The 57,671-nt window shown below is 37.6% G+C and carries 44 protein-coding genes (2 of these 44 only partly in view); 11 read left to right on the top strand and 33 right to left on the bottom strand.

The genetic code is table 11. The annotated features are described in order from the left end of the window. The 7 genes from QM481_RS00900 to nspC all read left to right on the top strand — a co-directional run. On the top strand, positions 1–711 hold the 3' end of the coding sequence (locus tag QM481_RS00900; RefSeq protein WP_283380281.1) for a UxaA family hydrolase. The gene continues 924 nt to the left of window position 1, outside the view; the window shows 711 of its 1,635 coding nt (coding positions 925–1,635); its start codon lies off the left edge, out of view; its stop codon occupies positions 709–711. A 169-nt stretch (positions 712–880) separates the two neighbouring features. After that, positions 881–2,281, top strand: a complete 1,401-nt coding sequence (gene uxaC / locus QM481_RS00895) for a glucuronate isomerase (protein WP_283380280.1) — start codon at positions 881–883, stop codon at positions 2,279–2,281. Between the two features lie 52 nt (positions 2,282–2,333). Then, on the top strand, positions 2,334–3,356 hold the full coding sequence (locus QM481_RS00890; RefSeq protein ID WP_166549448.1) for a sugar kinase: 1,023 nt from the start codon (positions 2,334–2,336) through the stop codon (positions 3,354–3,356). An 82-nt stretch (positions 3,357–3,438) separates the two neighbouring features. Next, complete coding sequence (locus QM481_RS00885; protein WP_166549447.1) at positions 3,439–4,107, top strand: bifunctional 4-hydroxy-2-oxoglutarate aldolase/2-dehydro-3-deoxy-phosphogluconate aldolase; 669 nt, start codon at positions 3,439–3,441, stop codon at positions 4,105–4,107. A gap of 5 nt (positions 4,108–4,112) precedes the next feature. Further along, positions 4,113–5,396: an MFS transporter gene (locus QM481_RS00880; RefSeq protein ID WP_283380279.1), complete on the top strand. Its 1,284-nt coding sequence runs from the start codon at positions 4,113–4,115 to the stop codon at positions 5,394–5,396. A 266-nt stretch (positions 5,397–5,662) separates the two neighbouring features. After that, entirely contained in the window at positions 5,663–6,001 is a 339-nt protein-coding gene (locus QM481_RS00875; RefSeq protein ID WP_166549445.1) for a cupin domain-containing protein, read from the top strand. 212 nt (positions 6,002–6,213) lie between these two features. Beyond that, a complete protein-coding gene (nspC, locus tag QM481_RS00870; RefSeq protein WP_283325485.1) occupies positions 6,214–7,347 on the top strand; it encodes a carboxynorspermidine decarboxylase in 1,134 nt (377 codons plus the stop codon). A gap of 214 nt (positions 7,348–7,561) precedes the next feature. On the opposite strand, the gene QM481_RS00865 is transcribed toward nspC, so the two are convergent. The 5 genes from QM481_RS00865 to QM481_RS00845 all read right to left on the bottom strand — a co-directional run bounded on the left by QM481_RS00865 (position 7,562) and on the right by QM481_RS00845 (position 15,025). Further along, complete coding sequence (locus QM481_RS00865) at positions 7,562–9,451, bottom strand: hypothetical protein (protein ID WP_283380278.1); 1,890 nt, start codon at positions 9,449–9,451, stop codon at positions 7,562–7,564. 59 nt (positions 9,452–9,510) lie between these two features. Then, entirely contained in the window at positions 9,511–11,412 is a 1,902-nt protein-coding gene (locus QM481_RS00860) for an outer membrane protein assembly factor BamB family protein (RefSeq protein ID WP_283380277.1), read from the bottom strand. A gap of 157 nt (positions 11,413–11,569) precedes the next feature. Beyond that, on the bottom strand, positions 11,570–12,049 hold the full coding sequence (locus QM481_RS00855; protein WP_283380276.1) for a DUF4199 domain-containing protein: 480 nt from the start codon (positions 12,047–12,049) through the stop codon (positions 11,570–11,572). 289 nt (positions 12,050–12,338) lie between these two features. Continuing rightward, entirely contained in the window at positions 12,339–13,223 is an 885-nt protein-coding gene (locus QM481_RS00850) for a pirin family protein (protein ID WP_283325345.1), read from the bottom strand. Between the two features lie 89 nt (positions 13,224–13,312). Then, positions 13,313–15,025 carry a cellulase family glycosylhydrolase gene (locus QM481_RS00845; RefSeq protein ID WP_283380275.1) on the bottom strand — a complete coding sequence of 571 codons (1,713 nt, stop codon included), beginning with the start codon at positions 15,023–15,025 and terminating at the stop codon, positions 13,313–13,315. Between the two features lie 400 nt (positions 15,026–15,425). On the opposite strand from QM481_RS00845, the gene QM481_RS00840 reads away from it, so the two are divergent. Then, positions 15,426–18,317, top strand: a complete 2,892-nt coding sequence (locus QM481_RS00840) for a triple tyrosine motif-containing protein (RefSeq protein WP_283380274.1) — start codon at positions 15,426–15,428, stop codon at positions 18,315–18,317. Positions 18,318–18,489: 172 nt separating this feature from the next. Here QM481_RS00840 and QM481_RS00835 read toward each other — a convergent pair whose 3' ends face one another. The 13 genes from QM481_RS00835 to QM481_RS00775 form a co-directional block, all read right to left on the bottom strand. Further along, positions 18,490–19,362: a glycoside hydrolase family 16 protein gene (locus QM481_RS00835; RefSeq protein WP_283380273.1), complete on the bottom strand. Its 873-nt coding sequence runs from the start codon at positions 19,360–19,362 to the stop codon at positions 18,490–18,492. A 314-nt stretch (positions 19,363–19,676) separates the two neighbouring features. Then, entirely contained in the window at positions 19,677–21,206 is a 1,530-nt protein-coding gene (locus QM481_RS00830) for a RagB/SusD family nutrient uptake outer membrane protein (RefSeq protein WP_283380272.1), read from the bottom strand. Between the two features lie 301 nt (positions 21,207–21,507). Beyond that, positions 21,508–24,621 (bottom strand): SusC/RagA family TonB-linked outer membrane protein, encoded by a 3,114-nt coding sequence (locus tag QM481_RS00825; RefSeq protein ID WP_283380271.1) that lies wholly within the window; start codon positions 24,619–24,621, stop codon positions 21,508–21,510. 312 nt (positions 24,622–24,933) lie between these two features. Then, on the bottom strand, positions 24,934–25,386 hold the full coding sequence (locus QM481_RS00820; protein WP_166549434.1) for an SRPBCC family protein: 453 nt from the start codon (positions 25,384–25,386) through the stop codon (positions 24,934–24,936). A 336-nt stretch (positions 25,387–25,722) separates the two neighbouring features. Further along, positions 25,723–25,875: a DUF8506 family protein gene (locus QM481_RS00815; RefSeq protein ID WP_176464431.1), complete on the bottom strand. Its 153-nt coding sequence runs from the start codon at positions 25,873–25,875 to the stop codon at positions 25,723–25,725. Then, a complete protein-coding gene (locus QM481_RS00810) occupies positions 25,862–26,446 on the bottom strand; it encodes an ATPase (protein WP_283380270.1) in 585 nt (194 codons plus the stop codon). Before QM481_RS00810 ends, QM481_RS00815 begins: the two co-directional genes overlap by 14 nt. 121 nt (positions 26,447–26,567) lie before the next feature. Continuing rightward, a complete protein-coding gene (locus QM481_RS00805) occupies positions 26,568–26,840 on the bottom strand; it encodes a hypothetical protein (protein WP_205690756.1) in 273 nt (90 codons plus the stop codon). Positions 26,841–26,906: 66 nt separating this feature from the next. Then, positions 26,907–27,650, bottom strand: coding sequence for an AraC family transcriptional regulator (locus QM481_RS00800; RefSeq protein ID WP_283380269.1), 744 nt, complete (start codon positions 27,648–27,650; stop codon positions 26,907–26,909). A 35-nt stretch (positions 27,651–27,685) separates the two neighbouring features. Beyond that, positions 27,686–28,210, bottom strand: a complete 525-nt coding sequence (locus QM481_RS00795; protein WP_283380268.1) for a DUF6630 family protein — start codon at positions 28,208–28,210, stop codon at positions 27,686–27,688. A 252-nt stretch (positions 28,211–28,462) separates the two neighbouring features. Further along, positions 28,463–28,978 (bottom strand): hypothetical protein, encoded by a 516-nt coding sequence (locus QM481_RS00790; protein ID WP_283380267.1) that lies wholly within the window; start codon positions 28,976–28,978, stop codon positions 28,463–28,465. 276 nt (positions 28,979–29,254) lie between these two features. Beyond that, a complete protein-coding gene (locus tag QM481_RS00785) occupies positions 29,255–29,668 on the bottom strand; it encodes a hypothetical protein (RefSeq protein WP_283380266.1) in 414 nt (137 codons plus the stop codon). Between the two features lie 563 nt (positions 29,669–30,231). Then, a complete protein-coding gene (gene groL / locus QM481_RS00780; RefSeq protein WP_095164020.1) occupies positions 30,232–31,857 on the bottom strand; it encodes a chaperonin GroEL in 1,626 nt (541 codons plus the stop codon). A gap of 157 nt (positions 31,858–32,014) precedes the next feature. Further along, complete coding sequence (locus tag QM481_RS00775; RefSeq protein WP_095164021.1) at positions 32,015–32,293, bottom strand: co-chaperone GroES; 279 nt, start codon at positions 32,291–32,293, stop codon at positions 32,015–32,017. Positions 32,294–32,853: 560 nt separating this feature from the next. On the opposite strand from QM481_RS00775, the gene QM481_RS00770 reads away from it, so the two are divergent. Next, complete coding sequence (locus tag QM481_RS00770; RefSeq protein WP_283380265.1) at positions 32,854–33,570, top strand: hypothetical protein; 717 nt, start codon at positions 32,854–32,856, stop codon at positions 33,568–33,570. 169 nt (positions 33,571–33,739) lie between these two features. Here the strand turns inward: QM481_RS00770 and secG are convergent, their stop codons facing one another. The 5 genes from secG to miaB form a co-directional block, all read right to left on the bottom strand. Beyond that, positions 33,740–34,099, bottom strand: a complete 360-nt coding sequence (gene secG / locus QM481_RS00765) for a preprotein translocase subunit SecG (protein WP_095164023.1) — start codon at positions 34,097–34,099, stop codon at positions 33,740–33,742. 189 nt (positions 34,100–34,288) lie between these two features. Next, positions 34,289–35,161 carry a DUF8458 domain-containing protein gene (locus QM481_RS00760; protein ID WP_283380264.1) on the bottom strand — a complete coding sequence of 291 codons (873 nt, stop codon included), beginning with the start codon at positions 35,159–35,161 and terminating at the stop codon, positions 34,289–34,291. A gap of 269 nt (positions 35,162–35,430) precedes the next feature. Then, positions 35,431–35,952: an LptE family protein gene (locus tag QM481_RS00755; protein ID WP_283380263.1), complete on the bottom strand. Its 522-nt coding sequence runs from the start codon at positions 35,950–35,952 to the stop codon at positions 35,431–35,433. Then, entirely contained in the window at positions 35,933–37,303 is a 1,371-nt protein-coding gene (locus QM481_RS00750) for a sigma 54-interacting transcriptional regulator (RefSeq protein WP_283380262.1), read from the bottom strand. The genes QM481_RS00755 and QM481_RS00750 overlap by 20 nt, the downstream gene beginning before the upstream one ends. A gap of 130 nt (positions 37,304–37,433) precedes the next feature. Beyond that, complete coding sequence (miaB, locus tag QM481_RS00745; protein ID WP_166549424.1) at positions 37,434–38,852, bottom strand: tRNA (N6-isopentenyl adenosine(37)-C2)-methylthiotransferase MiaB; 1,419 nt, start codon at positions 38,850–38,852, stop codon at positions 37,434–37,436. 556 nt (positions 38,853–39,408) lie between these two features. On the opposite strand from miaB, the gene QM481_RS00740 reads away from it, so the two are divergent. Continuing rightward, the gene (locus tag QM481_RS00740) at positions 39,409–41,316 is read left to right on the top strand and encodes an AAA domain-containing protein (protein ID WP_283380261.1); all 1,908 of its coding nucleotides are present in this window, start codon (positions 39,409–39,411) and stop codon (positions 41,314–41,316) included. Positions 41,317–41,512: 196 nt separating this feature from the next. Here QM481_RS00740 and QM481_RS00735 read toward each other — a convergent pair whose 3' ends face one another. The 6 genes from QM481_RS00735 to QM481_RS00710 form a co-directional block, all read right to left on the bottom strand. Continuing rightward, entirely contained in the window at positions 41,513–41,941 is a 429-nt protein-coding gene (locus QM481_RS00735) for a hypothetical protein (protein WP_283380260.1), read from the bottom strand. Positions 41,942–41,962: 21 nt separating this feature from the next. Beyond that, a complete protein-coding gene (locus QM481_RS00730; protein WP_283380259.1) occupies positions 41,963–42,391 on the bottom strand; it encodes a hypothetical protein in 429 nt (142 codons plus the stop codon). Between the two features lie 203 nt (positions 42,392–42,594). Further along, entirely contained in the window at positions 42,595–44,013 is a 1,419-nt protein-coding gene (locus QM481_RS00725; RefSeq protein WP_283380258.1) for a DUF2231 domain-containing protein, read from the bottom strand. Continuing rightward, entirely contained in the window at positions 43,965–45,074 is a 1,110-nt protein-coding gene (locus tag QM481_RS00720; RefSeq protein WP_283380257.1) for a twin-arginine translocation signal domain-containing protein, read from the bottom strand. Before QM481_RS00720 ends, QM481_RS00725 begins: the two co-directional genes overlap by 49 nt. A gap of 26 nt (positions 45,075–45,100) precedes the next feature. Beyond that, the gene (locus QM481_RS00715; RefSeq protein WP_283380256.1) at positions 45,101–46,606 is read right to left on the bottom strand and encodes a DUF1501 domain-containing protein; all 1,506 of its coding nucleotides are present in this window, start codon (positions 46,604–46,606) and stop codon (positions 45,101–45,103) included. Positions 46,607–46,749: 143 nt separating this feature from the next. Beyond that, positions 46,750–49,971: a DUF1553 domain-containing protein gene (locus tag QM481_RS00710; RefSeq protein WP_283380255.1), complete on the bottom strand. Its 3,222-nt coding sequence runs from the start codon at positions 49,969–49,971 to the stop codon at positions 46,750–46,752. A 303-nt stretch (positions 49,972–50,274) separates the two neighbouring features. On the opposite strand from QM481_RS00710, the gene QM481_RS00705 reads away from it, so the two are divergent. Further along, complete coding sequence (locus tag QM481_RS00705; protein WP_283380254.1) at positions 50,275–50,400, top strand: hypothetical protein; 126 nt, start codon at positions 50,275–50,277, stop codon at positions 50,398–50,400. Between the two features lie 86 nt (positions 50,401–50,486). On the opposite strand, the gene QM481_RS00700 is transcribed toward QM481_RS00705, so the two are convergent. The 4 genes from QM481_RS00700 to tamL all read right to left on the bottom strand — a co-directional run. Beyond that, positions 50,487–53,057 carry a phosphatidylglycerol lysyltransferase domain-containing protein gene (locus QM481_RS00700; RefSeq protein WP_283380253.1) on the bottom strand — a complete coding sequence of 857 codons (2,571 nt, stop codon included), beginning with the start codon at positions 53,055–53,057 and terminating at the stop codon, positions 50,487–50,489. A gap of 92 nt (positions 53,058–53,149) precedes the next feature. Further along, positions 53,150–54,589 carry an AcvB/VirJ family lysyl-phosphatidylglycerol hydrolase gene (locus tag QM481_RS00695; protein ID WP_283380252.1) on the bottom strand — a complete coding sequence of 480 codons (1,440 nt, stop codon included), beginning with the start codon at positions 54,587–54,589 and terminating at the stop codon, positions 53,150–53,152. A 478-nt stretch (positions 54,590–55,067) separates the two neighbouring features. Continuing rightward, the gene (locus tag QM481_RS00690; RefSeq protein WP_283380251.1) at positions 55,068–55,556 is read right to left on the bottom strand and encodes a PH domain-containing protein; all 489 of its coding nucleotides are present in this window, start codon (positions 55,554–55,556) and stop codon (positions 55,068–55,070) included. A 224-nt stretch (positions 55,557–55,780) separates the two neighbouring features. Further along, positions 55,781–57,671 carry the 3' portion of a translocation and assembly module lipoprotein TamL gene (tamL, locus tag QM481_RS00685; RefSeq protein ID WP_283380250.1) on the bottom strand. The gene runs 587 nt beyond the window's last position, so only the last 1,891 of its 2,478 coding nucleotides appear in the window; the start codon falls outside the window, past its right edge; the stop codon is at positions 55,781–55,783.

Below are 57,671 nucleotides of genomic sequence, written 5' to 3'. Positions count from 1 at the left end.
GAATGTGGTGGTTCGGATGGTTTTTCAGGAATTTCTGCCAATCCATCAGTAGGATATTGCGCGGATTTGCTTTCTGCATTAGGAGGTAAGGTTATGTTAGCTGAATTCCCAGAATTATGTGGTGTTGAGCAAGAACTTATCAATCGTTGTGTGAGTGATGATTTAGCAGATAAGTTTACCACTATTCAGGCAGCTTATGCACGTAGTGCAGAGGCGGTTGGTTCTGGTTTTGATATGAACCCTTCACCAGGGAATATCAAAGATGGCTTAATTACCGACGCGATGAAATCGGCAGGTGCGGCCAAAAAAGGAGGGAATTCTCCTATTTTTGACGTATTGGATTATACTGAACAAGCGACAAAATCAGGCTTAAACTTACTTTGTACTCCGGGCAACGATGCTGAATGTACGACGGGTTTGGCAGGTTCAGGTGCTAATGTAATCATGTTTACAACGGGATTAGGCAATCCAATGGGTAATCCTATTTGTCCTGTTTTAAAAATTTCTTCTAACTCTGCCTTGGCAGAGAGAATGTCAGATATTATTGACATCAATGCTGGAACTGTGATTACAGGAGAAAAAACGATTGCCGAAATGGGCGAGGAGTTATTGGAATATTGTATCAAAACAGCCTCAGGTGAATACACACCTAAAGCTGTTGCTCTTGGACACGATGACTTTATTCCATGGAAACGTGGAGTTTCTTTGTAAGTGGTGAATGTTGAGTTTTGAGTGCGGAGTTTCAGATGATTGAGCTCCAAAACCCACCGCCGCAAGCCGAAAGCTCAAAGCTGACAGCCCAAATATTATCCAAATACAGTCTCTTGCTTGAGTCAGCAAACTTTAAGCAATTTTTTTGAACTACTATCAATTTCAAAAGATGAAAAACTTCTTAGACGACAATTTTCTATTACAGACTGAAACAGCTCGTACTTTGTTTCATGAGTATGCTAAGCAAATGCCAATTATTGACTACCACTGCCATCTACCACCAGACCAGATAGCGGAGGATAAGTCATTTGAGAACCTTGCCCAAATTTGGTTGTACGGCGATCACTACAAATGGCGTGCAATGCGTACAAATGGAATCAACGAAGCCTATTGTACTGGAGACAAGTCGGATTATGAGAAATATGAACAGTGGGCTGCGACGGTACCTTATACGATGCGTAACCCTTTGTACCACTGGACTCACCTCGAATTACAACGTTATTTTGGGGTCAATGAAGTATTGAATCCATCGACTGCGAAAGATATTTACGAAAAATGTACAGCTCTTTTACAAACCCCAGAATATTCGGTAAGAGGTTTGTTGAATAAAATGAATGTAAAGGTGGTGTGTACAACCGATGACCCGCTTGATTCTTTGGAATATCACCAAAAAATTAAAGAAGACGGTGTTGAGGTAAAAGTATTGCCTACTTTCCGTCCTGACAAAGCGATGGCGGTAGAAAACGTGGCGAATTTTGTGGCTTACGTCGGAAAATTAGAAGCAGTTGTAGGTCGTAGTCTTTCAACTTTAGGAGAATATCTAGGGGCATTGAAAGAGCGTCATGACTTCTTTGCTGAAATGGGAGGCAAGCTATCTGATCACGGTCTTGAGCAAATTTATGCGGAAGATTATACGGAAGATGAAATTGCTGCTATCTTCTTGAAAATCAAAGGAGGAAGTGAGTTGACTTTAGAAGAACAATTGAAGTTCAAGTCTGCAATGTTGATCCATTTTGCCATTTGGGATTGGGAAAAAGGCTGGACACAGCAATTTCACCTAGGTGCATTGCGTAACAATAACCTTCGTGCGATGCGCGAATTAGGTCCTGATACAGGTTGGGATTCAATAGGTGATTTTGACCAAGGTAAAGCGCTTTCGAAATTTTTGGGTAAATTAGACGAAAATAACCAATTGGCTAAAACCATCCTTTACAACTTGAACCCTCGCGATAACGAATTGATGGCTACTATGATTGGTAACTTCAATGATGGTTCCGTGGCTGGAAAAATCCAATTTGGTTCTGGTTGGTGGTTCCTCGACCAAAAAGATGGTATGGAGAAACAAATCAATGCGCTTTCAAATTTGGGCTTGTTGAGCCGTTTTGTAGGTATGTTGACAGACTCTCGTAGTTTTCTTTCTTTCCCTCGTCATGAGTATTTTAGACGAATTTTATGTAATATACTAGGTAACGACGTTGAAAATGGCGAACTACCTAACGATATTCCTTGGATTGGAAAGATGGTTCAAGATATTTGTTACAACAACGCCAAAGAATACTTCGGATTTTAAGTGACTCGGCTAGGTATCTCAGAGGTATCTAGCCGCTTTTTAAAATAGATATATGCAAAAAATAGTGTGTTGTTTCGGAGAAATTCTTTTACGTTTTTCTCCTCAGTTGGGTGGCGAATGGATTAAAAATGCCACAATGCCCGTGTTTGTTGGTGGTGCCGAATTGAATGTAGCCACAGCTTTAGCGAATTGGAATGTGCCTGTGCAATACACTAGTGTATTGCCCGACAACCAGCTTTCGGTTGAATTGAAGCAGTATATCGAAGAAAAAGGTATCTCTGCTGATAAAATGCCTTGCTTCGGTGACAGAATAGGTACTTACTACCTTCCTCAGGGTGCAGACCTCAAAAATGCAGGGGTAATTTATGACCGTGCTCATTCTGCTTTCTGGACTTTAGCGCCTGGTAAAGTGGATTGGGATAGCATTCTCGAAAATGTCTCTTGGTTTCATTTCAGTGCTATCAGCCCAGCTTTGAACGAAGACGTGGTTGATGCCTGTGAGGAGGTTTTGAAAATTGCCAAAAGCAAAGGTATTACCGTATCCGTTGATCTCAACTATCGTGCAAAGCTTTGGAAATACGGCAAACAACCTGTCGAAATTATGCCACGCTTAGCGCAATACTGCGATGTAATCATGGGTAATATTTGGGCAGCAGATTGGCTCTTGGGTATTCCTGTAGATGCAAGTATCAACCCTGATTCAACACAAGAAGAGTATTTGGCGCATAGTATTCGTACTGCCGAAGCTATTCAAAAGCAATATCCTCAATGCTCGGTGGTAGCGCATACGTTCCGTTTTGACGCTCCTCCAAAGGGTATTTTGTATTATACCACACTTTTTACCAATGGTCAACAATACGTTTCTCCGACTTTTACAATTGATGAAGTTGTAGATAAGGTAGGCAGTGGTGATTGTTTTATGGGAGGTTTGATTTATGGTTTATATAATGAAAAATCACCTCAAGAAGTAATTAATTATGCAGCCGCTGCGGCATTCGGTAAACTGAATGAATATGGCGATGCAACCAAACAAAGCGTAGAACAAGTAGAAAATCTACTGGCTAAGTTTTTATAAGTATTGAAATCACTGAGAAAATGCTCTTGGTGATTTCTACAATCTTTTATTGTTCCTCTCAATTTTAATTAAGAAATATAAAATGGCCTTTTTTGATAGTACAACGGTTGACCAACTTATCGCAAAGTATCCTGTTGTTCCCGTTTTTTACCATGAAGATTTAGCTTTAACGCAAGGCATCATCAAAGCTTGCTATGATGGAGGTATGCGTGCTTTTGAGTTTACCAACCGTGGCGAAAGTGCTTTGGCAACTTTTACGGCATTAGTGCCATTTATTCGTGAAAATTGCCCAGATATGGCTATCGGTATCGGTACAATTTTCAAAGCAGAACAAGCTGCTAAGTTTATTGAAGTAGGGGCAGACTTTGTGGTACAACCTGTTACAACTGCTGAAGTTGGTGCATTGTGTCAAGAAAAAAATATTGCTTGGTACCCTGGTGCTTGTACTTTGAATGAAATCTATCAAGCAACAGAATTAGGTGCTACTGTGGTTAAAATCTTCCCAGGTAATGTTGTTGGCCCAGGTTTTGTGAAATCTATGAAAGGACCAATGCCAAAGGTGAAAGTAATGGTAACTGGAGGAGTAGAACCAACAACCGAAAGTCTTACAACATGGTTTAATGCAGGAGTAACTGCAGTTGGTATGGGCTCACAATTGTTTCCAAGTGCCGTTTTAGCAAATAAAGATTTTAATCAAATTCAGCAAACCGTAGCTAGCTTGATGGAAACGGTGGCAAGCTTATCTAAATAAAAACTATGGAAAAAAAGGTAGGAAGTTATCGTTGGGTCATTGTAGCCCTTTTGTTTTTTGCAACAACCATCAGTTATCTTGACCGCCAAGTAATTGCTTTATTAAAGCCAACCTTGGAAAAAGAATTTGACTGGAATGAAAAAGATTATAGTAACCTAGTGATGGCATTTCAAGCTGCTTATGCGATTGGTTTGGTATTATCAGGTAGTATTATTGATAAAATTGGTACAAAATTGGGCTATTTGGTAGCCGTAATTTGGTGGAGTGCTGCGGGCGTTTTAACAGCGGCAGCAACTAGTACAATAGGTTTTGGGGCTTTCAGAGCTTTGTTGGGCTTGGGCGAAGGAGGTAACTTCCCTGCTGCAATCAAAAGTGTGGCTGAATGGTTTCCTAAAAAAGAACGTGCTTTGGCAACGGGTATTTTTAACTCTGGTGCTAATATCGGTGCTGTGGTAGCACCATTGATGGTACCTTGGATTTTGGCAGTGTGGGGATGGCAAGTGGCTTTTATGGTAACAGGTGGTGTAGGTTTTATCTGGGTAATTTTCTGGGTGATGAGCTATGATAAACCAACTACCCATAAATCCGTTACACCAGAAGAGTTGGCCTATATCCAAAGCGATGAGGATGAGGTTTCGACATCTGAAGAAAAACCAGTAAAATGGGCTCAACTATTTGGAATCCGTCAAACTTGGGCTTTTGTTTTTGGAAAAATGTTAACCGACCCAATTTGGTGGTTCTTCTTGTATTGGTTGCCTTCATATTTTGCTGAAACTTTCCAATTAGATTTGAAAAAACCATCTTTAGAACTCATTATCGTTTATACTGCTACAACCATTGGTAGTATTGGTGGTGGTTATGTGTCAGGATTCTTGATCAACAAAGGATGGCCAGTATTCAAAGCTCGTAAAGTAGCGATGTTGAGTTTTGCCTTGGCAGTTGTGCCAATTATGGCGGCTCAATATTGTTCTAATATTTGGCAAGCGGTAGTCTTGATTAGTATTGCGGCGGCGGCTCACCAAGCGTGGAGTGCCAACATCTTTACGACTGCTTCGGATATGTTCCCTAAAAAGGCGGTTTCTTCTGTTGTTGGTATCGGTGGTATGGCTGGGTCTGTTGGTGGTATCCTTTTCCCATTAATGGTAGGTACTATTTTGGATTCATACAAAGAAGCTGGAAATATCACAGCAGGTTATAATATCATCTTTATTGTGTGTGGCTTTGCCTACTTATTGGCGTGGGGATTAATGCACTTGTTTGCTCCTAAAATGGAGAAAGTAGAATTGTAAAATTCTATTAGTAAAATCTTGTTAAAAACGTGAATGGATTAGCCAGTGATGCTCTTATGTGTTGCTGGCTAATTTTGTAAAAGGACAATGTAACTATGTCGGATATCGGATGTTGGCTTTCGAAGATGTAATATTCTATGTTTTGTAAAAAATAAAGATATTTTACTTTATCTCCGAAATCAGAAATCCCAAATCTGAAATTGTGAGAAATCCTTCGTACACAACTAATTCACAATTCATAACTCACAATTCACAAAAAATCAGCTATGTCACAATTTGGAAAAAGATTTGTTCATGACGAAGACCTTGCTTGGGAAACAGTAGGCGAGGGGTTACGTCGTAAAGTCATGAGTTATGATGATAATGTCATGATGGTCAAAGTAGCCTTTGATAAAGGAGCGGTTGGGTCATTGCATAGCCACTATCATACACAAATTAGCTATGTAGAAAGCGGGGCATTTGAGATAACCATTGAAGGCAAAACCGAAGTCCTCAAACAAGGTGATACGTATTATATTCCTCCTCATATCGTACACGGAGCAGTAGCTTTGGAAGCTGGTGTTTTGGTAGATGTATTTGCGCCATTTCGTGAGGATTTTGTGTAATATATTTTGGGGATACCGAGGGCGAAATCATCGCCCTTTTGTTTTGATTTTCATCATTTTTTAAATTCTTAATCTAAGGTTCATGGATTCTTGGTAATTTTGCACCTTATTAGCAATTGGGTGCTGAACTAATTTAGTTAAAATAGGTTTATCAAAAGAAACCAACGGTTCAGTTCAACAACAAACCATTTCAACCAAGAATATCTTATCAGATGATTGATTTTTCACAAATTCCTTCGCCTTGTTATGTAATCGAAGACCAACTTTTGAGAAAAAACCTTACCCTTCTCAAATATGTACAAGAACAAGCAGGAATCGAGATTATTTGTGCGCTTAAAGGCTTTTCGATGTATAGCACTTTTCCGATGGTACGTCAATATTTGGCGGGTGCTACTGCAAGTTCACTCAACGAAGCTCGTCTTTGTTTTGAGGAAATGAAAGCCAAAGCTCACGTATATGCCCCCGCTTATTTGGAGCGTGAATTTGACGAATTGATGTCTTATTCGAGCCATATCACTTTCAACTCATTGAATCAATATAATACTTTTGGTGAAAGAGCACGTGCCAATGGTATTAGCTGTGGTTTGCGTATCAATCCTCAATACTCTGAGGTTGAGACAGATATGTATAATCCTTGTATTGCGGGCTCTCGCTTGGGTATTACTCGCAATCAATTAGGAGACACTTTGCCAGAGGGAATTGAAGGTTTGCACTCACATACTCTATGTGAAAATGACTCATATACTTTGGAGCGTACTTTGAATGCTATTGTAGAGCGTTTTGGCGATTTATTGGAACAGGCTAAATGGTTGAACTTAGGTGGAGGGCACTTAATTACCCGTGCTGATTATGAGCCTGAGCATTTGATTTCTGTATTGAAAAATCTGAAAGCTCGTTTCCCTCATCTTAAAATAATTCTAGAACCAGGCTCAGCAGTAGGTTGGAGAACAGGATATTTGACGTCTACGGTGATGGATATTATTGATTCACAAGGAATTAATGCAGCCATTTTAGATGTGAGTTTTGCCGCACACATGCCCGACACGCTAGAAATGCCGTATAAACCAAGAATTTTGGGTGCTCACCACGAACCTGTGGAGGGCAAACCAACCTATCGTTTTGGCGGTATGACTTGTTTGGCGGGTGACTTTTATGGAGATTACTCGTTTGACCAAGAACTAAAAATTGGTGATTCTATCGTGTTTGATGACATGATTCACTATACGATGGTAAAAACTACCACTTTCAATGGCGTTAATCTTCCTTCCATTGGTATTTGGAGAGAAAACGATACTTTTGAATTGGTTAAATCTTTTGGATACGAAAGTTTTAAAGATAGATTGTAAAAAGTAACATGAGTCATCTCAGATTTAGTGAGTTGAGATTGAGTGATGAGTGATTATTTTTTTAATATATACATGAGGTAATGCTTTGTGTACAAAGCTAAAGAATTTAGTATTTTAGTATCAAAAAAGGGTGCAAAAGTTATTTTTTGTACCCTTTTTTGATGAGCACTTGAAGAATCCCACGAACGCTAAAATTTGGAATAACTCATGTTCTTTATTTAAAGCCTCCGATATATACCTCTTTAATGAAGATACGGTTTGAAAATCCTGAGTTGATTTCCACTTTTTCAATTATTTCTTCAAAAAAAGATTCTCCAAAATAATCTTCAACTTGATATTGAATTCGATGAGGTAATTTACCATTGTTCAAAGCTGAGGTTTCTCTATAATCAGTGAAAATTTTACGTTCTTTAGATATTTTCTTCCCATCTTCAAAGAAGATAGTTTCTGTTGAGACAAGTGAATAATCTGTTTTATCAAAATAAAAATGATACTCTTGCTTAGGAATAATACGGTTTTGAGAGGACATTTCTTTTTCGGTGAAACTCAAATGCCAACATAGTTTATCATTGATAAACCTTTCAGTTTGCTGTTCTAGTTTATTCCAAAGGTCGAATCTTATGCCCGTTAGCAGATAGATAGGTAATAGTTTATCTATGTTTTCAGTGTATTCAGAAGTAGATATTTTCTTCCACTTTTCTCCACGCACTCTGTCATCATGTTTCCAAGCTTCTACGTTATTGATTACAAATAGATAATTGTCTGGCATTCTTTTCTTTAATAAAAAGTTTGTGAACGCCAAAGACCATTTATCTTCAAATACTGGGATATTGCTATCTTCAAATTTGTATTGAGATGTTGTATGTATCTTTTCGATACCTTTAAGAGTAGATGCACCGCCTAAGTTTTGAATAACTTTATGGAGTATGTCAGCATTATTTTGAAATGAACTTGAATCAATCAGCTTGAACCAATTGATTTTGAATTGCTCGATTTGATTACTTCTTATAACTTTTTCTTGTTCCCAATCGGATTCATCTCTGGCTATTTTTTCAAAAAAGGCCTGTTTTGCTTCTTCTTTTTGTAGTGCTTCTTCTTGTTGTAATTTATAGCCTAGCTTAGAAAGCTCACCAAATCGATTACCATGTGTTCTGGTTTTTCCAGCAAGCACTTCAAGGTTTTTGTATTTGTTGATTAATTCAAAGCCGTAACTCTCTCTGAATCCATTTTTAATCAATAAGTCTGCATAATACAGCCCTTTTGTTTTATCCTCCAATAAAAAATAGGCTTGAGCGAGATTGTTGGCTACAATAAACCTGATTTTCTCATTTTCTTTACTAGATTGATATTTGGTAAGTAAACTCTCTAGATATCCCAAATGCACTAACAATTGCATCCGATTCAACCCTCTTTCGTAGTTAACAGCTGATAACTGTGAATTCATTTCATTTTCAAATGCCAACATCTGACTATATTCTGGGTGCTCTTTGTTGGTAAGCCAAAAAAAAGTTTCTTTACTGTCTTGTAAATAATACCCAACTTTTTGATTCAATTGTTCCTGAATCTTTTTTAGAGCTATATCAGCAATATTTTCAATTTGATCCCCAAATTCACTTGTAGCATCTTTCTCATATTGTATGAAAGAGCCTTTTCCATTAGTATAGTGAATATTTTCAGAGGCTACATAATCATTTCTCCAGAGAACCTGATTTTTAATTTTTACTTCATAGGCAATGTTTACCTTAAAATATACTTTAGCAGTTGGGTAGTATTTCCTAGTTTGATTGTCAAAAGTTGAGTCTTGAACTTGTTTTATTAAATCTATTGTTTGGATATCTACATAGATTTTCAAATCATTATTTTCTTGATTTTTGATAAACCCTTTAATATTAAAAAAATCTCGTTTTAGATTTTTTTCAGCGAGTAATATATTTGGCGCAATCTTAAAATATGTTCCCTGAGTATATACATTATCTAAAATGGGGAATGCAGATGGAGCAATACTTTTAACCCAATATTCTTGTTTTTTGAATTTTGCCTTTTCCTGTGCCAATGTGACAAGGCTAATACAAAATAGGCTAAATATTAAAAGTGAATCTTTCATAACTAAAAAAAATGCCACCAAATTGAGGTTTGATGGCATTTAGAAATGGGAGTAACTAATTATTTTTTATTGTAAAATACTTGTACAGCATTGTCTAACACATAATATACTGTTTGTGTTGCAGGGTCAACTTCATAAATGGGTCTATCATTTTTGAAGATTAATTTGTCTACCTCAACACCATCAGCTTTTCTTACTTTAACTAATACCTTTTCTCCGCTTGGATCTTTTGCATAGATATAAGAAAAATCTTTGTTTTGACGCATAGCATTGAAACGTGAACCATATTTATTGAACAATTGCCCCATTACAGCCGAACCTACCCCAAGCGCTGCAGATTGGAGTTGTTTACCTGTATCTGCTTGTCTGACGATTGATTCTCTGAGGACTCCAGCTTCGTCGCGGTAAGTCATAGTAATTTCGGCGCCTTCAACAGCTTTTGCAAAAGACCCTACTCCAAGTGCAACAGAGCCTAAAGCAGAAGCGCCTTTGATTAATTGACGATTGCCTTCTCCAGGTTGAGTGTAAACGTCATGATATTTTACTTTTCCATCCATACCAACGCCCATTACTTCAACTGGACCACTCAATACTACACCCCAAGGAAACAGTTCGATACTATTAAGTTCTTTTTCTCTTTTGATATTTACTTTTGCAAAAGGCTCTGGCTTATCATCAATAGAAGGATCAAATTTGTAAAGCTCTTCATCGTTGTACACTAAATACGAATTCGAGTTTTCATCATAGGTTGGTAATACAGGACGGTTGTTGTTAAATTTGATATTGCGTTTCCATAGTTTACGACCTGATTTGTAATCTACCATGTTTCCATAAGTACCTGTTAAATACATAACCTTGTCACCCACTTTACCTAAGTAATAAATAGGATCTTCTTTTTCATCTGCTATTTCAATGAAACTTTTCCAAAGCTTTTCTCCATTTTTGTTGATTAGCATCATTTCATTTTCAGCTACATACAAGAAATCTTGATCGATAGGAATTACACGTTTCAAACCGTCGCCACGAGCATCTTTTTTCCAGATTTTTTCTCCTGTTTTTAAATCGAAGAAGTTAAAACCAGAATAATGTGCTACCAAAAGCTTAGTCCCCCAATCTTCGAGATATACAACTCTTTTAGTTTTGATTGACTCAGACCAGATGCTTTTACCATTTTCTGTATTTAATACATTCAAATACTGTTTGGTCGACATCAATCCTTTACTATTTACAACTACGAGATTTTTATCGTTTTGGGTAGGAAAGAATTTAGTGTATTCTTCTTCCGCTGTCCAGTTTAGCTTACCTGAAGATTTGTCAAAAGAGTACAATTTGCCATAAAGCAAGTAGTAAATCGTATTTCCGTTGATTTTCGCAATATTGGTATTAGCAGATTCTTTTAATGAGAAGCTAAGCAATGATTTAGCTTTACTGACAGTGGTATTCCATTTTAGTCCTCCTGTTTGCATATCCAACAGGGCAATTGCCATATTTTCTCCAATTTTTAACGTAAGTAAGTATTCGTTACTTTCTGGAATAAAATCTGATTGAAATACCCAGAATGATTCTTTTGAAGAATTATATACGAGCTTTCCTGTTTCGGTATTAATAATTAAGTACTTTGAGTTGATATAAGCCTCTACATACGGGCTGTTGGGCACACTAGATAGGTCTCTTTTTTGTTTAAAGATTGTTCCAAAATCTGGGTCAGTTAAGATGTCAGTTGCGGAAGCTACCCCAAAGTCTTCTTTAGTTAATGTCCAAGCAATTTTTTTGGTGTCAGGATTGATACCTTTAATGGTTGAACCTTCTTTGAAAACTAAAACACCAGTAATTTCATTTTGAACAAGATCTTGAATTTTGTTGTCTGTGGTGATGACTTCGTCGTAAGAGCGTTGAGCTATTAATGGTTGGGTTCCTGCAAGTAGAATGCTACAGGCAATTGTAAGAAATTTTTTTTTCATTATGTGTAAACGTTATATGTGAAGTATATTTAGTTTACACTCAATTAATTAGCAATTAGGTATATTAAAGATCGCTTGTTTTTTGAAATGTAGAACTAAATACTGGTGCAAAGTAGATTTTTTTTAAACAAAAATCCAAAAAAATAGTGTTATAAAATTATTTCGTCCCCTTCACAAAAAAGCCTACAATAGCAGTCGTAATCATCCCCATGATAGGTGCACCAATAATACTTTGAACCATATAATTTTTCTCATTAAATTGATTGAGCGCTTCTTCTTTGGTCATCATATTGTGAGAAATTACATATCTAATAGCATTCGGAAAAAACTCTGGTGTAATAATGTGGGTTGTAATCCACTGTGTAAGTGGTGCTAATAAGGTAACCACCAAAGTGATGTAAAATCCACTCAAGAGCGCTTGCTTGTAGGTCATATTGCCTGCCAAGTCTTTAAAACGTTTTTCTCTTAGGGCAAACACGTAAAGCGTTATGGCAGGAATAGCGATGAAGTTGGTATAAATCGGATGCTTGTCGATATAGACATCGTGCAAACCAGCAACTTTTTCGAGTACCATCCATAGGAGGGTCATTATCGAAAAATAAATGCCCCATTTGATTTCGGTAGAGATAGCTTTCATATCGAGATTTAGTTTTATTTCTCTTTAAGTTAAACTAAAATATGAAAGAATTCAAGCGATTGCGGATTTGGGATTGCTGATTTTGGATTTTAAGTTATAAACAACAGGAAAGATTAAATTAATAGTATATCTGAGGGGTGATTTTACTATAATCTTTTGATTATAAGAGTATTCAAGTAACAAATATACGATTAACTAATAACATCTTCTTATTTTTTAAAAAGTTTGTAAACTGAAACAAAAGCTAGTCCGAGACTAAGACTCGGACTAGATTATTTATTATAAATGCTTAAGAAACTTTTCCAATAACAGGTAAAGGGACAAAACCCGTTTCGCCTTCGATTTTGGGGAATAGTTGGTCTTGCCAACGTTGTTTCGCCTCTTCAAGCATTTCTTTATCGCTTGCTACAAAGTTCCAAAACATAAATCTTTCCTCTGGAAATGGCTCTCCTCCAAAGATATAGATGGTTGTATTTTCGCCGATAGTAAATTCGCAAAGTGAAGCATCTTTGGCTACTAAGATTCTTTTGGGCTCATAAACATTTCCATCACTTTCCACACTTCCTTCCAAAATATACATGGCTGCTTCGCCAAAAAGAGAACTACCGATTTTGACCGTCTTTTTAGCTGTAGATTTGATTTCTAGTAAAAAAAGAGGACTATATACTGGCACAGGAGATTGATGCCCTAAGGCTTCGCCCGCAATGAGTTTGTATTGTACGCCATCTTCTTCCCATGCTGGTAAAGTATCGGCTTCGGCATGGAAAAAGCTAGGTTCCATTGTTTCCAGATGTTTGGGTAACGCAACCCAAATTTGTAGACCATGTAAAAATTTAGGAGAATGTCTTAAATGGTCTGGCGTACGTTCGGAGTGAACGATTCCTTTACCTGCGGTCATCCAGTTGACAGCCCCTGGTTGAATTTCCATCTGCGTTCCAAGACTATCTCGGTGCATAATACTGCCCTCAAAAAGATAGGTGAGGGTCGACAGCCCAATATGAGGATGTGGTCCAACATCGAAGTTTTCATAGTCTTGGAGCTGTGTTGGCCCCATGTGGTCGATAAAAGTAAAAGGACCTACCATTCGCTTGGTACGAAATGGAAGCAATCGACCTACCCAGAAGTTTCCAACTTCGTGAGGTCTTTCTTCGATAATATGGCTTAGATTTGACATATACAAAGATAAGTTTTTGCCTTATTTTACAAAAAATAAGCCAGTCCAAAAATGAACTGGCTCGACATTGAACGAAGGGTTATTAAGTATTAATTGAGTTGGATAGTTCTAAATAAAATATTTCCTTTCACAAATTTGATTCGAAGCTGCTGGGTACCTTTATTCAGCAGGATATTGCCTGCTTTCACCCATTTCCAATTTTTGTCATTGCCTGTAGGTTTGATTTTTGTAGTAGACAACAATTGATCATTGCTCCATATTTCTATTTGACCTTCGGCTTCTTTTGAGGCTACTTCGAGATTTATTTGATATTTTTTGGCTTTTTCTACCTCAATCGTGTAGCCCAACCATTCATCATTTTCAATCGAAAAGACCTGATATTGCCCATCTTCTAATTGAATGTCTACACCATCGTTGCGATATACTTTTCCCCGATTTCCTTGCGTATTGACGCCTGGGGTATAGTGATAACTTGCGGTATCTTTATCATAATACCCAATTCGTTGCCCTCCTAAGTCAAAATCAACCGCAGGAATGGTAACCGATGAGCCGATGCGATGTGTTTTGAAAGCCAGAGCTTTTTGCTCTTTTACTTGTCTAAACATCGCATCAATCACGTCGGCGTGGGGTCGGTTATTAGGAAGTTGAATGAGTGAAATAAGTTCGTCTAAAGAGGTTTGTGCTTCTGCCTTGCTAGGCTTAGGACCCTTGTTGTTCCAGTAGTCCAAAAGCTTTTGGTAAGAAGGCGTTATTTTGATTTCCCAAGGGTTATTAATACCCATTTTTTTGGACTGCCACCATGCCCAACCAATATCATGCGATTCGACCAAACGGATAGCTTCAGTGAACCAATTGTTAGAGTTTTCACCTGATTCGCCTAACCAAAGAGGTACATTGTATTCGTCTCTGAGGTTCAAGAAGTTTTGAATAGCGGCTTTGGTATTAAAATTTCCGTATTTATGAAAACTCAATACCATGTTGTTATCCCATGTAGGTAATAGTCCACGATAATTATTTCCAAAGCCATTGCCTTCAATAATGATGATATGATTGTTGTCTACCTCACGAATGGCTTTCGTAATTTCTATCATCAGGTTTCTCAAAGGAAGGTTGAGTTTCTCTTCTGTACCTCTAAAATCCTTTGAATCTTGAAAACCCCAATTGGGCTCATTGATAATGTCATAGCCTCCAATCCAAGGCTCGTTGGCGTATCTTTCTGCTAGCTTTTTCCAAAGTGCAATTACTTTTAATTGATTATCGCGACTGTCCCACAAGGAAGGCAAACTAGGATTACGATCAGAAATAGCTAAGTCATTCCCTTGTCCGCCTGGAGCTGCATGCAAATCTAAAATCAAATACATTTTATTGGCTTTGCACCAAGCCAATAAGCTATCAGTCATGGCAAAGCCTTTTTCTAACCATGTATTTTTGCCTGCAATAGGTTCTTTTTCTACCGAAAGGGTATATAAATCATAGTGCATGGGCAACCTGATAGAATTGAATCCCCATGCTGCCATTGAATCAATGTCGGCTTTCTGTGTATGTTTTTCGAGCCATTGCTGATAAAATTTATCGGTAGCATCTTGTCCAACCAAGTCCTGAATTCGGGCTTTGATTTGGTATTGCTGACCAATATTTCCAACTTTAAACATATAGCCTTCTTGCAACATCCAGCCGCCTAGCCCCATGCCTCGCAAGATAACCTTGTTCCCGTTTGAATCGGTGATAATCTTTCCTTTTGCTTTCAAAAATCCCTGAGCCTGAGCGATTACCGAGATAATCGCTAGGGCAAGGGTTAACATACTTTTTTTCACTGTTATGTTCTGAAGGGTTAATAAATCCTATTGTTTTGGGTCTAGCCATGAATTTAAATCCCAATCTCCAACTAGAATTAACGCAAGAAGACCCAAATCATTAGGATAATGAATTTATAGTTTTTAAAGAAATTGGATATATAAAAAAATTAGCAAAACTTGTTTTCAAGATTTTAAAATAGGAAGAAAGGTTAAAACCACACAGATATATTTTAGGAATAGGTAGCGTAGTAATTGTTTGTCAAAAGTAGAAATACTCTATCAGGATTAATAAAATTGTGCCCCTACATTACCCCAACATTAGGACAATAAGGATAGAAAACTATAATATTTCGGACTTTTTACTAGATATTTGTCTTAAAATATACATATCGCCTGTAATTGTTTTATGAATCGACTAATCCTATCAATCATATTACTTCTTTCCATATCTATCTCATTTGGGCAAAATACCATTGGTTTACCAGAGATAAATAACTATACTAAAAATCAATATCTAGCTGGAACGCAAAACTGGGGTATTCAACAAGATGCTGCTGGACGGATGTATTTTGCTAATAATGAAGGTCTTTTGACTTTTGATGGTAACTATTGGCGAAAGTATCATTTGCCTTCCAAAACCAAAGTACGTTCTTTGGCAATTGCTCCCGATGGCAAGGTCTACGTGGGTGGAGAGAATGAAATTGGCTATTTCAGCCCTAGTGGGAATGGGGTATTGGCTTATCATTCCCTAAAAGAACTTTTACCTGAAAAAGACCAAACCTTCTACGATGTTTGGAATGTCTGTGTGTGGAAAGAATCGGTATTTTTTCGTTCTAGTAGTCGTATTTTTGAATATAAAGCCAATAAAGTTTCGGTATATAGACCCTCGTCACATTGGCGCTTTTTGGGCAAAAGTTCGGATAAGCTAATCGCGCAAGATTTTGATAAAGGATTATTGTTTTTTGAAAATGGACAATGGATACCTATTAGTACAGATTTTCAATTGTCTGGTAAACAGCTAGTTACCTCCATTGTGCCTATTTCAAAGGAATTATCATTGATTTCAACTTTTGAAAATGGGCTGTATTGGCTAAATACACAGCGCGTTCAAGCATTTGCTACATCATTTATTACCGAAATTAGCAAATATCGTATCTATCATGCTGTTCAAATAAATGCTACTCAGATAGCGCTCTCTACGAGCCTGAATGGTTGTTATATCATCGATATTCACGGAAATTTTATTCAACACTTTTCAAAAACTGAAGGGCTAAATAACAATAATATTCTCAGTAGTTTTTTGGATAAACAAAAAAATCTTTGGTTGGGATTAGACAACGGAATTGCCTTTGTGGCGACTAACAATGCCATCAAAAGTATCTCGATTATGCAAGATGCAGATGCTGGCGGATACGCCTCAGCTTTGTATCAAGGGAATCTGTATTTAGGAACGGCTAATGGCTTATACGTAGCGCCAGTCAACGGACAGGGCGATTTGAGTTATGAGAAAAATGCCTTTCGAAAAGTCCCTAATTCGACTGGACAAGTATGGAATTTACAAGTCATTAATCGTCAACTCTTGATGGGGCATCATGAGGGAGCATATATAGTAAACGCAAAAAGTGCTCAAAAAATAGATGATAATGGGGGTTATTGGACTTTTGTTCCACTTTCTAGTTTGGAGCCTAGTGCTCGATTGGTCGCAGGGAATTACAATGGTTTGAAGTTTTGGAATTATAAAAATGGACAATTTTCGGTAGATAAAAGGGTAGATAATTTTCATATATCGTCTCGTTTTGTCTGTATTGATCCCAATAATGACAAAGCTATTTGGACAACCCATCCCTATAAGGGGGTATTTAGGGTTTTGATCAAAGATTCTTTACGAACCGAAGTGAAGTTATATGGAGCGAAAGAAGGCTTGGCACTTTCGGAAAATAATAGTTTTGTGTATCGTCTTAAAAACAGAGTGATTATTGCTTCTGAAAACGGCATTTTTGAATACAATATTCATACCGATAAATTTGTCCCGTGCTCTTTATTGATGCCTTATTTTAAAGGAATGAAAATGTATTATCTGAAAGAAGACCAAGATGGTAATGTCTGGTTTATCGCAGATAATAGAATTGGGGTCTTGGACTTCTCTAGCCATAAGCCACAAGTGATCTATCTGCCAGAATTGAATAATCGCCTAGTGTCAGGTTTTGAGTTTATCAATCCCATGAATCTAGAAAATGTTATCGTAGGAGGGGAGAAAGGCTTTTTTCATATCAATTACAAAGCGTATCGACAAAAGCTGAGCAAGGTGAATGTGCTGATTAGTGAAATTAGTGCTTCTGGGAAAATAGATAGTGTCTTTTTCGGTGGAATCAAGAGTATGGAGAAGGCAAAAAATACCGAGATAGACAGTGATTTTGACCGATTAACATTCGAATATTCCTCTACACTTTTTCATCAACTCCAAACAGTAGAATATGCTTGTCAGTTAGAAGGTTTTGATGCTACATGGTCGGCATGGACCAAAAAGACAAGTAAAGAATACACCCAATTACCAGCAGGAACCTATTTATTTAAGGTAAAAGCAAGAAATAATTTAGGGCAGGAATCTGACATTGCTTCTTATCAAATCATCATTTTACCACCTTGGTATTTGACTATTTGGGCTTATATTTTCTATCTTTTGTTGCTGTCAGTTGCCTTTTGGAGATTATTTCGTTGGCAACAACAGAAATTTATTGACCAGCAAGTCTCGTTTCAAAAAGAGCAAAAGCAATTGATGTATATGCACCAATTGGAGTTAGATAAAAATGAAAAAGAGATTGTCAGTCTGAAAAATGAAAAGTTAGAGGCTGAAATTATTCATAAAAATGCAGAACTAGCTTCCTCAGCGATGTACTTAGTCCAAAAAGCAGAGTTATTGACCAAACTCAAACAAGATTTGGGTAAAATGTATAAGTCAGGCAATGTGGAGGAAATCAAGGAGGATTTGAAACGTATGATGAAAACTGTTGACGATGAGAATACAGTCGAGACAGATTGGAACCAGTTTTCGATACATTTTGATAGTGTTCACAGTAATTTTTTGATGGTTATTAAAGAAAGATTTCCCAATCTAAGTCCAAGTGAACTAAAACTTTGTGCTTATTTACGAATGAATCTTTCTACCAAAGAAATCGCCCAGCTCATGAATATCTCTGCTAGAAGTGTGGAAGTAAGCAGGTATCGTTTGCGCAAAAAATTACAACTCCCTTCTGAGGTCAATTTCTTTAGCTATTTTCTGAGTATTTACGAAGAATAGGTTACGATTGTAGATTTGGGATGGTTGATTTCGGATTAAAACCTGAAGAGACGTTGCATGCAACGTCTCCAAACAAATCCTCAAATCGAAAAAAGGTTAGACCTATAACGTTACCGACAAATCGTATTGAATAAATATTGAGAAGCCGTTGCATGCAACGACTCTACTTAGGTTATTTGTCAATCATTTTGTAAACACGTACATAATCAATATCCATTTGGCAAGGGAATATTGAATTGTCTACGCCTTTGGCACCGCCCCAATCACCTCCAACAGCGAGGTTCAGTAAAATGTGGAATCTTTTATCGAAAGGCCATTCGGCATAACTTTTGTTTTCATTCACAAATTCAAAAATCTTCTCATTGTCGATATAGCCTCTAATAGCATAAGGAGTCCAATCTACTCGATACAAATGATAGTCGGTGATAGCAGTGGGGATGGTTTTAACGGCTGTTTTTTGCGTATTGATTTTGAAATAATAAGCCAAAGAGTGAGTAGTAATATGAATGACATTGGGGTCATAACCTACGTGTTCCATAATATCAATTTCACCAGAATTTGGCCAACCACCATACGCCCAATCAGTAGGGAGCATCCAAATAGCAGGCCATGTGCCTAAACCTTTTGGAAGCTTCGCTTTGATTTCGAAACGCCCATAGAGAAAATCTCCTTTTTGTCGAGATACCAATCTGGTCGAGGTATAATCTTTACCACCCAATGATTCTTTTCTGGCGATGATACTGAGTTTCCCATCCTTTACCAAGGCATTGTTGGTGCTATTGGTATAATACTGAAGCTCGTTGTTACCCCATCCAGTACCACCAATATCATAGTCCCAGAGTTTTGGATTAGGTGCTCCAGCATAGTCAAATTCATCTGCCCAAGTAGGAGTTGTTTCAAAGTCCCAAGCTTTATCAACCAATGGCGGAATTGTTACTACAACAGGAGAGGGTGTGGGTTTGGGTTGCCCTGAGCAGGAATATAGGGTGCTTATACCCAAAAAGCACAGAGCGCCAATGGCTTTATGAAGAACTCTTCTTTTCATAGAAAAAGGGGTTATAATTTGAAGATTTGAAGATAGGAATATACAAAAACATCTTGTTGAGGAGATTAATAGGTAGGCAATAATGCAATTTTATGTTGTGCATTAAGTTGCTTAAGTAACAGGAAAGTATAAATTAATCATATAACTACGATGCATATTGAATATATCCTTCTGATTATAAGTTCATTCTAGTAACAGATTTACTGTTAACTAATAACTTCCTTATACTTATAAACAATATTTTCCAATTAGAATGTGAATTGATTCGCACCCTAATTGGAAAATTAAAGATAGCTCAAAGCTCAACACTTAATTTACTTTGTACCTCCCCATTCTTTGCTTTGTTGGATTTTGGTATTATCCATTTCTAACAAAGGAATAGGTAAAATCTCATGTTTCCCAGCTTGGAAACCACGGCTTCCCAATACTTGAGGCGCAATTTTCCAGCGAACTAAGTCAAACCAACGGTGACCTTCACCAGCCAATTCTAAGCGACGTTCTTTGATGATATTGTCGAGCGTAGCAGCTATGTTACCAGTTGTACTTTTGTAGGCACGATTACGAACGGCATTCAATAGCGTAGCAGCACGTTTTAAATCACCTCCACCTCTAATCAAGGCTTCAGCTTCGAGTAAATACGTATCTGCCAATCGAATTTCGTACATATTTTGTGGGAAATTCAACTCCATATTTCCTGCACCTGTCCATTTGAAAGAGTTACGACCTGCAAATTTTTCCAAGAAATAACCAGTATTCATATAACCTTTTTCATAACCAGCAATACCGTTTTTCTCCAAACTATCCAAGTTAGCAATTGTCGAATTTAAGCGTGGGTCGTAGTGCATGGCATTAAATAAATCAGGGGTAACTACCAAAAAACTCCAACCTGAAACATAGTCAGGAGCATCAGATTTTAATGAACGATAGCCACGTGGTCCTACCAAAATATTCAACAAGTTTCCTTCTGTACAAGCCACGCAGTTCCAGTTTCCTGCTGAAGTATTGGTGTAGGCAATCTCAAAAATTGATTCGCTGTTGTATTTGTTGGTCACTTTCCATAAGTCAGAAAAGTTATTGAGCAACTTATAACCATATTGATTTGAACCACCAGGAGTTCCGTTAACAAGAGCAAATTCTGAAGCAGCATCAGTAAATTTCTCTTGTTGTAAATACACTTTACCCAAAAGAGCGTGAGCTGCACCTTGCGTAGCACGCCCGCCTTCAGTAGCCACAGGAATAGTAGCAGGAAGGTCTGTCAATGCTTCTTTCAAGTCTTTTTCAATCTGCGCATATACCTCAGTAGGAGCAGCCTGCTCGATATTGTACATTTGGCTTGCTTCAACAGGCTTGGTAAATAGTGGAATATTTTTGAAAAGGCGCACTAAATCGAAATAGAAATAAGCTCTCAAAAACTTCCCTTCAGCCGTATAGCGCTTCTTCAAGGTTTCGTCCATTGGAACGCCAGGGAGCTTGGTAAGGATGGTATTGGCACGAAAGATACCCGAAAATCCTTTTCTCCATAATTCTCCCTGTGGACCACGGTCAGGAGTTAAAGTATAGTTAGAGATTACTTGAAAGTCTGAAATATCATTTGGTCCGCCACCACCTGCATAGTGGTCGTCTGAAGCGGCATTCATAGCACCTACTTTTGTGACATAACCGCCTCCTTGCCAACCAACTACATCGTATGCTGCCACTAATCCGTTGAATGCTTCGGTTTGGTTACGGTAATAGTTGGCTTCGAGGTTGGTTCCTTTGGGAGTTACCTCCAAAAATTCAGTGGTACAAGCCGATAGTAATTGGCTACCAATGAGTAATGTTGCTATATATTTTTTTATTGACATTTTGTTGAATTTTGAATTGTTAAGTACTAAGTATTAATGCAAAATAGAATTGCATTAATACGCTTTAAGCTGTAAGCATTAGGCAAAAGAACTTAAATTATTTCATGAGAAATTCTTTTCAACTTTTAGCCTACAGCATAAAGCCTAGAGCTTAATGCAGGTAAAATTCTTTTAATTTTACCCACTAACTTAAGTAGAGGGAAAGGTTATTTTAATGATATATCTGTCGTGTAAATTTATGTTATCATATTGATTATAAATAAATTACAATAACTGATATACTTTTAACTGATAACCTCTGTTAAAATCCTAAATTTAAACCTACCATCCATGAGCGTGCTTGTGGATAGATACCACGGTCGATACTCATAACACCACCACCGATTTCAGGATCATAGCCACTGTATTTAGTGATTGTCAAGAGGTTTTGACTCATCACATACAGTCTTGCCTTGCTCAAGCCCATTTTGCTTGAAATAGCTTGTGGTAAAGTATAACCCAATTGAAGTGTTTTGATGCGGAAATAATCACCATCTTCAAGGTAGAAATTAGAAGGGTTACCAAAGTTCTTATTAGGGTCGCCATTTACGACTCTTGGCATGCTATTAGTAGAACCCTCGCCTGTCCAGCGTTCTAAGATTTTGGTTGACCAGTTGGCATTTGCAATGTCCAAACGACGCAAGCCTTGGAAGATTTTGTTACCGCCTGCACCTTGTCCAAACAATACAAAGTCAAAGTTTTTGTAGCCTAAATTAACCGTAAAACCATACGTTACTGTTGGCATTGGGTTGCCTAAGAATACACGGTCTTTTTCTGTAATGACACCATCACCATCTGTATCTTGCCATTTAAAATCGCCTGGTTTGGCATTTGGCTGAATCTTTTTACCATCTTTGGCATAAGCTTCAACTTCTCCTTGATTTTGGAAAACCCCCAATGTCTGGAAACCAAAGAACGAGTTGATTGGCTGACCAATTGCTGTACGAGTAATAGGATAGGTACTTGCTTGGAATGACTGACCGCCTGACAAATAAGCAATTCCGTTTCCTAGGTTTGTAACTTCGTTTTTGATAAATGAAGCGTTACCATTTACGGAGAAGTTGACTTGACCGATTTTTTTACGATAACCTAATTCAATTTCAAAACCTGTATTTTGCATATCTGCTACGTTGGCTGCTGGGTTTGAAATAGCTCCTACATAACTTGGAATACGTGGGTTTTGAAGAATGTTTTTCGTTGTTTTCTGGAAAAACTCTAAAGTCAAAGATAGATTATTGAACAAAGTTGCATCGATACCAATGTTCGCTTGACTCGTTTGTTCCCATTTCAAATCTGGGTTGGCAGGCGCGTTTGGACTATAACCGATAATATAGCTTCCTGAGTTACCAATAGCGTAATTACGACCACTTCCGATCGTAGATAAGAAAGCAAAATCACCAATAGCATCGTTTCCTACAACACCATATCCACCACGAACTTTCATAAAGTTGACAAAGGTATTTGTTGGGAAAAAGGCCTCACGAGAAGTAACCCAACCTACCGAAACAGAAGGGAAAATACCATATTTGTTGTTAGCGCCAAAGCGTGAAGAACCATCGCGACGAACCAAACCTTGAATCAAATATTTTTCGTCAAAACTATAATTCAAACGGGCAAACAATGAAGATACGTTGTGTAACTGACCTTCGCCTGAATCAGAAGAACGTTGGTCATTTGGTACTTTGAAGTTCATCGACGCATCGTTGAAATTATCTACTGGAACATTATAGAATGTCACGCTAGTAGAATAAGTTCTATTTTCTGAATAAGCACCTTGACCCAACAACACGCTCATATTGTGTTTTTGAATATCACGTGTATAAGAAACAGTGTTTTCTAAGTTCCAGTCAAAGCGAGAGTTTAAACCACGGTTATACGAAGTTTGCGACGTGATGTTTGAAGAGTTTAACCAAGAAATAGGCGTAAAGCTTTCATTACCATAATACGCTACCTTTGAGCCAACCGTTGAGCGAATTTTTAATCCTTGAATAGGACTAATTTCTAAATAAGCATTACCAACAATGTTATCACTCCATCCGTAATTGCCCAAACGTGTAGAGATATACGCCAATGGGTTAATCATTTCTTGTCCTACAGCCGTCGAAATTCCATAAGGAAAGCCATTGGCATCACGACGAATCCCTGTATTTGTGTACGGTGGGGCATTGTAAATAGCTGGGTCTGTTACCACAGCAGCAGTTATAGGATCGAGGTTGATAGCAGAACTTAAAGGACCACCAAATTCAGAGTTTGTATTTCCCAAACCAACAGATTTGTCATGCGCATATCCTAAGTTCTGACCAAAAGTAACATATTTTGAAATTTTGTGAGTGCTATTCAAACGAATATTGGCACGTGTGTATTTCGAAATATCTGTAGCCACAATACCTTCTTGGTCAAGGTAGCCAAAAGAAGCATAGTAAGTCGAACGCTCACTACCTCCACTCAAACTAAGCTCATGATTTTGACGACGAGCACTATTATTAAAAATCAATGCTTGCCAGTCAGTACCCGTACCATACGATTGAGGATTAGCATATACAGGTTGTGCACCAGCATTTACGGCAGACTCATTACGGATTGTCGCATATTGCGTAGCATTCAGTAAATTGAGTTTTTTAGCAGGTGACGAAATACCATAAAAACCATTGTAGCTCACTTGTAGCTTACCAGCTTTTCCTTTTTTCGTAGTAACCAAAATTACCCCAGCGGCAGCCCTAGCACCATAAATAGCCTGTGAAGCAGCATCTTTTAATACTTCAATCGATTCGATGTCTGATTGATTCAAATAACCAATACCACCATTGTCGATTACCACTCCATCCACTACCCAAAGAGGGTCGTTGTTATTGAGTGTTGTTACACCACGCACACGTACTGTTGCCCCAGAACCTGGCTGACCAGAACTAGAAGCAATTGTTAAACCCGAAGTACGACCTTGTAATGCTTCCTCCACACGGTTGATAGGCATAGTCTGTAAGTCAGAAGCCTTTACCGACGAGATAGCACCCGTTACCACACTTTTCTTTTGAGCACCATAACCTACTACAACCACCTCATCGAGCTTGTTGATGGCTTCTTCCATCACAAAATTGATGACAGTAGTAGTAGCTTTGACACTCACACTTTGAGCTGATGCGCCCAAATAGTTGGCTACCAAAATAGCTCCTTGGTTTGCCGAAATACTGTAGCGTCCCAACGAGTCGGTAATTGTAGCCTTCGCTGTTCCCATAATAGATACACTGGCGCCAATCAATGGTTCTCCAGAGTTTTTAGAGGTAACTTTACCAGTAACTCTAATACCTTGAGCTAGGAGTGTATTCACGCTACCCAAGAGTAAAAGAATACTAAAAATTAGTAGATGTTTTTTGTGCATTTTGCAAAAGCATTTTGGAGTATAATGAAAAAGAATTGGATTAATCCGATAATGATAGGCTTATCGAACTGCTTTTCGCTTTTGCAAAAGTAGGAGGAAGAACTTCAAATAGTCCAATTAGGTGTTACTACATTACCACTACAAAACCTTTCATTTTGCTCTAAAAGGCATTTTTTGCCCCAACATTACCCCAACATGGTAAGTTAAAGTACAAAAAAGATTCATTTATAATAGAAAAACTTGTATTAAAAAGAGTGGAGGAAAATACAAAGTAAGGAGGAAGGAAAGGATGTATTTAAGCGTATTCAAACATCAGATTTCTGCTTGGTATTTTGCGATGGCTAGAGGAAGTTTTTGGGAGAGTAAGCGTTGCCAACTCTTCTGTAAAATAGCATACGGAATCAGGTTTTTAAAACCAATAAATCCTTCTTGTTTGAGTTTCAATAATGTTTGATTAGTGGATTGAGTTTGCAGAGTCCAAGTGATGGTGGTTGCGAGTTGGTGTTGTTCATGGGCGAGTATTCCCTGCCAAGTGTAGCTTATTTCGGAATACTGTTTTAGTTTGAGAATTTGGCAGGAGATCAACCCATCAAAACCAAGTTTTACCCGTGATTTAGTTTTAAATTGAAATGCCCTTCCTTTTTCAGGCATAATGTTGTTGGGCATGAGCCATTCGGACAAAAGACTAGGATTGGTCAAGAAGCTCCAGACGGTTTCAGGTGTTGCTGCCAATTGCGTTTCGATGGTGATAGTTTTGTTTATCATATCAAGGTGGATGCAATAAGTTAAAGGTAGTATGCGACATTTCCCCTAATATGAGAAATTATTCTATTCATGAATAATAATCCCCCTAGTTTTTAATGAATAAATTGATAAATGGTAAGATTTTAGCCCTAAAATTCCGCAATAAACTATTTTATTGGTTGTTGGTAGATTTCAATTTGGAAGGGAGGAGGAGGGAGTTAAGTTATTAGAATACTGCAATTAAAAAGAAAACCACCTTAGAATTGCTTTCAAGGTGGTTTAGAATAATATTTTATAATAGAATTTTTAGAGAAATGAGATGGCTAAATAGCTATCAGAGTTGGGTAGATGTGTTATTTATTCAGGTTTAATTTTGACAATTTTATTGTCTCGTAAAACCACCAACTCACTATTTTGGGTTTTCTTAAATTCTAAAAGCTTTTCATAAGCTTTTTCAAGTCCTTTAAGAATTTTATTTTTCTCCTCTATTTGAATTTCAATTGTTGTCATAATAGTTTTTTAATAGATTAAATTTGTTTTCATTTACAATATTCAATAATCCATCAATTTGTTTATCTGCCAAAAGTTCGTGTTTTCCCTCGGAATTATCAAAAATTAAAGCCCCATTAACAATTGGAAGATAAATATCAAATAAATTTTTAATTCCTCTAAAGTATCTTCTTTCAATAACATCAGGGTCAATATTATGTCCACCTTCAGAAACTCTTATTTTTACACGCTCTTTGGCTAATTCAAAGTTTTGGAGCCAAAAAAACAATAATGTAACTCTATAGCCATTTTCTTTAGCTTCAATAATTTTGCTTTTATAACTTTTGGTAGATAATGTTGTTTCAAATGCAAAATCTTCATTTGCGGAAAGTAATTCGTTAATTCTATTAAGCATTATACGCCCAGCTTCAAATGATACCTTTTCAGGTTGAAAAGGCGATAATCCCTTTGCAATTTCATCAGCATTGACAAATTCTTTACATTCCAAAATTTCGGGCAAAATCGTGAATGATGCGGTAGTCTTACCTGCTCCATTACAACCTGCAATTATGTAGAGTTTTTTGTCCTTCATACTTACAAAGTTATAAATTATTTTATAAGGTAAAGTATTGCAAATTGTAAAACCTCTACATGAAACTTCATTTACTTTTAGAAAGCTTTGTTTTGAAATTGAAAGTTTCTGAAAGGAATTATTAAAATTGCTTATCTACCCCAAGGTATTCAATCTTTGACATATAAGGAAAGTAAGGCAGTATCTCTATCATTTCCTTACACTTAGCTTCGTCTATATCTTTAAATATAAGAACGGCCTCTTTTTTGGTTACAGAAATATAAAAACTTTCCAAAATACCTTCGGTCTTCCAAAGATTGACATATTCCATTTCCTTTTTAGGAAGTTCAGGTGTTGATTTGATGGTGTCGATTCCGCTATCTGAAAGTGCGATGGATACAATGATTCTATACATATTATGAATTATTTAAAAAGTTATGACTTAGCTGAGTTACTAAACAAAAGGTTTTATGCCATAAAATTAGGTAGTCTCAACCGCTAAAAATTGTATCAAATCACTTTTTTGCTTCAGTTTGGAAGGTGCAATGCCAAACAATTGATACATATATTTAGTCATCTGAGAAGAGTCGTAGAACCCACTTTCCAAAGCAATCGTTGTCAGATTTTTGTCTTTCTCAGTTAAAATCAAAAAAATGGCATTTCTCAATCTTGTCCACAAAAGGTATTTGCTGATACTGCTACCGATTTGTTGTTTGAACAAAGTGGCTAATCGAGAAGGAGACAAAAAAACATGATTGGCAACATCCTGAGTCGAGATATTTTCTACCTTAAAATGTTCATGAATAAATGCAATGGATTGCTCGATTCTGATATCCAAAGGCTGAATCAATGAATTTTGACTACCATAATTAAGCAAGCTGTCTAAAGAAAAAGCGCCTTCATAAATACCGAAAAAATGTTGCAATTCTGTTTTAGCATAGAAGACAAAAGCATTTTTATCACCTAATTGTTCCTCAATGAGTTTCCCAAAAATGGAATATGGTTCTATATTTAGAATAACCACATTGCTCTCGTTACACACACAAGCATGCGCAACTTGAGGTTTGATGATAAATCCAAAAATATCCTGATATTGCTGATTCTCAAGCGTAGTGGAGAAGGGATTATCCTCCGTGAATACGATTTGAAACGCCGCATGCCTATGTATTTCAACATTCGACTTTTTAGCTTTTAGCGCTAGTAGAAGTGGGTTGTGATTAGGCATTTTTTTGGGGGGGGAGGGAGGTTTTGGACTGATGATTACAATTCATTTACATTTTTAAAATGATTAGGAGCTATTTTAAATATTTTATCGAAAGTTTGAGTTGTCACAGGCAAAAAAACGTAAGCATCCCAATCCAAATTTAGAAACAAAAGTCTACCGTTTGCAGACTGTAAATCTAAATCAATTGCCTGAAACAGTTGTATAATAAATTTTCCATCCCGTTGTTTGTCTAATGTTACAGACTTTCCTAAAGCATTTGTATTTTCCCATATAATACTTTGCTGAACTTGTTTATCAATGAAATCTTGTATCTCAAATTCATTTTCTTCACCTTTCCAATCAGTTAAACTTAATCTCTGATTTATGCTTCCAAACGATTGGATTAATTCCAACTGTGAAAGCTCCATCTTATTTCTCTGTAATTCTTGATATAGTTTTTGAAAGCTAACTTTGTTTTTAGTATAGAGCTCTAAAAACTCATCAAACTTTCTATTTAAGTCTGGAAATAGTAAATAGCCAACTTGTTGGATGTCAAAATCAGCGTTTGGGCTAGTTTTCATTTTACGCCCTTTTTTATCCGAAAGAATGAGATATCCAACTTTAAATGGGAACGAAAAAATATGATACAGTAATGTGAATGGGTAGGTAATAATAAACCAAATTCTCTTAATCATTGAAATAATTTCTTGATAGATAAGGGTTAGAATTATGTTGATAGGCTAACAGTAAGGTCTTTGTCGATAGTGAGAATTTTAGCACAAATGTTTAATCGAAGATATTTACTTTAGACAAAATTTTGTTAACTATTCAAATTATTGCCTTGCGTCGAATAAGTTCTCAATTATTTTATTGATAGTTGCCTTTGTCCTATGAGTATTGTCTATTTGTAAATGCTTTTGAAGTCTTGTCGCTACTATTTCGGGTTTTGGATTATCAATCAGTTTGGGTTGAATTTCTCGCATCCATAATGATTGATTGAGCCTTTCACCAACAGTAGTACAAAACATTATTCCGTCCAATGCGACTAAACATAAAGGTCGTCCAGCGGTCAGCCACTTTTCAGCCCTGTTCCAACTTAAATATGAACTTGCAGCCAAATGACCCCAATTTTGACCTATATTAACTGTGCGATGAATATTGATTTCAATCCAATCGAGAACTTTGTCGTTGCGAATAAGATTTAAAACGGTAATGTATTCGTTGAAATATTGATCTTCACAGTCTTCAATTTCTTTGGTAATAATAGTAAAAGCTTCTTCCTTGTCAACCTTTCCTATAAGTTCTTCTGAACGATAGAAAAAATCATCTACTTTATTTTGATCGTACATATTTTGAAGTGTAGTTGTTGACTGTGATTGTTAAGATTATTTTGTAAAATACTCTTAGATTTTCCTAAATTAAGGTTCTTGTACTAATCTTTAGGTACATCAAAAATGAGCTATTAGAAAATTTTATTTGGTATTGGTAGATAAAACTGGAATTTGTATTCTCCTTTGCTTACTTTTCTTGTCTGGTAGGTTTATCTTACGAAAAGTCATGTTCAAATAGGTTAATTCCTAAATTAGCATTTGTGCGATGAAAAGAGATTATTGCCCTTAAAGAGTTCACTCAGCAATTTCTATTTTTGTAAGTTCAAATAAATCACCACAATTTGATTCATTCAAGCCTGGAGCCACTCTAATATCTCCGCTAAAAATTACTTTCAAATTACTTCTTTTGAAGCATTTGGGTAAATTTATTGGTGTGAGACTATTTAAGCCATTTGGTTTTAAACAAAAAGTCGAATCATCCTCTTGCGTAATTACACCTTTGACATTTTCTAATCGTTCTTTGAACTTCATGGTAAGTGTATCACGACTATCATTACATTTTTTCCAGCCATATTTCTCAATAATTTCACAATATGTCCAGTCTACCTTTTCGAGTACAATGTTTTCACAACCATATTCGTGGTCAATATTTTTACATGATGAGATGTAAAACGAGAAAAACAACAATATTTTGAATAGGTGTCTCATACTTCTCAAGTTTTATAACGATACTGCTTTTTAATAACTCAATGATTCAAATAGTCTCAAATATTTTCAAAAACATAAGTGAAAATTAAATTTTAAAATGTCAGCTTTTGAATTTACTATTTTCGAATGATATTTAAACTATTGCTTAACAAGATAGTAGAATACAAGTTCTTAAAATCGAAAGATAAGTCCAAAGTACAGTTTTTGTTCATTGATAAATTCATAATTTTAAGAAGTCTTTCAAAATAAGTTTGAATACTTTGTATTCCAAAAGCTCCGTAGGAGCGACAGTTTGGTAGGAATAATTTATGGTAAAAACCTTTTTTGAGCGCCGTAGGTGCGATAGAATGCCAGCTATTTTGAGGTCTTTCACACCTACGAAGCTGATGATAATATTGGTTTCTGTAAAAATCTAATAAATGGGCATATCTATGCTGTAAAACTAATAAAGTTGATTTTTAGATAACAAAAAATAAGCTTAACAAAGACTATTAATCACTCAATAGAATAAAAAAAGGCCTCTTCCCGTAGAAAGAGGCCTTTGATTTATAAGCAGAAATTGATTACATCATTCCGCCCATTCCGCCACCGTGTGGAGCTGCTGGAAGGTCTGCTGCTGGTTTGTCAGCAATCACACATTCAGTAGTCAACAACAAGCCAGCGATTGAAGCTGCGTTTTCAAGAGCCAAACGAGTTACTTTAGTTGGGTCAATGATACCAGCAACTAACATGTTTTCGTATTTGTCTTCACGAGCATTGTAACCAAAGTCACCTTCGCCAGCTTTCACTGCGTTGATTACTACAGAACCTTCACCACCTGCGTTAGAAACGATCGTTCTCAATGGAGCTTCGATAGCCTGACGGATGATGTTGATACCAGTAGTTTGGTCATCGTTTTCACCTTTCAAACCGTCTAATGAAGAGATAGCACGGATTAAAGCTACACCACCACCTGCTACGATACCTTCTTCTACAGCAGCGCGAGTTGCGTGTAAAGCATCGTCAACACGGTCTTTCTTCTCTTTCATTTCTACTTCAGTAGCAGCACCGATGTAAAGAATAGCAACACCACCTGACAATTTAGCCAAACGTTCTTGCAATTTCTCACGGTCATAATCAGAAGTAGTGTTCTCGATTTGAGCTTTGATTTGGTTTACACGAGCTTGGATACCATCTGAAGAACCAACACCGTTTACAACAGTTGTGTTGTCTTTGTCGATGATGATTTTTTCAGCTTGTCCTAAATATTCGATAGTAGCGTGCTCTAATTTGAAGCCACGCTCTTCTGAAATTACAGTACCACCAGTCAAGATAGCGATGTCTTCCAACATAGCCTTACGACGGTCACCGAAACCTGGAGCTTTAACAGCAGCAACTTTCAATGCACCACGGATTTTGTTAACTACCAATGTAGCTAAAGCTTCTCCGTCAACATCTTCAGCGATGATCAACAATGGACGACCAGTTTGAGCAACACCTTCCAATACTGGTAACAATTCTTTCATTGAAGATACTTTCTTCTCAGAAATCAAGATGAATGGACGCTCTAATTCAGCTTCCATTTTCTCAGTGTTTGTTACGAAGTATGGAGACAAATAACCACGGTCAAACTGCATACCTTCTACAGTTTTAACCTCAGTTTCAGTACCACGAGCTTCTTCAACAGTGATTACACCTTCACGACCTACTTTGTCCATCGCGTTAGCAATCATGTTACCAATTTCAGCATCAGAGTTAGCAGAGATCGTAGCAACTTGAGCGATTTGGTTTGAAGTTTCGATAGCTTTAGATTGAGATTTCAATGAACCTACAACCGCACTAACAGCTTTGTCGATACCACGTTTCAAATCCATTGGATTTGCACCAGCGGCTACGTTTTTAGAACCGATTGTGTAGATAGCCTGCGCCAATACTGTTGCAGTAGTAGTACCATCACCAGCTTGGTCAGCCGTTTTAGAAGCTACTTCTTTCACCAATTGAGCACCCATGTTTTCAACTGCATCTTCCAATTCGATTTCTTTCGCTACCGAAACACCATCTTTAGTGATTGTTGGTGAACCGAATTTTTTGTCGATGATAACGTTACGACCTTTTGGTCCCAAAGTTACTTTTACTGCATTTGCTAAAGTGTCAACGCCTCTTTTCAATTTATCACGAGCGTCGGTGTCAAAAAATAATTCCTTTGCCATTGTTGAATTTTGTTATTAGTTATCAGTTGTCTGTTGTCAATAATAGTTAACTAAATGACGTACAGAGTAAACAACTTTTATTAGTTTTTTTGCAATTATTTTGAGTTAATGCGTTTTGTTAACAGATAACCGTTAACGCCTAACAGATAACTGAAAATTAAACGATTGCGAAAATATCGCTTTCACGCATGATTAAATAATCTTTTCCTTCAACCGCGATTTCAGTACCAGAGTATTTACCGTATAATACAGTGTCGCCTACTTTAACAGTCAACGGCTCATCTTTCTTGCCAGCACCTACTGCTACTACTGTTCCTTTTTGTGGTTTTTCTTTCGCTGTGTCAGGGATGATAATTCCGAATGCAGTTTTTTCTTCTGCTGCTGCTGGTTCAACTAGAACTCTGTCAGCTAATGGTTTGATACTAACTGTTGACATTTGTTTTTGTAAGAGTTATTTTTTGTTTATGTAAATTTTAGGTCAGAGCCAGCCATAATTACTACTTGGCTGACATGGCATCTTTGTACATTTTTTGTGCCATTGGGCATTTTGCTGAAATATTGTCAGGTTTTGGCTTCAAACTATGTCATACTCTACTTATTTGTCAATTCAACCTGAAATTTTGTCTCTTATTTTTGTACTTATTTTATGACAAATTGACTTCAAACAGGTTTCTTCTTTATGCCAATTTCAAAAAGCTATCTGAATATTTGTTTTTTTCGACAAAGTTCTTAATTTCAAGTGTAGGTGAAATCGACAAGAAAATCTATGACTCTACAATAGTAGTGCGCCAAGGATTGTAAGAATCATCTATTTCGGATATCGGATGTTGGATTTCGGAATTATACTCTACTTTTTAAGCTATTTTTTCCTCATTCCCGAAATCAGAAATCCCAAATCCGCAATAGTTACAGTCCAGACTCTACCGCAAGAGTCGCCTTTAACATGATTCACTAATTCACACAATCACCACTTAATTTCAAGAAAGGAGGCCCAAGATGAGAAATTTAGAAAAAGATTGGCTCACCGCAGGTTTAATTGACTTCGAGTACAAAAAATATTTGTTACTCGCCTATCTACAATCTGTCAAAACTAACTTCAAAGAAAAGAAGCTTTACCCTGACTTGTCTGATTTGCAACGTCATTATGAGTACTCGATGTACTTTAAGGACGGTCTACAACAAATGGCGAAAAATTTTCCTAAAAGAATCAAAGGGCTGGATTCGGATGCTTTGCAAGTCAATTATGAAGAAGTAAAACAGCCTGAAAACGAAGTTATATCCGAAATGCAAAGTATTATGGAATATGCTTTGCCAAAATTTAAGTATTCGATTGAAGAGGGAAAGGAGCTTTTATCAAAGGTAGAAAAAGGTATTTCAATTGCACCCATCGGCGTTTTGCCTCTGTACAAAAATGAAGGTTATTTATTTCTGTACGAGCCTTGTATTCAAGAAACACGGATTTATCAATTCAATCTGACCATTTTCGAAAATAACCACGAAAAATGCAGAGGACTGAAAACCTTCTATGTGGATACCATTCGTCGTTCGATGGCGAATACTTTCGAAAACATGAAGATTGATTTAGTCAAAAAATATAAACACTTGCCAAACCCTGCCACATTTTTGGTGGAGTCTTCCAGTATTTTACCACTAGAAGAAACTTTTTTGCCAATAGCACAACGTAAGGTGGTCGAAATGGTATCGGCGGCGTAGAGGGAGTTTTGAGTGTTGAATTTTGAGTGAAGAGTTGGGAGTTTTGTGGAATCTTCTTGTGTTGAGCTTAACGCTCAAAATGCAACTAGTTCTTGACTAGACATAATTAACAAAAAAGTCGAACAAGATTTCTTGCTCGACTTTTTTGTTGTATCCGAACCTACGAAAATTATTTCGCTGGTGCAGGCGCTGGTGCTGGAGTTCCTGAAGCTGGAGCAGCAGGAGCTGGTGCAGGCACAGCCGCTGGAATAGTTTTAGTAGCTGCTTTTTCAACGTTCACTGAGTTGATTCCTTCAGAAGCTGTTGGAGTCAAAAACTTAGAACCCAATGTTAACAAAGCAATTAGAATCGCTCCACCCCAAGTAATTTGTTCAAGTAGGTCGCCAGTGCGTTGTACACCGAACATTTGGCTTGCGCCAGCCGAACCGAATTCACCCGATAAGCCACCTCCTTTAGGGTTTTGCACAAGTACTACGAACACTAACAATACCGCTACGATACAAATAATTACAATAACTGCTCCGAACATTTTTACTTTTACTTTAAATGTGAATATTTTGTATTTGGAAATGAATTACTAACGCTGTAAGCAATAGCAGTAGGCATTAGGCCAAATTAAGACATTTTAGACGATAAGCTCAAATCGCAAGCTCATTGCTTTGAGAAGAACTTATTGAATGCTTGAAATGCTAAATTTAGTCAAGTAAATAAACTCTTCCTACTGTAAGGCCTTAATTTTATCCGCAAAGTACGCTTTTTTTTCTGGGAATTTCAAAATTAATTTTTCATACACCTCTATCGCTTTTTCTTTACGTCCTTGCATGGTCAAAATTTTGGCATAGCTTTCTGTGACAACGTCTTTTTCAGCTTTTGTACTTTTGGCAGATAAATCTATATGGTTCACAGGCGATTCTATCTGACTTTTAGAAGTACGAATCAAGCCTGGGTCTTTTTCAATAAACGAATTGATGATGTCTAGCTGTTTTTGTTGCTTATTCAAAATATCGTCCAGCAAGGCATCTTCATAAGAGGCAGAAAAAGCCATTAAATCATGATTAGCAAAGTTTTGCGGTTGTTCTTCTGCCGTTGCTTGTTCTATGATTTTATCAACTTTATTGATGTATTCTACTGTGCTAGGAGAATTTTGAGGAACAAGATTTTCATTCACAAAACTTCCATTGATAATCTTTCTTAAAGCATTACGGTTGAGAGCATAAATGGCTGCCTTACGAATTTTTTCGTTAGCCAACTCTTCAGCATAATTTGCATGATAGCCTTTTGCCACTAAGGTATGTGCTAACTGAAAAAAAGGATATTCCTCCAAAATAGCTTCCAAAGATTCAACATCCTTTTTGGAAACTTCATTGGGATTGGTCACTAAATATGAAAAAGCTTCTTTAGTCATCGAGAAGTTATAGGTAAAAAGAGTGATGAGTTTTTTGAGTTGTGAGTTAGGAGTTGTGAATGGTGAGTTGTGAATTAGGGCTGTACGAAGGACTTCAAACAATTTCAGATTTGGGATTTTTGATTTCGGAAATAAAGTAAAATCCCTTTGTTTATTATGAAGCTGTTTAAACTTTTCAAAAAGCATATTTTATTGATTAATTCTTCGTCTTACTTTTTGTCTTGATACAAAAAGTAACCGCAGCGGCGGCCGCAAAAAATTCAAGAATTTATAAACTCGCTTCGCTCAAACAGTATAAATTCATTGCTGACGCGAGCAAGTTTATGAAAGTTTAAACAGCTTCTATAATATAAGAGAAGCTTACACTTCCGAAATCCAATATCAGATATCCGAAATAAACAGTTTTACTTAGCTCAACCCTAATTCGCAACTCCCAACTCATCACTCAAAAGCTCTTACCACTCACCAGCGGTTTTGTTGAAAATATCTAAAACAATTTGGTCAAATATCTTTGGGATTAATTCCTTTTCTACCGCTGCAACGGTTTGATTTTGAGGGAAATCCTGATAGAAAGAAAACTCTTGGTCAAAGTTTTTATTCTCGTCTTTTGCATTGGTAAACTTCACTTGAACCCTGATTGTGAGGCGGTTTAGTCCCCCTTTATCGGATGAGCTAGTAGCTTTGGCCTCAACATCATACCCCGTAATACTTCCTTCAAACATCAAATCTGGATTGATATTCGCAATTTTCAATGAAGTATTTCTTTGAAAGTATTCTTTCATTTTTTCATTGAAAGTCAAGGTTAAGTTGGTTGGTCCACCCGCTGCCTGTGTGGTAAAGTTTTGAATTTGAATGGTTTTCAAATTAGGGTCTAAACTAGCCCCACGAAAAGTATAGCAAGCTTGAAGTAAGCTTGTGATTCCTACAAAAAGTAATATACCAGAAATTTTCCAGAGATTATTCTTCTTCGATGTCATATTGCTTGATTTTGCGATAAAGCGTTCTTTCAGAAATACCCAAATCCTGAGCAGCGTATTTACGTTTGTTTTTATTTTTCCGCAAGGCTCTGATAATCATATCTTTCTCTTGTTTTTCTAAAGATAAAGATACTTCCTCTGCCACATGAGTAATATCGTAAACATCGTTGGCTGTATTGTTATCGTCGAGCGAAATAATTTTTAATTCATTATCGCTTGGCGAAACATTAACATTTTGATAATTGGGCTGCTCGTAATTGGGCGTACTAGGTGGCAAAATACGGCTTGGATTCATTTCTGGCGCTTGATAACTATGTCCATAATTGGTAGGAATCGTTTCGCCTTCCAAACCTTGGAAAAGGGTTTCATGTCCTTTGAGAATGTCGCCAGTCATTTCACCATTATTTTTGAGCACTTCCAAAAACATCTTTTTGAGTTCGGTCACATCGCGACGCATATCAAAGAGAATTTTATAGAGTAATTCTCGCTCATTAAAATTTTCTTTGTTCTGTGCTTCAAAATCTTTGCGAACGAGCCCATTACCTACTTGCTGACCACTATTCATTTGTAAATAATGGGTCAACTTGTTGGCATCCACAATACGATCATCAACTTCCAAAATGGAGATTTGATCAGCCAAGTTTTTCAACTGGCGGATATTGCCAGGAAACCTTTGTGACAACAAAATATTCTGAGCATCCTGAGTCAATTGGATAGGTTTGATGCGATACTTTTCAGCGAAATCCGTTGTGAATTTTCTGAAAAGTAACTCAATATCTAAACCTCTGTCACGCAATGGAGGCACAAAAATTGGAACGGTATTGAGACGGTAGTACAAGTCCTCACGGAATTTGCCACGCTCTACAGCCTGCATCAAATTGATGTTTGTGGCCGCTACAACTCTGACATTGGTACGCTGTACTTTGGATGAACCCACTTTAATAAATTCTCCATTTTCGAGTACACGTAACAAGCGAGCTTGAGTACCAAGAGGCATTTCGGCAATTTCGTCCAAGAAAATGGTACCGCCATCGGTCACTTCAAAGTAACCTTTACGAGCATCTACTGCACCAGTAAAAGCTCCTTTTTCATGACCAAATAATTCTGAATCAATCGTTCCTTCGGGTATCGCACCGCAGTTTACCGCAATAAACTGACCGTGTTTTCGTGCCGAAACATTATGTATAATTTTTGAGAATGATTCCTTTCCCGAACCACTTTCGCCTGTAATCAGCACGGTCATGTCGGTAGGAGCAACCTGTGCAGCTACTTCGATGGCATGGTTCAAGGCGGGAGAATTGCCAATTATACCAAATCGGGCTTTGATGGATTGTAATTCGGAATTAGTCATATATTTATAAGATTTGGATAGGTTGATTGAATCAAAGAATTGTGAATGAGTGAATTGTGAATGTTTTGTTCTATAAAAACAGTTCTCAACACCATTATTCACAATTCACTCATTCAGCATTCACAATTCTCTAAACCACCGCTTCTCCAATGAGGGTTGCTGCGGTACATTCTTTGATAAGAACGTTTACGTAGTCACCTTTTTGGAAGTTTAATTTAGGGAATACCACCACCTTATTTTGGTCGTTGCGTCCTTGTAAGAAATCGTCCGAACGTTTTGAGAAACCTTCTACCAATACTTTTTGAACCTTACCGATTGACATTTGGTTTCTTGCCAATGAGTGTTGTTGTTGAAGGGCAATGATTTCATTTAAACGGCGTTTTTTCACGTCTTCAGGAATATCATCTTCCAATTTTTTGGCAGCAGGCGTGCCTGGTCTTTCCGAATAAGCGAACATATAACCATAGTCATATTTGACATATTCCATAAGGCTCAAGGTATCTTTATGCTCATCTTCTGTTTCGGTACAGAAACCTGCAATAAGGTCATGTGAAATACCGCATTCTTCGCCCAAAATAGCACGAATCGCATCGATACGATTCAAATACCATTCACGGTCGTAAGTACGGTTCATGATTTTCAAGACTCTCGAGTTACCTGATTGGGCTGGCAAGTGAATATAGTTGCAGATGTTCTCATACTTTTTCATAGTATGCAATACTTCATCGGTAATATCTTTAGGGTGCGACGTAGAGAAACGAACACGTAGTTCTGGACTAATCAAAGCTACTCTTTCAAGCAATTGAGCAAAGTTGACTGTTTCAGCACCATCTTCAGATGACCATTTGTATGAGTCTACGTTTTGTCCTAAAAGCGTAACCTCCTTGAAGTTGTTGTCATGTAATTCTTGACATTCTTTTAAGATAGAATGTACATCACGTGAGCGTTCACGACCTCTTGTGAAAGGTACTACGCAGAATGAGCACATATTGTCGCAACCACGCATGATACTTACAAATGCTGTTACGCCATTCGAGTTTAGGCGTACTGGTGTAATGTCAGCGTAAGTTTCGTCACGAGAAAGGAATACATTGATGGCTTTTTGACCTTCGTCAACCTCACTGAAAAGGTTAGGTAAATCGCGATAAGAATCTGGACCAGCGACTACGTCAACGATTTTTTCTTCTTCCAAAAATTTCGTTTTCAAACGTTCCGCCATACAACCTAATACACCAACTACCACCTGAGGTTTTTTCTTTTTGAGTGGTGTAAAGTTTTTCAGACGATTTCTCACTTTTTGCTCCGCATTTTCACGAATGGCACAAGTGTTCAACAAGATTACATCAGCCTCTTCGTATTGGCTTGTAGTGGCATAGCCTTGTTCTTGCAAAATCGAAGTTACGATTTCACTATCCGAAAAGTTCATCTGACAGCCGTAACTCTCGATGTATAATTTCTTTTTACTTTCCTTGCCAGTTTCATCCACCGAAATGCGGGCTACTTCCAACGCTTCTTTGTCTTCGTCTTTGAGTATTTCTAAGCTTCTCATCTTTTGATTAAGAATAATATGATTCGAATAGGGTGTTGGGCGCAATCAGAATACTTTTGTTCCTAATTGACCGCCTCATTCGTTTTAATCTACAAATTTACTGATTTTTCTTGTCAATCCTGCCATTATGTCAGACTTTTGTGGAATTGTGCTATTTCTCGAGTTTATATCCTAGCATGTACCGATTTGACATGATAGTAAAATAGCCTTTTCCCAGTTTTAGTTCAACCTTAAGGTTTCATTTAAGAAATTTTAGGAAAATTTAAGCTTTTCATCATTCAATGATGTTGTCACAAGGAGTAAATGTTTTCTCGAAAATAAATTCTTGAGGAATCAATTATGGAATCTTAATACTCTGTACTAGGGCTGTACGAATGATTTCAAACTATTGCAGATTTGGGATTTCTGATTTCGGAAATAAAGTAAAATACCTTTGTTTTTTGCAAAATATAGAAGATTATACTTCCGAAATCCAACATCCGATATCCGAAATAAACAGTTTTTATTATCCTTCGTACAGTACTAACTCCGCACTCATCATTCATAACTTATTCTAATGTCATATTTTGAAAATTTAACATCCTTATTACAAATAGAGCGGGAAGAAGACCGCACACAGTACAAACAACTGACCGAAAGCACTAGCGTAAGCGAGCGCCGAGCTAATGGACTTACGTGGTATCCTGTGGCGATTCGTGGCACAGAACTGACCAAGGGTGATTATATCAGTGTTGAGTTGGAGCGTACAACGCATCATGATTTGGCACATTTGTTTCGTTTTGGTGTTCCTGCAACTTTGTTTAGTAATCATAATCCTTCGGATGATAGGATAGAAGGGTTGGTGTCCTATCAAGGTGGTAATAGATTGAAGTTAACGCTTAAAACTGATGAGCTGCCCGATTGGAGTCGCGATGGAAAGTTAGGGATAGATGTCCTTTTTGATGAAAATAGCTACGATGAAATGTTTGCGGCCTTGAAAGTAGCACAAGTACATCTCAATGATAGTAATTCGCCCAAAGCAAACTTGATAAAGGTGTTGACAGGGCAAGCCAAACCAACATTTGATGAATATATTCAGGCTAAACCGAGCATAAAATTAAACGAGTTCCAGAATAAGGCTTTAGCAAAAATCCTTCAAGCGCAAGACTTGGCAATTGTTCATGGACCTCCTGGTACTGGGAAAACCACTACCTTGGTAGAAGCCATTCAACAATTAGCTCAAAAAGACCAAGCACCTATTTTGGTGGTTGCACCAAGTAATGCAGCAGTAGATTTATTGAGTGAAAAGTTATCACTGGCAGGGCTCAATGTGTTGCGAGTGGGCAATCCTGCAAGAGTTTCGGATTCTTTGATGGCATTGACTTTGGACGCCAAAATGATGGATCATCCAGCCATCAAAGAAATCAAGCGCTTTAAGAAACAAGCGCAGGAGTTCAAAAATATGGCGCATAAATACAAGCGTAATTTTGGCAAAGCCGAGCGTGACCAACGTAAATTGCTATTTGAGGAAGCGCACAAAATCATGAAGGAGGTTGAGCGTACGGAGCAATACATGATTGATGATATATTGACCAAAACTCAAATTGTCACTGCAACGATGGTGGGCGCAAATCATTATACGGTCAGAAAATTGCAGTACAAAACCGTGGTCATCGACGAGGCTGGTCAGGCACTGGAGCCTGCTTGCTGGATTGCCATTTTGAAGGCACAGCGAGTGATATTGGCGGGCGACCACTGTCAACTGGCGCCAACCATCAAATCAAATGAGGCTTCGCAAAAAGGATTGAGTAAAACATTATTAGAAAAATCTGTCGAAATACATCCCGAATCTGTGGTGTTGTTACAAGAGCAATACCGTATGAATGAGTTGATTATGGGGTATTCCTCGCAAGTATTTTACCAAAATTTATTGAAAGCGCATGAGTCGGTCGCGCAAAGAACCTTGTTTGATGGAGAAATTGCCTTGAATTTTGTAGATACTGCGGGTTGTGGTTTTGAGGAAAAACTAATTGGAACCTCAACCATCAATCCAGAGGAGGCACAATTGTTGGTAAAGCATCTTACTCAATTAATAGATAGCTATAAAACTGAAAAACCAGATAGCGCTGCACCAAGTATTGCGGTGATTTCGCCTTATAAACAACAAGTGTTGGAGTTGCAACAATTGGTACAACATTCGGGGATTGAAGAACAGTTTTTAAAGAAAATCTCAGTCAATACCATAGATAGTTTTCAAGGGCAGGAGCGAGATATTGTGTATATCAGTATGGTGCGAAATAATGCAGAAGGAGAAATAGGATTCCTTTCCGATATTCGCAGAATGAATGTCGCAATGACTAGAGCCAAGAAAAAACTTGTGGTAATTGGCGATAGTGCCACCTTAGCACAATTTGATTTTTATGCTAAGTTTATCGAATATGCAGAAAATGCAGGGTCATATCTAAGTGCGTGGGAGTTTATGTGATTTTTTGACTACTTTCTGAAATTTTGTAAACGAAAATTCAACATTCTTTGGATTGAATGTTGTAAGCCAAAATAATAAGATAGCTGGTAAGAAATAAGAAACAATAGTAGTAATCATACAAGATAGTTAGTGATAGCAATTTCTATTCAAACTTACAAAAATAAGGCTTTACTTGTGCGCAAGTAAAGCCTTATTTTTATTTTACTCTTGAATATCTATAGGTTGCATTTGGACACTGGTATATTTCTAAGGTTTCTTCGCTTAACTTCTTGATTGACCATCCTTTACAAGTGGAGTTGAGGCATAAGGCATTAGGGCAAGGTGTACCAAAGTTAGAAAAGATAACCATATTGTTTTCTACTTTGTACTGACTTCCGATATAGCCACAACAATCGCCTTCCGAGCCTGGTCGTTTGTTAATAAGAAATTTTCCATCTGAAGTAAATTCAATATTGGGTAGTAGCATATACGATAGAATGACTTCCCATTTTTGAGTACTATCATTAAAAATCTCGTAGGTAGGTCGCCATTGACCAATAAGGTATTTAGGCTCAATGTCACTCTCGTTTTTACAAGAGATAAAAAGCAAGATAAATACGATTGAAATAATGATAAATGCTTTCATACGTAAATGTAGATATGATGCTTATTTTACTTTTTTATACCTCATGATTCCACCTTGGCATTGAGCCACTTCCATGATATCACCTTCTAGTTTTCTGACTGTCCAGCCATCGCAATTTAAAGCATAGCAGCTTACGTTTGGACATATCTTAAAGTCTGAAAAGGTTATTTTACCTGCTTTGTACGAATACTTATTGCCAATAAACCCACAGCAGTCTTGATCTCCTGCAGGTTTGTCGTTTTGAAGTACTTTTCCATCTGCTGTAAATTCGTAGGTTGGTAATGCGACCAGCGTTTGGATAGAATTCCACTTTTGGGTAGACTCGTCAAATAGTTCGTAAGTCGGTACCCATTTGCCTACTAAATTTTCCTGAACGCCGATAGACTGACCATCTTGTTTGCAACTTACTACCGCTAATGCCATCAAAATGGCTACAAATAATGTTCTCATAGTTTTAGAATGAATTTGGAATTGAATTTTAGATAAAGGAGGTTTATTTAAGTTGATAAATGTTGTGTTGTTAATTTGGACTTTACGAAAGTTTTCAAGCTATTTCCATATAAAAGAGTAATAGTACAGATAAAAGGTTGGAATGAGCAAAAAAAATACCCCGATAGTGCTAAACCATCGGGGTATCTATATAATGTCGGACTTTATTTACTGACAATTTTTAAGGCATGAGCGTTAGTATCATTACGCTGAGTCTCTAAAACTTTGGTTCTCCAAACATAGATATGTTGTAAAGATTTCAACTTTTTCAATTCATTGACTGTCAGATTACTTACCTGTGTTTCGTTGAGATTGAGGGAGTTTAAGTGTTGTAGTCCAGTCAAATCAGAGGCAATGCCATCGCTAATATTATTTTTTTCTAAACGCAATTTTTCAAGGTTTGACATCAAGGCAATACTCGACCCGACTTTGTTAGAAAGATTCAATTGATTGAGATTTAACCAAACAATATTTTTGGCAATAGGAGCGAGTAATGCCAAGTTGGGCGTTTCTTTTTTATTGATAAAACTTACATCCAACATCACTGGGGTATGATTCATGAAGCGGATATTAAAACCTCCATTAATGGCGTTTTGAACAGCTTTTTCATCTACCTTCTTTGGAATATCAGGATTGACAAAAGTTTGTATTTGGGTATTGTCTTGTGGTAAAATAGCTCCTGCAATACCCAATATCCCAGATGCCATTGCGGTCATTTTCTCATGATTAGGCACTGCCATAAAGCTCAAGTTTTCTGCTCCTTTGCCTTCGTCGAGCCACCATTTCAATAAAGCAATTTCGTCGGGCGTTAAGGCTGGTTTGCCGTCGGTAGGCATAAATTCCTTATGCTCAGAAGGCAAGGTTACTCGTCTGAATAGCTCACTTTTCGCCGAAGAACCTAGCACGATAGAAGGACCATTTTTGCCACCTTTCAATAAATCTTGATAACTTATGAGCAATAAATCGCCTTTCTTTTTGCCATGTTGATGGCATTGTTGGCATTTGTTTTCTAAAACTGGTAAAACCAAATCTTCAAATACTTTAGCCTCTTTTAAACTACTAGGTTTTACCTTTTGAGTAGTAGTCAATTGCTCTAAAATCAAATAATCAGTCCCATGCGTGAGGTTTCCGCCTTGATGCCCTGAATAGCTCAATAGGCACATTTGTGCCAATAATAGACCTGAAAAAGCTTTATCTGAAAGCTTAAAAATGCGTTGAGCAAATAGGCTTTTTAACCCATAAAAGATAAAGGAAACTACCGCCACACTAATACCTGTATATTTGTGATTTCGTAATGTTAGATAGTCATAATCACCAGTTTGTGATAAGAGCCATCCCATTACACAAGCGATTGTAGCTGATATACCTCCCAAAAGCAAAGTGAGTGGAACAGCAGGTTTCAGAAAAGCATATTTAGACTTATATGTTAAAAGGTCGAAAATAGCAGCGAGTACCAAAAAACCAATCGGCAAATGCACTACCAATGGGTGCATTCGTCCGAGGTAAGAAAAAATATCTATCAAAATCATTTGTATTAGACCGTTCGGGTTAGTTTGATTGGTGCGGTATGATTGGCGTTCCATTGACAAACGTAGATGTTTTCGTCTTCGTCGATGCAAACGTCATGCCCGTGGTTGAAAATAGGGTTGCTTGTCGCAAGCGTTGGAAGTAGCACACCATTCTGATACACAGGGGCATTACCTCCGGGGTTACTCACCACTTTATTATTTTTGTCTAATATCGTGACAAAGCCAGAATCGCCCCAATTTTGTTTTCCCTCTTTATCTTTACTCCAGCAAACGCCTGCATAAAGGTTTTCTTGATGAAATACCGCACGGCAAACATACATTCCTGGCAAATCTACTTTATACAAATATTTGCCCTCAAGTGTAAAGAATTTAAAGCAATTTTCTTCTCTGGACGAACAAACCACTTTGGGGTTGCGTGGGTCTCTGAGGTCGATAGATACGCCGTGTGCATTGACTAAATTATGCTCAGGGTTGGCGTTGTGTTTGCCTCCAAAATGACGAATATATTTTCCTTTGCTATCGTATTGAATAATATAATCGCTGCCATAGCCATCGGCTACATAAATATCGCCATTGGGAGCTACGGCGGTTTCGGTAGGCATAAAAGGCTCGTCGTCTTTGTATATGCCAATAGTGCGAGGATGCCCAATGGCAAACATCAGCCTTCCGTTGGTATCGGTTTTGATAACTTGCCCTGCTTGGCGATTCCATTGACCGTTACGGTCTTGGTACCAACCACAGTCTGTAATAATCAAAAAATCTTCTGAACCTTCTTTACTCAAACTCAAACCATGTGCCCCTGGAAATGCTAAAGTCCAGCTATCCAATAATTTGCCAGATTTGTCAAAAATCAAAATATTATTTGCCACGTGGTCGCCAACCATAATCAAGCGACCTTTTTGGTCTTGTATCATTTCATGACAGTTGAACAAGGGTGTACGATTGACCGTAAGTTTGGCCCATCCTTTGTCAACTTTATATCTAAAATTGTTGTGCCCAATGGTCAAATCGTCGGGTTTGGTATGAGCTAAAGCAGGCTGTTTAGCTGTAGCTAATACACCTACAGCAGCGGTCATACCTGTATTTTTAAGAAAATTTCTTCTATTATAATTCATAGTCTATAAAATGGATAAGCTTGGTTTTAGGCTAAAATATCTTTTACTACTTTTCCACTTAGGTCGGTCAATCTATACCTACGTCCTTGTGTTTTGAAGGTAAATCTTTCGTGGTCTATCCCAAGCAAGTGCATCAAAGTAGCCTGAAAATCGTGTACATGTACAGGGTCTTTGACGATATTATAACTAAAATCATCAGTTTCGCCGTAGCTTATTCCAGCTTTTACGCCTGCTCCGGCCATCCACATACTAAAGGCTCTGGGGTGATGGTCACGACCATAATTTTCAGGCGAAAGTTTTCCTTGCGAGTAAACCGTCCTTCCAAATTCTCCTCCCCAAATAACTAGTGTATCTTCTAATAAGCCCCTACGTTTGAGGTCGGTAATGAGGGCGGCACAGCCTTGGTCAACCTTCTGGCATTGGGTTTGAATCCCATTAGGCAAAGCAGCATGATGGTCCCAATCTTGGTGATAGAGCTGTACAAACTTGACATCTTTTTCTAGTAATTTTCTTGCCATGAGGCAGTTAGCTGCAAACGTACCTGCTTCTCGTGAATCTTTTCCATACAGTTCAAATACTTCGTCTGGTTCATCGCTCATGTCCATTACTTCGGGAATAGACGTTTGCATACGAAACGCCATTTCATATTGAGCCAATTTGGCATCTACTTCTGGGTCGCCATAATAATCAGCTTGAAGGCCGTTGAGTTTGTTCAAATAATTAAGCATCTCACGACGGTCGGCACCATCATAATTTTCGGGATTATTGAGGTACAAAACGGGGTCTTTGCCATTTCTAAATTGTACGCCTTGGTGTTTAGTTGGTAAAAAACCATTGCCCCAAAGACGAGCATACAAGGGTTGTCCACCGCCATTTTTTGTAACCAATACAATGAATGAGGGTAAATTTTGGTTATCAGAACCTAAGCCATAGCTCACCCAAGAGCCAATCGAGGGACGACCGGGCAATTGGTGTCCTGTTTGAAAAAACGTAATCGCCGGGTCGTGGTTGATATGCTCGGTGTACATCGACTTGATGATACACAGTTCATCTACGACTTTGGCTGTATGGGGCAACAATTCCGAAATCATGGTGTTGCTTTGCCCATGTGCATTGAATTTGTACAAAGAAGGAGCAATAGGAAAGCGGCTTTGGCTGGCACTCATGCCCGTCAAGCGTTGGCTACCTCGCACCGAATCGGGCAGGTCTTGCCCAAGCATTTTGTATAATTTGGGTTTGTAATCAAAAGTTTCAAATTGAGAAGGCCCGCCACTCATAAATAAATATACAACACGTTTGGCTTTTGGAGCAAAATGAGGTAAAGCTGCCAATATATCTTCTTCGATGCTCTGTGTGCCTGATTTTTTGGTAGAATTTGCCAACATACTAGAGCCAGCCCATAATCCACCAAGTGCCAAAGCACCAAGTCCTAATGATGTTTTGGTTAAAAAACGTCTTCTATCGTACTTCCGATTGAGTTCATCAAACTCGCCTCCATGTAGGCGAAATTCCTCATCATGCTGATGTGCCATCTGTTTAATTGTGAATTGGTGAGTTGTGAATGAGTGATTTTTTATATCGGATTTGGGATTTTTGATTTCGGATATATGATTTTATTTCATTGATAAATAAATTTTATTCCGAAATCCGTAATCCCAAATCCGCAATCCGATGATTATCTTTTAGTAATAGATGCGTCGGAGTTTAGAATGGTATTGGCAACAATGGTATTGGCCGCAATCCAATCTTGGTCTAAGCTACGGTCTATTCGATAAAGTCCTGTATTGAGCCAACTGTCTTTCTTTTTCGGATTTGCTTTAAACTTTTGATACAAAGCTTTTTGCTGTTGTAAAAGCAAGGTTAATTCTGCTGGAATTGGTTTACGACCCGTAATTTTCCTAAAAACATGCACTAATGCCGCAGGCGTATTGCCTTCTTTTACCATGTTTTGTCCCATCACTTTACACGCTTCAATAAAAGTAGGGTCGTTCATTAAAGTTAATGCCTGCAATGGTGTACTCGTTTTTTGTCGTCTTACGGTACAAGAAGCCCTCGCAGTGGCATCGAACGTCGCTAAAGTAGGATGTGGTACAGAACGCTTGATAAGCATATACAAACTTCTTTTGTAAATATCGTTTGTCGAGTCGGGTAAATACGTATCTCCATTGATAGCCCAAAGTCCTTCTGGCTGATACGGTTTGATGCTTTTTCCACCTATTTCATTTTTAAATAAACCACTTGCTACCAGTGCATTATCTCTTATCATTTCGGCGGTAAGGCGATTGGCTGGGCCACGTGCCATCAGTCGATTGTCGGGGTCGGTGGTGAGGAGTTCCTTACTGGCTTTTGAGCTTTGTCGATAAGTTGCTGAAAGAACAATTTTACGTAAAAGAGCTTTTACATTCCATTGATTTTCTCTAAAATCAACCGCCAAATAATCGAGTAAATCTTTATTGACGGGCAATTCTCCTTGGTTGCCAAAGTCTTCGGTGGTTTTAACAATACCAATGCCAAAAAGCATTTGCCAATAGCGATTTACCGCTACACGTGCCGTAAGTGGATGGTCTTCATCAACCAACCAATCGGCTAACCCAATGCGGTTTTTAACAAATTTTTCTTTAAATGGTAAAATGCTTTCAGGTGTATTCGGAAAAACTTTTTCGCCATGACTATCGTACAAGCCTCTTTCCAAAATATAGGCTTGTCGGGGTTTAGGCATTTCTTTCATAACCATGTACTCCCGAATTTTTTCAGCACTATCATTTTGAGCTTTACGATACGCTGTCATTTCTTTGAGCCATTGTTTGGCTGTAGGCGATTTTGCTGCTATAAAATAGCCTTTGAGCGCATTTTTTTCTACCTCATTCAAGGTATTAAATGGCTTTGAAAGCAGGGAATTCCATGTGGTTTTTTCGGCTAAAATACTGATTTCATGCGGCGTTAACAGACGATTGTATATTTTCAGTTCGTCCACTTTTCCATTTTTAAACCCTAAGCCTCTACCCCAAGCACCCACTTGCAAGGTAGGTTGTACTTTGTATAAATGGTCAAAAAATACAATATCTCTGGTGAGATTATCGGTCATTATATTAAGTGACATAGCTTGCCCATTAACATAAATTTTCGCTCCTTTTGCCAAAGATGAACCATCATAACTAATCGCCAAATGAATCCATTGGTTTTTGGGAACGTCGTTTTTGGTATGGACTATAATGGCATTGTCTGGGGCGGTACGAGCCAAATTAAATTCGAGTTTGTTGTTTTTTACCTGCAAATGATAGCCTCTAAAACCATACAAAAGCCCCGAAACACCCCGATGTAGGATGACTCCTTCTTTCAACTCCTTCGGAATATTTACCCAAATAGATACCGTAAAAGGCTCGTAGCGATGAAAAGCTCCAACGCCTTGCGTATCAAACCAAAGGTCGCCTTCCATCCAAAGTCCTTTACCGTATTTTCCTGCCACAAAAGTAGGTTTATCTTTATCGGTACCCCCTACATCTCTTGCCATTTTGGGCTGATGTTTTTTGTTGCGTAGGTTGACTAATGCGTCGTCGAAAGTATAATGCCCTTGTAAGGCAACAGTGTCAGGTTTATTTGTTAAATCTTTTTGGTATTGTCCGCTGTTAATCCATTGATTAAACTCTGCATTGATTTTAGCTGGATAACTTGGGTTTTGTTCTACAGCCTTTAGTTTTGTTTGAATGTATTTGATAATTTGCTGTTGTTTGGCGGTAGGTAATTGCAAGGTTGGTACAGGCAAGGCATCATCCCAAGAAATTTGTCCAGCTTCGTTTACATTATTGAAGAAGCTGAATAATTGGTAGTAGTTTTTCTGCGAAAGAGGGTCGTATTTATGGTCATGGCATTTAGAACATTCGAGGGTCATGCCCAAAAAGGCTGTTCCAAGCGTATTGGTTCTGTCCACGACGTATTCCACTCGAAATTCTTCCTCAACAATACCTCCTTCCATATTTTGCTGGTGATTGCGTAAAAATCCTGTAGCAATTTTTTGGTCTAAAGTAGCATTAGGCAACAAATCTCCTGCCAATTGATATTTGATGAACTGGTCATAAGGCAAATTTTGGTTAAATGCCTTAATTACCCAATCCCGAAACGGACTCATATCTCGCACTCTATCAACCGTATAGCCATGTGAGTCGGCAAAACGAGAAACATCCATCCAATCGGTTGCTAGTTTTTCACCATAATGCTGAGAAGCAAGCAATTTATCAACTACTTTTTCGTAGGCATTGGGCGATTTATCTGCTAAAAAAGCATCAATATCGGCAAGGCTCGGTGGCAAGCCCGTCAAGTCTAAATAAACCCTACGAATAAGGGTTTCTTTATCGGCTTCTGGTTGCGGTTTGATTTTCTTGGCTTCGAGTTTGGCTAAAACAAAATTATCGATTTCATTTTTTATCCAATCACTTCCTTCAACCGAAGGTACACGAGGTTTTTCGGGTTTTTCAAATGCCCAATGTGCTTTGTATTCAGCCCCATCTTTAATCCATTTGATTAAAACGGCTTTTTCTTTATTGCTTAAAGAAAGGTGAGATTCGGGCGTAGGCATGATTTCTTTGGGATTCGCCGTAAGAATACGACGCACCAATTCGCTATCGTCGAGGTCGCCTGGGTCGATGGCTACTTTGCCCGGGTTTTCGGGTAAATCTCCGTAGGCAGCTTCGGCGAGGTCGAGGCGTAAACCTGCCTTTTGTTTCTTTTTATCAGGGCCATGACAGGCAAAGCACTTATCCGAAAGGATAGGCTTTACATCCATGTTGTAATCAAGTTCATCAGGTAATTGAGCGATTTCCTCCTTTAACTCTTCTGGCACGTTGTTACGACAAGAGGAAAGGACAAATAGCGGAATAAATAAAAGAAGAAGTTTCTTCATCTGACACTAGGTTTATTCATAAGTATAGTACAATTACTTGTACCTTGTCGATAAAAAGTTGGATGAAATCAATTATACTCAATGACAAGGGATGATAGGATAAAATGCTACAGGCATTGGCTAATTTTCCACAAAAAGATGGGGGAGGAGGTATTTAAAAATGTGATATTTAGGAAGAGAGATTACTAGTTCAAGATTTAGTCTTGAACTATTTTATACAGTTTCTAAACTGAGGCAAAAGCTAGTCCGAGACTTAGTCTCGGACTAGATAATTCCGAAATCAAAATTCAGCATTAGTACTTTATGAAGGTTTTTATCTTGTTCAACAGAGTTCTTATTCATAGTTTTTTGGGTGTAGGTGCAACCCTTGCGGTTGCCATTTTGAATGCGGTAACTGCAAGAGTTACCACTACACCAATTTTATTTTAATGACAAAGCTCAACCTTCGTACAGTACTAATCCCAAATCTGCAATAGTTCGAAATCCTTCACACAGTCCTGATTCACCATTAATACCTATGGTTTCATGACTTTACCTAAAGCCATAGGAAGGCTAATCAAATCATAATGATTTTCGTAGGCCAAATACTTATTGACCCAAGTTGGATTAAACTTATCTTTAAAATCTCTCAATCCATGATAATGACGAAACTGCTGAAGTTTTTCGTAGGCAAATTTTACCGTCCATTCTGGAAAATCCTTGGGCTGATCAATGCCCGACATAGGAGCTACACCCATATTAAGGGCGCTCAACCCTTGTTCCTTTAACTGGGAAATAAGAGCAATAATCAGCGCATCCATCGAGCCAGAGGGTGCATCTTCGGTTTTTCTAACCAAGTCATACGTTCCTTCATTGGGAGTGTAATCGGGAATGATATTCAAGAATGAAACAATTTTTTCATCACTATTTTCAATGGTAATGATAGTTTGATTTTTCAATTCATTCCAATTAAACATGCCTTGGGAAAAAACCATTTCTTTTCGGTCTAAAGAACGTAGCCAGTCATCTGAAACGTGTTTTAGTTTTTGTAAAAGCCCGTCCTTAATGGGTGCTTGGTGAATGACCGTTTTAAAACCCTTTTTTTCCAAAGCATTCAAGGCATTTCTTAACGACTTTTTGTCTTTTCCTTCCAACGTGAAAGTCTGTAAGTTTACAATCGCTTCCTGACCTATTGGTAATGATTTTTTACCAAAAGATTCAAAAAGAGGCAGTTTGCTTTCATCTATTTTGTAATAAGCCGTTTTTAGGCTATTTCTTTTACAAAAAACTTCAAATTCATGAATCAACTTTCGCATGCTTTCAGTTGAATTTTCGCATACAGGCTCGCCCAAAGCAATCGCAAAACCAGAGGCGATTTTGTAAGCAATAAATCCTTCGATTTTAGTGCCGAAAAAGAACGTTTTATCAGCATCCACCTTGAAATGATCGTCGGCTGTGTGACCATACTTAGCTAATAACTCAAGTGCTTTCGCCTGTTCTTCTTCATCTGAAGAATAGCGGAAAATATAAGGTTTGACAAAAGCATAAATCAACAAACCCAACGACAAACTTCCCAACAAATTGATAGAATGAATAAAGCCTTTGGCAAAACGAGTGAGAGGAGCAACTGTAGTTTCGAGTAGAAAAAAGCTTCTTACACTATTTTCAATAGAATTACTCAAGGAAAAGTCGATGCCAAATTCTTTTTTATCCAAAAAGTAAAAGCCAATTACCCCATACACCAATACCATGGCTAAAACTGAACTTGCTAACAAAATGCCAAAGTTTTGAAGTTTTCGGTCACTTTTAACATAATATTGTTTGCGAGTAATCACTAAAACAATCATTGTAAAAAGCGCTAGGGTAGCTTCTTCGTAATCGATAGCTTTGGTTAAATGTCCGACAAAAGAAATAAGGCTCAAGGTTAGTGCTAAAAACCATGCATTTCGCAATCCCCTTATCAAAAATGCTGCACATACCAACAGCGATATACCTGACATAAGTACGGCCAGATTGGATAAATGCACAGTGGCAATGGGGATAAAATCTTCCAATAATTTGAGACGCTCGACTAGGGGAGGAGTCAAAACAGATATGATATTGACCAAACCTAACAGCGCCAAAAGTATGGCTGGAAGCAACCGAAGTAGTATGTTGCCTCGATTGAATAAAAAACTACCAATCCCTGCAATGAGAGGTGTCCAAAACTCAAACACACGGTAAAGGATGGTGATAGAAATAGCTTGAGTTTCACTGAATCCATAAGAAGTTATCAATAAAATCATGGAAACTTCTACGGCTCCCAAACCTCTTAAAAATGGTGAAATAACATAAAAAAGGGTAGCTATCACGTAGCCCGCAATACAACTTTCGAGGCTGGCAGACAAGCCAAGGGCTTTCATGGCGATACCAAGATGAAGCATTCCTGTGATTTCTATGCCTATCGAAAATAGTAAAACTAAGAGTATTTCTTTTACTGAAAAATTCCCCACATTGATTTCTTCTGCCAACATTTCAAACTGTGGGTTGATCTTAATTAACTGTTTGAAAACCCATCCTTTTTCAAGAAAAGACCATGTAGCCCATACCAATAAAACCACTATTCCAACAATCCCCGCAAAGGCTATCCACGAACTAGCCGAGGAACTACGAACTATTGCTAGATATACCAAAACGGGAAATGCCACAAATGCAAGCGAGGCGATTCCTATAACAGCATAGATATAGGAAGCAAAATTAATTCGAGTTTTACTAATTCCTTTTCTTTCAATTTCTTGGTTGAAAAAAGCTAAAGAAGTAACACCTCCTCCAGGTAAAAACACACTGATAAGGTTGCGTTTAAGAAATAGTTTTACCCCATCTTTTATAGAGATGGCGCTATGTACTGCTCGAAAAGCATATACATACATTAAACCGTTGAGAAGAATATAGAAACCAGTTACTAATAAGCCTATAAGGAAGTAATTTGGGTCAGCATTTTTTAATACAGCAATAGACTGCACAATGTCTGATTGTTGTTGTCTGAAGAAATAGATTGCCAGTAATAAAAACAAAAAAGCAAGAATTTCTTTTAAATAGTAGTTTCGAGATTTAAGGAGGTTTTTCATATAGTTATTAGATTTTTTGACGGACTAAAAAATATATTTTTTAGGATAAAATACTTGATTTTGAACTATTTGCAACTTTTATATCTTCGCTCCTAATTTTCCAAAACTTTATTCACAATATTTGTATAAGCATTGTCAAAATGATGTCCACCTGGGAGAATTTCGACTTTTGCTCCTGTTTTTCTAAATGAGTTGGTGATGTCAGTATCTTCATCACTTCCAAATAGACAAAGTCGTTTTAAAGAGTGGGATAATTCCATTTCTTTTAGTACATCATAAGGGTCGTTATTGCCTCCTAAACTGAGCATATCGGCTACATGGATTTCAAAATCTCCTTTAGTATCTGGCGAAAGAAGGGTGATGCCAGACAGTTTTTCTCGGAGAGATTCGGGTAGTTTGTTGGCAATAAAAGGTGCTACACAAGCTCCGAAAGAGTACCCCATAATATGGAATGATTTGATTTCTTTATATTGCAAATAATATTGCGCTATCTCCGCAATTTTTGTAGCTGTTTCTTCAGGCGTACGAGCATTCCAAAAATATTTCTGAGAATCTAACCCTACTACTGAAACGCCTTTATCTGCAAAAGCATTGGCAATACCTTGGTCAAAGCTCGTCCAGCCACCATCTCCCGAAATAAAGAAAAGAAGTTCTTTATTAGTCGCAATTTTGGGTTCGACAACATCGATAGGAAGGTCTGTTTTAAGGCTTGCAGGAAGTACTTTAGCAGGATTGAGAGATAATTTGGTGTAAGCTTGTTTGAACTGAGGCAACCAGTTACCAGTGTACGAAAAACCATGTCCAACTTTGGGCAACGTAATAAGTTCTACATTTTTGATACCTTTCAAAAATGAAGCAGTAGCATCGTAAGGACAAGTTTGGTCTTTTACACCGTTTAAAACAATAAAGGGAGCAGGAAGTTTTTCGACACGGTCAAAGTAATACGATTTGCCTTCTTTGAGCACATGATACAAAAGACCATTGCCTTTGCAAAACGGTTTTTTGAGGTCTATATCTGGGCAAAATCCAAGTGAAATTCCGCCTTTGAAAGTACCAGCAGGTGCCTGAGCGATAAGTCCATAAATGAATACTGCGCCATAAGAGTATCCTACAAGAATGGGTTTTTGATAAGTGGCAAAATGATATTTGCGTTGTAGCATCATACTTAATTGCTCAAAATCAGCAGCAGGATAAGAACACGCACCCTTGTCTTTTGCCATTGAAGCAGCAAAAGATTTGGCGTCAATTCCTGCGACTAAGGCACCTTGATAGGCCAAATAACGAGCCATACTTAATACCCCAGACTGCCAGCCTCCGTCACCCGAAACGAAGAGCACCAAAGAGTTGGGTGTACCATTGGGATGATACATGGTTAGTTTTCCAAATTTTCCATAGCGTAAACTGTCAACGCTAATGGGTTTTGGATCGGAGAATGAATAAGTTTTTACTTGAATGAAAAGAGAACAAGCGGTAAAGAATAGCACTTTTTTCAAAAGCGAAATTCTTTTGAGAGTTGAAGCAATCATAGTCATGACTAAATTTAGTTTTAGCGATTTTTGACCCAGTTTAAAGAAATATGTATGCTCGTTTAGGAGCTTAAATATTCAGTAAATTATTGCTTCATAAGGTGATTGTTGGAGTGGGAATATATAACGCTTTGATAGATTATAGACAGAAATGTTTAATGGAGTAGGCGTTTTTTTCTAAAGAAGCTACTTGAATTTTATTATTTTGATAGAAAAGGCGCTTAGGTCGAAGCTGAATTTTGTAATAGGAACAGTTCTCAACCCATGATTTTGCTTAGCGAGTGAATGTATAAACCCGCTAACTATCAATATTAATAACTAGGACTGTGCGAAGGAATGTGATACAATTTCGGATATCGGATGTTGGATTTCGGAATTGTAACCTTCAGGATTTTGTACAAACAAAGATGTTTTTCTTTATTTCCGAAATCAGAAATCCGAAATCTGCAATAGTTGGAAGTCAGAACTCACAATTCTACAATAACTAAAGTGTTAAATCTGAGACAAAGCCAATGGGATCGTCGGGAGTAAGGACGATTTTTTTGTTTCCCTCAAGGTGAATCATTACAAACTTTTCGCGTTGAGTCGCATACCACAACATTGAACCTTGGTTTTTGCTAGCGAAATAGCCAAAATATCCGAATAGCCCTCCAACACCAAATGTACGAATAGCAAATCCCATCTGCTCGTTGCTTAGCATTTCAACTTTTTCGATTTTTCGTCTTTCATAATTGGCATTATAAAAAAGTCGATTGATGACAAGCATATCTTCTGTAATTTGATAGGCTCGTGGACTGTAGCCTAAACTAATCACATAAGTAGATATTAACAACACAATCACTAGAACCGTAACCCAATAACTTTCGTTTTTTAGCACAGGGAATAGGAAAAATGCCATAAATACAAATAACACCGTGATTCCGATCGAGGTGAATTTTGCGAGCTTGTCTAATGAGGCTTTGTAGATCATCATGGCAATTATAATTTTGAGGTCAAGAATATATTTTTGCCTATAGACTTTATCTTGGTTTTGATGCCAAACTTTGAGTCTGGATAATGCCTAATAGTAGATTTAAGGTAAAGAAAAATCTTGTTTTAATCAACTGTCATTAGTTAATATTTATCAGCAAAAAGCGACGTAGAATTCATCGATTTTCTGAAAAATACACTTCTATATAATTTACACAATTGCCATTGTTAGAAAGGATACCCAATACCAAAATTAAGTGTCAAAGGATTTGAATAGGGTTGTTCGGGATAGAGCGGACTTTTGAGGTTATCTCTCAAAAATACCCAGTTGTCACCTTTAAAGGCAGGGTCGAGGACGCGTACAGCCCAGTCGAATCGAATCACGAAAAATGACAAGTCATAGCGCAAACCAAAACCAATATCCATTGCGATTTCTTTGTAAAAACGATTCAACTGAAAGTCTGAGCCTGTCAAACCCGCCGTGTTTTGATTCGGGAATCTCCAAACATTACCAGCATCGGCAAAAAGCGCTCCGTTCAAATCTCCATAAAAACGAATAATCTTGAAACGTAATTCGGCACTAGTTTCCAAAATAATACTCCCAGGGTTATCAAACGAACCCGTAAATGAACCTGGTCCTAAGCCCCTCGGACGCCATGCTCGCAAGCTGTTGGGACCACCGATAAAGAAGTTTTTTTCATAAGGTAAATCCTTGTCAGCCCCATACGCAAAGGCTGCTCCCGTATTGATTCGATATGCCAAAAGCGTTTTATCACTACGCCCAATAGGAATATATTTTCGGTAATCGGCACTGGCTTTGATGAAGCGATAAAATTGTAAAGAATCTTGTAAAAGATTTGTCAAGAAACCAAACTTGTTCCCTTTGATTAGGTTCAAGGTAGTACCGCCAGATTCAAAAAACAACTTTAAATATTTTCCTTGTTTGAGTTGTCCATACGGGTTATCGGTATAAGTGTATGTGGCACTCATACTGGAGATAAATGATTGTTGGAAACTTCGTTTGAGGTTATTCCCGAGACGTAACAAACTATCTAAAAAGTTACGAAAAGCAGGTGCTTGATTGCTGGTATTGACAAGGTTGACATCAAAAAGGGATACTTGCCAATATTTGTTGGGCGAAGGACGCCAATTGAAAGTACTGGCAACCTTAAAGCCAAAACGGTTATACTCTTGGCGACCTATAAACTCGCCACCCACACTAATACGCGTTTGTGGAGAGTAGTTCTCGAAACGTTGGGCAAGACCCTCAGGTAATAATATTTTCGGAATAATAAACGAGGTATTTAATCCTAACTCAAGATTTCGGTTTACCGAGTCGGGTCTTAAAAAGCCTGCTTGAGCCTCAAATCCAAATCGAAAGGTAGTTTCGAAAGAGTTGACGCTGTTATTGATATTTCTAGCTTTGAAAGAAGTATTCAAAAACGGTCCGGGTACCAAGTTGTTAAGACTTCCACCTGCAAACACACTTCCACCTGTTTCGACCGAAAATTCGTATTTGTCTAAAGGTTTGGCATAAATTGAAGCGTTTATGACGCCTTTGGTGGTATCCAGATTGATACGAGTAAACTGGAACTGCTCCAAACCATAGAGTTTCTTTTGGGTTTGGTTGATTTTTTCTTGGCTAAATACTTGATGCTTTCTTAAATCAATTTTGGTATCTAATACACTTGGTGAAAACTTTTTATTCACAAAAATGTATTGAATATTAGGACTATACACCGTATCGACCGTAGTACGATAAGCATTGGCATAGGTACCATCGGCAATAAATTGAATATTCCCAATATTATATGCCGTTGAGTAATTGTTGCTACGAGGAGTACGATCAGGACTTGGAATGTAGGTGATTACCTGTAGTTTTCCAGTTTTAGCAGTATCTAAAGCATTTATTTTTAGGCTTAAAAAGTCTTTGGAAAAAGCATAGTAACCATTATTCTTCAATAGACTTTCAATACGGTCTTTTTCTGCGTTGTAATTTTCAAGGGTGAGTCGTTCGCCTGATTTAAGAAAACTTTGCTTTTTGTTTTTTTCTAATAATTGCAAAATTTTATAATCTTTCACCACCAGCGAATCGTTGCTCCCAATAGGGTAACTCACA

Source organism: Flectobacillus rivi (assembly GCF_030056655.1).
Classification (GTDB): domain Bacteria; phylum Bacteroidota; class Bacteroidia; order Cytophagales; family Spirosomataceae; genus Flectobacillus; species Flectobacillus rivi.
This window is presented reverse-complemented; position numbering and strand designations above follow the sequence as displayed.

What these genes read in the sequence shown, in the direction of transcription:
- uxaC (WP_283380280.1), top strand. Translation starts at nt 881, where the DNA reads ATGAAAAACTTCTTAGACGACAATTTTCTATTACAGACTGAAACAGCT.
- QM481_RS00890 (WP_166549448.1), top strand. Translation starts at nt 2,334, where the DNA reads ATGCAAAAAATAGTGTGTTGTTTCGGAGAAATTCTTTTACGTTTTTCT.
- QM481_RS00885 (WP_166549447.1), top strand. Translation starts at nt 3,439, where the DNA reads ATGGCCTTTTTTGATAGTACAACGGTTGACCAACTTATCGCAAAGTAT.
- QM481_RS00880 (WP_283380279.1), top strand. Translation starts at nt 4,113, where the DNA reads ATGGAAAAAAAGGTAGGAAGTTATCGTTGGGTCATTGTAGCCCTTTTG.
- QM481_RS00875 (WP_166549445.1), top strand. Translation starts at nt 5,663, where the DNA reads ATGTCACAATTTGGAAAAAGATTTGTTCATGACGAAGACCTTGCTTGG.
- nspC (WP_283325485.1), top strand. Translation starts at nt 6,214, where the DNA reads ATGATTGATTTTTCACAAATTCCTTCGCCTTGTTATGTAATCGAAGAC.
- QM481_RS00865 (WP_283380278.1), bottom strand. Translation starts at nt 9,451, where the DNA reads ATGAAAGATTCACTTTTAATATTTAGCCTATTTTGTATTAGCCTTGTC.
- QM481_RS00860 (WP_283380277.1), bottom strand. Translation starts at nt 11,412, where the DNA reads ATGAAAAAAAAATTTCTTACAATTGCCTGTAGCATTCTACTTGCAGGA.
- QM481_RS00855 (WP_283380276.1), bottom strand. Translation starts at nt 12,049, where the DNA reads ATGAAAGCTATCTCTACCGAAATCAAATGGGGCATTTATTTTTCGATA.
- QM481_RS00850 (WP_283325345.1), bottom strand. Translation starts at nt 13,223, where the DNA reads ATGTCAAATCTAAGCCATATTATCGAAGAAAGACCTCACGAAGTTGGA.
- QM481_RS00845 (WP_283380275.1), bottom strand. Translation starts at nt 15,025, where the DNA reads ATGTTAACCCTTGCCCTAGCGATTATCTCGGTAATCGCTCAGGCTCAG.
- QM481_RS00840 (WP_283380274.1), top strand. Translation starts at nt 15,426, where the DNA reads ATGAATCGACTAATCCTATCAATCATATTACTTCTTTCCATATCTATC.
- QM481_RS00835 (WP_283380273.1), bottom strand. Translation starts at nt 19,362, where the DNA reads ATGAAAAGAAGAGTTCTTCATAAAGCCATTGGCGCTCTGTGCTTTTTG.
- QM481_RS00830 (WP_283380272.1), bottom strand. Translation starts at nt 21,206, where the DNA reads ATGTCAATAAAAAAATATATAGCAACATTACTCATTGGTAGCCAATTA.
- QM481_RS00825 (WP_283380271.1), bottom strand. Translation starts at nt 24,621, where the DNA reads ATGCACAAAAAACATCTACTAATTTTTAGTATTCTTTTACTCTTGGGT.
- QM481_RS00820 (WP_166549434.1), bottom strand. Translation starts at nt 25,386, where the DNA reads ATGATAAACAAAACTATCACCATCGAAACGCAATTGGCAGCAACACCT.
- QM481_RS00815 (WP_176464431.1), bottom strand. Translation starts at nt 25,875, where the DNA reads ATGACAACAATTGAAATTCAAATAGAGGAGAAAAATAAAATTCTTAAA.
- QM481_RS00810 (WP_283380270.1), bottom strand. Translation starts at nt 26,446, where the DNA reads ATGAAGGACAAAAAACTCTACATAATTGCAGGTTGTAATGGAGCAGGT.
- QM481_RS00805 (WP_205690756.1), bottom strand. Translation starts at nt 26,840, where the DNA reads ATGTATAGAATCATTGTATCCATCGCACTTTCAGATAGCGGAATCGAC.
- QM481_RS00800 (WP_283380269.1), bottom strand. Translation starts at nt 27,650, where the DNA reads ATGCCTAATCACAACCCACTTCTACTAGCGCTAAAAGCTAAAAAGTCG.
- QM481_RS00795 (WP_283380268.1), bottom strand. Translation starts at nt 28,210, where the DNA reads ATGAAAACTAGCCCAAACGCTGATTTTGACATCCAACAAGTTGGCTAT.
- QM481_RS00790 (WP_283380267.1), bottom strand. Translation starts at nt 28,978, where the DNA reads ATGTACGATCAAAATAAAGTAGATGATTTTTTCTATCGTTCAGAAGAA.
- QM481_RS00785 (WP_283380266.1), bottom strand. Translation starts at nt 29,668, where the DNA reads ATGAGACACCTATTCAAAATATTGTTGTTTTTCTCGTTTTACATCTCA.
- groL (WP_095164020.1), bottom strand. Translation starts at nt 31,857, where the DNA reads ATGGCAAAGGAATTATTTTTTGACACCGACGCTCGTGATAAATTGAAA.
- QM481_RS00775 (WP_095164021.1), bottom strand. Translation starts at nt 32,293, where the DNA reads ATGTCAACAGTTAGTATCAAACCATTAGCTGACAGAGTTCTAGTTGAA.
- QM481_RS00770 (WP_283380265.1), top strand. Translation starts at nt 32,854, where the DNA reads ATGAGAAATTTAGAAAAAGATTGGCTCACCGCAGGTTTAATTGACTTC.
- secG (WP_095164023.1), bottom strand. Translation starts at nt 34,099, where the DNA reads ATGTTCGGAGCAGTTATTGTAATTATTTGTATCGTAGCGGTATTGTTA.
- QM481_RS00760 (WP_283380264.1), bottom strand. Translation starts at nt 35,161, where the DNA reads ATGCTTTTTGAAAAGTTTAAACAGCTTCATAATAAACAAAGGGATTTT.
- QM481_RS00755 (WP_283380263.1), bottom strand. Translation starts at nt 35,952, where the DNA reads ATGACATCGAAGAAGAATAATCTCTGGAAAATTTCTGGTATATTACTT.
- QM481_RS00750 (WP_283380262.1), bottom strand. Translation starts at nt 37,303, where the DNA reads ATGACTAATTCCGAATTACAATCCATCAAAGCCCGATTTGGTATAATT.
- miaB (WP_166549424.1), bottom strand. Translation starts at nt 38,852, where the DNA reads ATGAGAAGCTTAGAAATACTCAAAGACGAAGACAAAGAAGCGTTGGAA.
- QM481_RS00740 (WP_283380261.1), top strand. Translation starts at nt 39,409, where the DNA reads ATGTCATATTTTGAAAATTTAACATCCTTATTACAAATAGAGCGGGAA.
- QM481_RS00735 (WP_283380260.1), bottom strand. Translation starts at nt 41,941, where the DNA reads ATGAAAGCATTTATCATTATTTCAATCGTATTTATCTTGCTTTTTATC.
- QM481_RS00730 (WP_283380259.1), bottom strand. Translation starts at nt 42,391, where the DNA reads ATGAGAACATTATTTGTAGCCATTTTGATGGCATTAGCGGTAGTAAGT.
- QM481_RS00725 (WP_283380258.1), bottom strand. Translation starts at nt 44,013, where the DNA reads ATGGAACGCCAATCATACCGCACCAATCAAACTAACCCGAACGGTCTA.
- QM481_RS00720 (WP_283380257.1), bottom strand. Translation starts at nt 45,074, where the DNA reads ATGAATTATAATAGAAGAAATTTTCTTAAAAATACAGGTATGACCGCT.
- QM481_RS00715 (WP_283380256.1), bottom strand. Translation starts at nt 46,606, where the DNA reads ATGGCACATCAGCATGATGAGGAATTTCGCCTACATGGAGGCGAGTTT.
- QM481_RS00710 (WP_283380255.1), bottom strand. Translation starts at nt 49,971, where the DNA reads ATGAAGAAACTTCTTCTTTTATTTATTCCGCTATTTGTCCTTTCCTCT.
- QM481_RS00705 (WP_283380254.1), top strand. Translation starts at nt 50,275, where the DNA reads ATGAAGGTTTTTATCTTGTTCAACAGAGTTCTTATTCATAGTTTTTTG.
- QM481_RS00700 (WP_283380253.1), bottom strand. Translation starts at nt 53,057, where the DNA reads ATGAAAAACCTCCTTAAATCTCGAAACTACTATTTAAAAGAAATTCTT.
- QM481_RS00695 (WP_283380252.1), bottom strand. Translation starts at nt 54,589, where the DNA reads ATGACTATGATTGCTTCAACTCTCAAAAGAATTTCGCTTTTGAAAAAA.
- QM481_RS00690 (WP_283380251.1), bottom strand. Translation starts at nt 55,556, where the DNA reads ATGATGATCTACAAAGCCTCATTAGACAAGCTCGCAAAATTCACCTCG.